The sequence below is a fragment of the Corynebacterium sp. LaCa78 genome (assembly GCF_046717505.1).
Lineage (GTDB): Bacteria > Actinomycetota > Actinomycetes > Mycobacteriales > Mycobacteriaceae > Corynebacterium.
Genome location: NZ_CP177112.1, coordinates 2,059,174 through 2,116,711, shown reverse-complemented (window position 1 = coordinate 2,116,711; position 57,538 = coordinate 2,059,174). Strand labels below are relative to the sequence as shown.

50 protein-coding genes, 1 tRNA gene and 1 pseudogene (2 of these 52 running past the window's edge) are annotated in these 57,538 nt (G+C 61.8%); 30 read left to right on the top strand and 22 right to left on the bottom strand.

Translation table 11 applies throughout. The features are described 5' to 3' along the window. A protein-coding gene (locus ACLI1O_RS10190) for an ABC transporter ATP-binding protein (RefSeq protein ID WP_239268428.1) crosses the window boundary here: on the top strand, positions 1-394 show its final stretch. It extends 428 nt beyond the left edge of the window; only the last 394 of its 822 coding nucleotides appear in the window; its start codon lies beyond the left edge, outside the window; it ends in the stop codon at positions 392-394. 74 nt (positions 395-468) lie between these two features. Here the strand turns inward: ACLI1O_RS10190 and ACLI1O_RS10185 are convergent. Together ACLI1O_RS10185 and ACLI1O_RS10180 are read right to left on the bottom strand one after the other, a co-directional pair. Continuing rightward, positions 469-762: pseudogene (locus tag ACLI1O_RS10185) on the bottom strand (transposase); the annotation flags it as partial. 430 nt (positions 763-1,192) lie between these two features. Next, positions 1,193-1,330: an IS3 family transposase gene (locus tag ACLI1O_RS10180; protein WP_349819793.1), complete on the bottom strand. Its 138-nt coding sequence runs from the start codon at positions 1,328-1,330 to the stop codon at positions 1,193-1,195. Positions 1,331-1,454: 124 nt separating this feature from the next. On the opposite strand from ACLI1O_RS10180, the gene ACLI1O_RS10175 reads away from it, so the two are divergent. Then, positions 1,455-1,652 carry a hypothetical protein gene (locus tag ACLI1O_RS10175; RefSeq protein WP_156907259.1) on the top strand — a complete coding sequence of 66 codons (198 nt, stop codon included), beginning with the start codon at positions 1,455-1,457 and terminating at the stop codon, positions 1,650-1,652. A 513-nt stretch (positions 1,653-2,165) separates the two neighbouring features. Further along, positions 2,166-3,743 carry a lysine--tRNA ligase gene (gene lysS / locus ACLI1O_RS10170; RefSeq protein ID WP_034657788.1) on the top strand — a complete coding sequence of 526 codons (1,578 nt, stop codon included), beginning with the start codon at positions 2,166-2,168 and terminating at the stop codon, positions 3,741-3,743. A 385-nt stretch (positions 3,744-4,128) separates the two neighbouring features. Here the strand turns inward: lysS and crtI are convergent, their stop codons facing one another. From crtI to ACLI1O_RS10155, 3 genes are read right to left on the bottom strand one after another with little or no spacing between them, the layout of a single operon-like run. Then, a complete protein-coding gene (crtI, locus tag ACLI1O_RS10165; RefSeq protein ID WP_239268425.1) occupies positions 4,129-5,712 on the bottom strand; it encodes a phytoene desaturase family protein in 1,584 nt (527 codons plus the stop codon). 55 nt (positions 5,713-5,767) lie between these two features. Next, positions 5,768-6,628 carry a phytoene/squalene synthase family protein gene (locus ACLI1O_RS10160; RefSeq protein WP_023023924.1) on the bottom strand — a complete coding sequence of 287 codons (861 nt, stop codon included), beginning with the start codon at positions 6,626-6,628 and terminating at the stop codon, positions 5,768-5,770. 31 nt (positions 6,629-6,659) lie between these two features. Then, positions 6,660-8,096 carry a GuaB1 family IMP dehydrogenase-related protein gene (locus ACLI1O_RS10155; RefSeq protein ID WP_239268424.1) on the bottom strand — a complete coding sequence of 479 codons (1,437 nt, stop codon included), beginning with the start codon at positions 8,094-8,096 and terminating at the stop codon, positions 6,660-6,662. Positions 8,097-8,193: 97 nt separating this feature from the next. Between ACLI1O_RS10155 and ACLI1O_RS10150 the strand changes: the two genes are divergently transcribed. Next, positions 8,194-9,615 carry an MDR family MFS transporter gene (locus ACLI1O_RS10150; RefSeq protein ID WP_023023920.1) on the top strand — a complete coding sequence of 474 codons (1,422 nt, stop codon included), beginning with the start codon at positions 8,194-8,196 and terminating at the stop codon, positions 9,613-9,615. Positions 9,616-9,712: 97 nt separating this feature from the next. On the opposite strand, the gene ACLI1O_RS10145 is transcribed toward ACLI1O_RS10150, so the two are convergent. After that, entirely contained in the window at positions 9,713-11,026 is a 1,314-nt protein-coding gene (locus ACLI1O_RS10145) for a serine/threonine protein kinase (RefSeq protein ID WP_239275357.1), read from the bottom strand. A 216-nt stretch (positions 11,027-11,242) separates the two neighbouring features. Here ACLI1O_RS10145 and ACLI1O_RS10140 point away from each other — a divergent pair, with 216 nt between their 5' ends. Beyond that, positions 11,243-14,122 carry an ATP-dependent Clp protease ATP-binding subunit gene (locus tag ACLI1O_RS10140; protein ID WP_411706837.1) on the top strand — a complete coding sequence of 960 codons (2,880 nt, stop codon included), beginning with the start codon at positions 11,243-11,245 and terminating at the stop codon, positions 14,120-14,122. Between the two features lie 213 nt (positions 14,123-14,335). After that, the gene (locus tag ACLI1O_RS10135) at positions 14,336-14,506 is read left to right on the top strand and encodes a DUF4236 domain-containing protein (protein ID WP_081443674.1); all 171 of its coding nucleotides are present in this window, start codon (positions 14,336-14,338) and stop codon (positions 14,504-14,506) included. A gap of 40 nt (positions 14,507-14,546) precedes the next feature. Here ACLI1O_RS10135 and ACLI1O_RS10130 read toward each other — a convergent pair whose 3' ends face one another. Continuing rightward, the gene (locus ACLI1O_RS10130; RefSeq protein ID WP_239268414.1) at positions 14,547-15,401 is read right to left on the bottom strand and encodes an A/G-specific adenine glycosylase; all 855 of its coding nucleotides are present in this window, start codon (positions 15,399-15,401) and stop codon (positions 14,547-14,549) included. A gap of 35 nt (positions 15,402-15,436) precedes the next feature. On the opposite strand from ACLI1O_RS10130, the gene ACLI1O_RS10125 reads away from it, so the two are divergent. Together ACLI1O_RS10125 and ACLI1O_RS10120 are read left to right on the top strand one after the other, a co-directional pair. Next, positions 15,437-16,096 (top strand): carbonic anhydrase, encoded by a 660-nt coding sequence (locus ACLI1O_RS10125; RefSeq protein ID WP_239268412.1) that lies wholly within the window; start codon positions 15,437-15,439, stop codon positions 16,094-16,096. Between the two features lie 10 nt (positions 16,097-16,106). After that, positions 16,107-16,826 carry a hypothetical protein gene (locus ACLI1O_RS10120; protein ID WP_239275359.1) on the top strand — a complete coding sequence of 240 codons (720 nt, stop codon included), beginning with the start codon at positions 16,107-16,109 and terminating at the stop codon, positions 16,824-16,826. Positions 16,827-17,049: 223 nt separating this feature from the next. Here ACLI1O_RS10120 and radA read toward each other — a convergent pair whose 3' ends face one another. Together radA and ACLI1O_RS10110 are read right to left on the bottom strand one after the other, a co-directional pair. Next, complete coding sequence (gene radA / locus ACLI1O_RS10115; RefSeq protein WP_239268407.1) at positions 17,050-18,414, bottom strand: DNA repair protein RadA; 1,365 nt, start codon at positions 18,412-18,414, stop codon at positions 17,050-17,052. Between the two features lie 79 nt (positions 18,415-18,493). Next, on the bottom strand, positions 18,494-19,093 hold the full coding sequence (locus ACLI1O_RS10110) for a hypothetical protein (RefSeq protein WP_239268405.1): 600 nt from the start codon (positions 19,091-19,093) through the stop codon (positions 18,494-18,496). A 192-nt stretch (positions 19,094-19,285) separates the two neighbouring features. Here ACLI1O_RS10110 and ACLI1O_RS10105 point away from each other — a divergent pair, with 192 nt between their 5' ends. The 5 genes from ACLI1O_RS10105 to rlmB are packed head-to-tail and all read left to right on the top strand — an operon-like array spanning position 19,286 to position 23,520. Continuing rightward, the gene (locus ACLI1O_RS10105) at positions 19,286-19,870 is read left to right on the top strand and encodes a CarD family transcriptional regulator (RefSeq protein ID WP_005279544.1); all 585 of its coding nucleotides are present in this window, start codon (positions 19,286-19,288) and stop codon (positions 19,868-19,870) included. After that, positions 19,842-20,567 (top strand): 2-C-methyl-D-erythritol 4-phosphate cytidylyltransferase, encoded by a 726-nt coding sequence (gene ispD, locus ACLI1O_RS10100; RefSeq protein WP_239268403.1) that lies wholly within the window; start codon positions 19,842-19,844, stop codon positions 20,565-20,567. The genes ACLI1O_RS10105 and ispD overlap by 29 nt, the downstream gene beginning before the upstream one ends. Beyond that, a complete protein-coding gene (ispF, locus tag ACLI1O_RS10095) occupies positions 20,560-21,048 on the top strand; it encodes a 2-C-methyl-D-erythritol 2,4-cyclodiphosphate synthase (protein ID WP_023023902.1) in 489 nt (162 codons plus the stop codon). Before ispD ends, ispF begins: the two co-directional genes overlap by 8 nt. A gap of 30 nt (positions 21,049-21,078) precedes the next feature. Then, complete coding sequence (cysS, locus tag ACLI1O_RS10090) at positions 21,079-22,509, top strand: cysteine--tRNA ligase (RefSeq protein WP_023023900.1); 1,431 nt, start codon at positions 21,079-21,081, stop codon at positions 22,507-22,509. 60 nt (positions 22,510-22,569) lie between these two features. Beyond that, positions 22,570-23,520 (top strand): 23S rRNA (guanosine(2251)-2'-O)-methyltransferase RlmB, encoded by a 951-nt coding sequence (gene rlmB / locus ACLI1O_RS10085; RefSeq protein WP_237792359.1) that lies wholly within the window; start codon positions 22,570-22,572, stop codon positions 23,518-23,520. Between the two features lie 187 nt (positions 23,521-23,707). Here rlmB and ACLI1O_RS10080 read toward each other — a convergent pair whose 3' ends face one another. The 5 genes from ACLI1O_RS10080 to ACLI1O_RS10060 form a co-directional block, all read right to left on the bottom strand. After that, positions 23,708-24,790: an HNH endonuclease signature motif containing protein gene (locus ACLI1O_RS10080; protein WP_239268401.1), complete on the bottom strand. Its 1,083-nt coding sequence runs from the start codon at positions 24,788-24,790 to the stop codon at positions 23,708-23,710. A 69-nt stretch (positions 24,791-24,859) separates the two neighbouring features. Beyond that, on the bottom strand, positions 24,860-25,690 hold the full coding sequence (locus tag ACLI1O_RS10075; protein WP_239268399.1) for an alpha/beta hydrolase family esterase: 831 nt from the start codon (positions 25,688-25,690) through the stop codon (positions 24,860-24,862). An 11-nt stretch (positions 25,691-25,701) separates the two neighbouring features. Next, a complete protein-coding gene (locus tag ACLI1O_RS10070) occupies positions 25,702-26,601 on the bottom strand; it encodes a metal ABC transporter permease (RefSeq protein ID WP_239268397.1) in 900 nt (299 codons plus the stop codon). Then, the gene (locus ACLI1O_RS10065) at positions 26,594-27,295 is read right to left on the bottom strand and encodes a metal ABC transporter ATP-binding protein (protein WP_239268395.1); all 702 of its coding nucleotides are present in this window, start codon (positions 27,293-27,295) and stop codon (positions 26,594-26,596) included. Before ACLI1O_RS10065 ends, ACLI1O_RS10070 begins: the two co-directional genes overlap by 8 nt. Then, a complete protein-coding gene (locus ACLI1O_RS10060; RefSeq protein WP_370657779.1) occupies positions 27,295-28,320 on the bottom strand; it encodes a metal ABC transporter solute-binding protein, Zn/Mn family in 1,026 nt (341 codons plus the stop codon). Before ACLI1O_RS10060 ends, ACLI1O_RS10065 begins: the two co-directional genes overlap by 1 nt. A 39-nt stretch (positions 28,321-28,359) precedes the next feature. Between ACLI1O_RS10060 and ACLI1O_RS10055 the strand changes: the two genes are divergently transcribed. Further along, positions 28,360-29,499, top strand: coding sequence for a LacI family DNA-binding transcriptional regulator (locus ACLI1O_RS10055; protein WP_239268390.1), 1,140 nt, complete (start codon positions 28,360-28,362; stop codon positions 29,497-29,499). Here the strand turns inward: ACLI1O_RS10055 and otsB are convergent. The 5 genes from otsB to thrE form a co-directional block, all read right to left on the bottom strand. Continuing rightward, positions 29,471-30,229, bottom strand: coding sequence for a trehalose-phosphatase (gene otsB, locus ACLI1O_RS10050; RefSeq protein ID WP_239268387.1), 759 nt, complete (start codon positions 30,227-30,229; stop codon positions 29,471-29,473). The genes ACLI1O_RS10055 and otsB overlap by 29 nt on opposite strands. An 11-nt stretch (positions 30,230-30,240) precedes the next feature. Further along, positions 30,241-30,816: a hypothetical protein gene (locus tag ACLI1O_RS10045; RefSeq protein ID WP_239268385.1), complete on the bottom strand. Its 576-nt coding sequence runs from the start codon at positions 30,814-30,816 to the stop codon at positions 30,241-30,243. Continuing rightward, entirely contained in the window at positions 30,816-32,285 is a 1,470-nt protein-coding gene (locus ACLI1O_RS10040; protein WP_284849515.1) for a trehalose-6-phosphate synthase, read from the bottom strand. Before ACLI1O_RS10040 ends, ACLI1O_RS10045 begins: the two co-directional genes overlap by 1 nt. A 14-nt stretch (positions 32,286-32,299) precedes the next feature. Continuing rightward, on the bottom strand, positions 32,300-32,656 hold the full coding sequence (locus ACLI1O_RS10035; RefSeq protein WP_023017948.1) for a hypothetical protein: 357 nt from the start codon (positions 32,654-32,656) through the stop codon (positions 32,300-32,302). A gap of 62 nt (positions 32,657-32,718) precedes the next feature. Then, positions 32,719-34,449, bottom strand: coding sequence for a threonine/serine exporter ThrE (thrE, locus tag ACLI1O_RS10030; protein ID WP_284849514.1), 1,731 nt, complete (start codon positions 34,447-34,449; stop codon positions 32,719-32,721). A 151-nt stretch (positions 34,450-34,600) separates the two neighbouring features. Between thrE and ACLI1O_RS10025 the strand changes: the two genes are divergently transcribed. Next, a tRNA-Thr gene (locus tag ACLI1O_RS10025) sits at positions 34,601-34,673 on the top strand. A 68-nt stretch (positions 34,674-34,741) separates the two neighbouring features. Here the strand turns inward: ACLI1O_RS10025 and ACLI1O_RS10020 are convergent. Continuing rightward, complete coding sequence (locus tag ACLI1O_RS10020) at positions 34,742-36,265, bottom strand: MFS transporter (RefSeq protein ID WP_349883470.1); 1,524 nt, start codon at positions 36,263-36,265, stop codon at positions 34,742-34,744. Positions 36,266-36,424: 159 nt separating this feature from the next. On the opposite strand from ACLI1O_RS10020, the gene ACLI1O_RS10015 reads away from it, so the two are divergent. The 3 genes from ACLI1O_RS10015 to ACLI1O_RS10005 all read left to right on the top strand — a co-directional run bounded on the left by ACLI1O_RS10015 (position 36,425) and on the right by ACLI1O_RS10005 (position 40,634). Further along, a complete protein-coding gene (locus ACLI1O_RS10015; RefSeq protein WP_023029543.1) occupies positions 36,425-38,170 on the top strand; it encodes a pyruvate dehydrogenase in 1,746 nt (581 codons plus the stop codon). A gap of 215 nt (positions 38,171-38,385) precedes the next feature. Next, positions 38,386-39,090 (top strand): response regulator transcription factor, encoded by a 705-nt coding sequence (locus ACLI1O_RS10010; RefSeq protein ID WP_005279568.1) that lies wholly within the window; start codon positions 38,386-38,388, stop codon positions 39,088-39,090. Positions 39,091-39,104: 14 nt separating this feature from the next. Further along, positions 39,105-40,634, top strand: coding sequence for a sensor histidine kinase (locus tag ACLI1O_RS10005; RefSeq protein WP_023023874.1), 1,530 nt, complete (start codon positions 39,105-39,107; stop codon positions 40,632-40,634). On the opposite strand, the gene ACLI1O_RS10000 is transcribed toward ACLI1O_RS10005, so the two are convergent. Next, on the bottom strand, positions 40,631-41,059 hold the full coding sequence (locus ACLI1O_RS10000; protein ID WP_023023872.1) for an HIT family protein: 429 nt from the start codon (positions 41,057-41,059) through the stop codon (positions 40,631-40,633). The genes ACLI1O_RS10005 and ACLI1O_RS10000 overlap by 4 nt on opposite strands. A gap of 34 nt (positions 41,060-41,093) precedes the next feature. Between ACLI1O_RS10000 and purD the strand changes: the two genes are divergently transcribed. From purD to ACLI1O_RS09970, 6 genes are all read left to right on the top strand, one after another. After that, positions 41,094-42,368 carry a phosphoribosylamine--glycine ligase gene (purD, locus tag ACLI1O_RS09995; protein WP_239268373.1) on the top strand — a complete coding sequence of 425 codons (1,275 nt, stop codon included), beginning with the start codon at positions 41,094-41,096 and terminating at the stop codon, positions 42,366-42,368. A gap of 33 nt (positions 42,369-42,401) precedes the next feature. Continuing rightward, a complete protein-coding gene (gene purB, locus ACLI1O_RS09990) occupies positions 42,402-43,841 on the top strand; it encodes an adenylosuccinate lyase (RefSeq protein WP_198010518.1) in 1,440 nt (479 codons plus the stop codon). A 53-nt stretch (positions 43,842-43,894) separates the two neighbouring features. Beyond that, positions 43,895-44,788, top strand: a complete 894-nt coding sequence (locus ACLI1O_RS09985) for a phosphoribosylaminoimidazolesuccinocarboxamide synthase (RefSeq protein WP_198010514.1) — start codon at positions 43,895-43,897, stop codon at positions 44,786-44,788. Positions 44,789-44,894: 106 nt separating this feature from the next. Continuing rightward, positions 44,895-47,018 (top strand): S9 family peptidase, encoded by a 2,124-nt coding sequence (locus tag ACLI1O_RS09980; RefSeq protein ID WP_239268371.1) that lies wholly within the window; start codon positions 44,895-44,897, stop codon positions 47,016-47,018. A gap of 89 nt (positions 47,019-47,107) precedes the next feature. Beyond that, positions 47,108-47,791, top strand: a complete 684-nt coding sequence (locus ACLI1O_RS09975) for a DUF2334 domain-containing protein (RefSeq protein ID WP_023023862.1) — start codon at positions 47,108-47,110, stop codon at positions 47,789-47,791. A 27-nt stretch (positions 47,792-47,818) separates the two neighbouring features. Next, positions 47,819-48,052, top strand: coding sequence for a helix-turn-helix domain-containing protein (locus tag ACLI1O_RS09970; RefSeq protein ID WP_023023861.1), 234 nt, complete (start codon positions 47,819-47,821; stop codon positions 48,050-48,052). A 6-nt stretch (positions 48,053-48,058) separates the two neighbouring features. Here ACLI1O_RS09970 and ACLI1O_RS09965 read toward each other — a convergent pair whose 3' ends face one another. Further along, a complete protein-coding gene (locus ACLI1O_RS09965) occupies positions 48,059-50,791 on the bottom strand; it encodes an ExeM/NucH family extracellular endonuclease (protein ID WP_239275377.1) in 2,733 nt (910 codons plus the stop codon). Positions 50,792-51,070: 279 nt separating this feature from the next. Here ACLI1O_RS09965 and purS point away from each other — a divergent pair, with 279 nt between their 5' ends. The 6 genes from purS to ACLI1O_RS09935 all read left to right on the top strand — a co-directional run. Then, a complete protein-coding gene (purS, locus tag ACLI1O_RS09960; RefSeq protein ID WP_005279580.1) occupies positions 51,071-51,313 on the top strand; it encodes a phosphoribosylformylglycinamidine synthase subunit PurS in 243 nt (80 codons plus the stop codon). Beyond that, on the top strand, positions 51,314-51,997 hold the full coding sequence (gene purQ, locus ACLI1O_RS09955; RefSeq protein ID WP_239268368.1) for a phosphoribosylformylglycinamidine synthase subunit PurQ: 684 nt from the start codon (positions 51,314-51,316) through the stop codon (positions 51,995-51,997). 13 nt (positions 51,998-52,010) lie between these two features. Beyond that, a complete protein-coding gene (gene purL / locus ACLI1O_RS09950; protein ID WP_284849512.1) occupies positions 52,011-54,320 on the top strand; it encodes a phosphoribosylformylglycinamidine synthase subunit PurL in 2,310 nt (769 codons plus the stop codon). 223 nt (positions 54,321-54,543) lie between these two features. After that, on the top strand, positions 54,544-55,749 hold the full coding sequence (locus ACLI1O_RS09945; protein ID WP_411706836.1) for a glycosyltransferase family 87 protein: 1,206 nt from the start codon (positions 54,544-54,546) through the stop codon (positions 55,747-55,749). A gap of 233 nt (positions 55,750-55,982) precedes the next feature. Beyond that, on the top strand, positions 55,983-57,137 hold the full coding sequence (locus tag ACLI1O_RS09940) for an ImmA/IrrE family metallo-endopeptidase (RefSeq protein ID WP_284849510.1): 1,155 nt from the start codon (positions 55,983-55,985) through the stop codon (positions 57,135-57,137). A gap of 3 nt (positions 57,138-57,140) precedes the next feature. Then, positions 57,141-57,538, top strand: partial view of a DUF4411 family protein gene (locus ACLI1O_RS09935; protein ID WP_284849509.1) — the 5' portion only. Its footprint extends 88 nt past the window's final position; the window shows 398 of its 486 coding nt (coding positions 1-398); its start codon is at positions 57,141-57,143; its stop codon lies beyond the right edge, outside the window.

Below are 57,538 nucleotides of genomic sequence, written 5' to 3'. Positions count from 1 at the left end.
GCGCCAGCGCGTTTTCCTCGCTATGACGTTGGCGCAAGAAACACCAATTACCTTGCTTGATGAGCCAACTACTTACCTCGACCCCGCGCACCAATTGTCCATCTTGGACCTCATCCGAGATCTTAACCGTGCCGAGACTACGGTGGTCATGGTGGTCCACGATATGGTCCATGCCGCGCGTTACGCCGATCGAATCGTAGCTATGCGTGAGGGGCGCATTGTGGCCGAAGGGCCCACCGAGGAAGTTATGACCGCTGAACTCGTACGCGAAACCTTCCATGTTGAGTGCCTAGAGATGACTGATCCATCTACCGGTCGACGCTTCCCCATACCCATTTCCGTTCACGCTCCTGAACTTTTTGGACCCCAGAAGGAAGAAGATAAAACTCTTTAAAGGAACACGTAGTAATGGAAAACGATCTAGGCCACGAGGTCGACTCGAACCGCGCACTTAACTTTTGACAACTCCTTAGGGACCATAGTCAGCAAGAATGTTCCAGCCCGATCTCTCGGCACACCAACGGTCACTGGCCTGTAGTTAGAATCCACGGTTTTCGGGTAGGTGCCGTTGCGGTAATTGTCTGTTCCAGCAGCAGCTTTGCCTTCCCCATCGCCGGGCTCATAGCCAAGGTGGGCATCCATCTCAGCATTTAAACCTCTAGTGATCGAGACTTGCAACATGCCCCGAACCAGGTCGTTGGCATCCGTTGTAGACGTGCCTAGGTCATCAATCAGTTTCGCGATTTCAGGGTTAGCAAGAAGCTTCTTTTCAATCGCATCAATCTTGGCCTTATCAACTTAGATCTCGTCGTGCCACACTAGTCATTCTGGCTTATCTCCTTATGCAGGTTGGGAACCTACACACAAACCATTAGACACTCTCTCAATAGCGGCCACCGAATCTGCATAGGAGACTTTGACATGCGCAAAGCCACCTCCCCAATAGAACCGGACGAATAAAGGAAACAGCCGAGCCGACTCCGTCGGCCCGCCGCAGTACCAACTACCCAGAACACAGCAGTACCGAGTCCCCAGTACACCGGTACCAAAACCTCGCATCTGACAGCGCTATCACCGCACGGTAATCCGTCGTAACCGGAGTCCTTCCGGTACGTGCCGCACCCGAGCGGTGTATCTCCCGGAATGAAGTGTCCCGAGCATTGTGAACTGCTACCGGTTTCACACTCAAGCGCTACCGGATGGTCACGACACTGCTACCAAATAGCCGGTCACAACAGATTCCATCACGGTGAAGTGCATGCCACATTGTCCGCACGCCTAAGACACCGTCATTATCCCGATGAATAGCACTAATGCGTTCAATTAGCACAACCGTCACGAAGGCGACGAGCACTTAAGCCCTCGGGCTTTGGACTGGCGATAACCACGCGAGGTGATAAACCCGCCAGCCCGGTTATTCTCTTAACGCCAGTGCAGATGAACTCGACAGAGAAATGATTCCGGTATTTATCGATGAACCGGATCATAATCGAGGCTTGGGGCCTGGTCGTGAGGCGAAAAAGCTGACGCGGCCTTCAGCAACTCGTTGGTATCTCGAAGCTGGTGATTTTCGCGGCGTAGCCTGGCATTTTCGGCAGCCACGTCTTCAGGAACAGGTTCTGGGGTTCTTCCTGCACGGCGAGCAGGCTTAAGTCCATTGACGAGCTGTGTGCCATGAAACCCCCAACTTTGAAGCTACTGCCTAGCATGCGGGGCGCATTGACATGTTTTCCGCCACGATGCGGTCCTCTACAAGACGAACCACACGGTCCTTTAAATCCTGATCAAAATTTTTCTTGGCATGTTCCAGATTTTCCCATCTACTCAAACGGAACAAAACCTGGGACACTTCAATATGTCAGTTTAGGCATCACACACTTGTTTTCCTTTTAGAATAGGTATAAAAACTTAGCTATAGAGCGGGACAGTACCCGCAGCTACAGAATACCGGCGTTGAGTCAGTATCTCAGGGCCGGATTCTTTTTATAGGTGGGGAAGCGCAGGCTTAAACGAGGGTTAAACGATATTTTGTAGGAATCGTTAATGTTCTCGGTCGATACAGCGTCATGGTGTGTACTTGCTGTCTGTGCGCTCTTTCGTTGCTTTGGCAGACATGGCTGGGCCAAATCGCGGGTAGCGGGCGGGATCGACTACCCTTGGCTAACGTGAGCGAGCAGAAGAATACTGAAGTAAACGATGTCCCTGAGCAGCTGCGCATCCGCCGCGAAAAGCGCGACCGCCTGCTCGAATCCGGCGTGGAGGCCTACCCGGTATCCGTCGAGCGCACCATCGCGCTTAAGGAACTGCGCCATGATTTCCGCGTAGTGGCCGAGGGCGAAGAGCCGGGCAATGAAGAGGGCGTGACCTACCTGGAGCCCGGCGAGGAAACCGAGGTCACCCACGCCATCGCTGGCCGCCTTATCTTCATGCGCAATACCGGTAAGCTGTGCTTTGCCACCTTGCAGGACGGCGATGGCACCCAGATGCAGGCTATGCTTTCGCAGGCCAAGGTGGGCAAGGAGCGCCTCGATGCCTGGAAGTCCGACGTGGACTTGGGCGACTTCATCTCCGTTAGCGGCCACGTGGTTGCTTCCCGCCGCGGCGAGCTGTCCATCATGGCTGAGGAATGGACCATGGCGGCCAAGTCCCTGCGCCCGCTGCCGGTGTCCTTCGCGGATATGGCTGAAGATACCCGCGTGCGCCAGCGCTATAACGACCTCATTATCCGCGAAGAGGCCCGCAAGAACGCCATGGTGCGCGTGAAGGTCATGCGCGCGCTGCGCAATTACCTGGAAAGCCAGGACTTTGTAGAGATCGAAACCCCGATGCTGCAGACCCTGCACGGTGGTGCGGCCGCTCGCCCGTTTATCACCCACTCCAATGCGCTCGATATTGACCTCTACCTGCGCATTGCCCCGGAGCTGTACTTGAAGCGCGCCGTCGTCGGTGGCATCGACCGCGTCTTTGAAATCAACCGCAACTTCCGCAATGAGGGCGTGGACCGCTCCCACTCGCCGGAGTTCGCCATGCTGGAGACCTACGCCGCCTGGGGCGATTACAATGATTGCGCCCGCATGACCCGCGAGTCCATCCAGTCCGTGGCTCGCGAGGTCTTTGGTTCCACCACCGTCACGCTTGCCGACGGCACCGATTTCGACTTCGGCGGCGAGCAATGGCCCGAAATCGAGATGTATCCTTCCCTGAACGAGGCCTTGCAGCGCAAGTTCCCCGGTCAGCCGGAGGTCACCATCGATACCGACGTGGAGACCCTGAAGGGAATTGCCAAGGTCATCGGCCTCGACGTGCCGAAGGGGGAAGGCTGGGGCCACGGCAAGCTGGTGGAGGAAATCTGGGAGGTCCTGTGCGAGGACCAACTGGAAGGCCCCATCTTTGTGAAGAACTTCCCGGTGGAGACCTCCCCGCTAACCCGCCAGCACCGTTCCGAGCCCGGCGTGACCGAAAAGTGGGACCTGTACGTGCGCGGCTTCGAGCTGGCCACCGGCTATTCGGAGCTTGTCGATCCCGTCGTCCAGCGCGAGCGCTTTGAGGATCAGGCCCGCCTAGCCGCCGGCGGCGATGAGGAAGCCATGGTCTTGGACGAGGACTTCCTCGCCGCAATGGAACAGGGCATGCCGCCCACGGCCGGTACCGGTATGGGCATGGACCGCCTGCTCATGGCCCTGACCGGCCTCGGCATCCGCGAGACCGTGCTCTTCCCGCTGGTAAAGCCAGAACAGAAGTAGCCATACCCGGCGCCCACTCGGTGCCCGCCCACGCGGGCACACGTTAGCGCCCCGACACCGGCTGCAGCCTTCCTTTGGCTGCAGCCTTTTTGTTTGCCCATTGCACCCGTCGCATGTGCCTCGCAGCCCGAGTCGCACGCCTACTTCTGCCTACCTCTGCCTACCTCTATCGACTTCACAAAAGTGCAACCTCCTCGGTGATATCTGAGCGAAAAATGCTACATTTCAGGGCCGAGTTTGCTCAGTTATCACCGAGGACCTATTGCATAGGAGGGTGCACAAAGGAGGTTGCGCATCAGACGCTGCACAATCCAGGCCGAACGGGAGTCGTTGTGTCTTGCAAACCGGGCCGCGAAAGGTGGGAGTCAAGGAGTACCTGGTGTTCTCAGGAGCCATCCGTGGCAAGCGGTCCAGCGGAGGTATCGCCGCGCAGGCGCTTGATGATGTTTTCTGCAGAAATCAGGCACATAGGCACGCCGACGCCCGGCACGGTGGTCGCACCAGCGTAGTAGAGGCCGGCCACCTTGCGCGAGGCATTGCGCCCGCGGAAGAATGCAGATTGAAATAGCGTATGCGCTGGCCCCAAAGCTCCACCTGACCAGGAGTGATAGCGCTCGGCAAAATCGGCTGGTCCGAGACTGCGTGTGATGGTGAGTCGCTCGCGGAGGTCAGGAATATCGGCGGTGCGGGAAAGCTGGTCGAGGGCGGCATCGGCAATAGCAGCAACGCGCGGGGAAGCCTCGGAGTGGTAGGCATCGCCGTGCCCGTAGGCTTCTGCAGCGGGTACGGGGATGAGGAAGAACAGGTTTTCGTGGTCTTCCGGTGCGACATTCGCGTCGGTGGCAGAAACCTTCGAAACGTAGATGGACTCAGAGGCGCCGAGGGGACGTTCTGGGTCCGGTGCGGAAAAGACCGCGCGGAAATCGGGGTCCCAGTCCTGGCTGAACAAAAAGGTATGGTGAGCTAGCTGCGGGAGCTTGCCCTGCACACCGGCAAGTACCACCACGGTGCCCAGCCCCGGATTGCGGCGGGCCCAGTAGCGCTCCGGATAGGTGCGCAGTTTCCGGGGAAGCAGCTGATTTTCGGTATGGTGCAAATCCGCGGCGGAGACCACAATATCGGCATCGATATGCCCGGTTGTCGTGCAGACGCCGGTGGCACGTGTGGAAGACCCGCTGGCGGTGGTGATGGCGGTGACCTCTTCGCCCAAGCGGAATGTGGCGCCGAATTTTTCTGCTTGGCGGTAAATGGCCTGCACCACTGCGTGGAATCCGCCGAGGGGGTAGCGCACGCCTTCCACCAGGTCGGTATGGCTTAAAAGGGAATACAGTGCTGGGGCCGCGGCGGGCTCGGAAGAGAGAAAAACCGCTGGGTAGCTCAGAATCTGGCGCAGGCGCGTATCCGAAAATTGCCCGTTGACGTGCTTTTGCAAGCTGGTAGTCAGCAGCGCTGCAATCCGCGCTAGCCGATGCCGAATATCTGCATGCACCAGGTTCAACGGCGCCGAAAATGTGGTGTACAAAAAGTGATCGAGCGCTACGTGGTAGGCGTCGCTGGCATCTGCTAAATAAGTGCGCACCTGGCTGCCGGCACCTGGTTCAATCGATTCGAAGAGGTGGGCAACGTTATCGGTCCCGGAATGTACATCCACGGGGGTGGGGCGCGCGGCGGTGCCAGGAGCGGACTCGCCGGGGCCGCCGGTATAGACGCGGTAATCCGGCGAGAGTCCCACCAGATCCAGTTCCTTTTCTGTCGAGGTACCGCAGAGGGAAAAGAAGTGGTCGAAGGCATCCGGCATGAGGTACCAGGACGGTCCGGTATCCCAGCGGAACCCCGCCTCCGTATAGCTGCCTGCGCGTCCGCCTACCTCGTCTAAGGAATCTACGACGGTAACCTCGTAGCCCTCTTTTCCCAGGAGGGCAGCGGTGGCAAGGCCGGCGATGCCGGCCCCGATGACGACAGCGTGCATGATGTTCTCCTTAGTATTCAGTCTTCGGCGGGGTTCTTCATCTACGTGCGATGCGCTATCGCACCGCACGCACCGCACGCACCGCACGCACCGCGCGGGCGGCCAGCCACGCCTTGGTGCGATTCGGCACGGATATGCGGGTGGTTTTTAACTCCGCGGCGGGGGTAGCGGCGAGCTGGTTGGTGAGCTCGGCAAAGATATCGGCGGCCGCGCGCACGCCAACGCGGGCGGATAGCGGCAAGAGGTGTATAGCTTTTTCGGCGGCGGCGAGCTCGCGGCGGATTTCGGCGATGAGGGCGGACTTGGCGGCCTCGGAAAGCTCGCCACCAGCGGCCTGCGGGAAATAGGCCCGGCCCAGGACCGAGGAGTCCTCGCCCAGATCCCGCAGGAAGTTAATCTTTTGAAACGCGGAACCCAAGTAGCGCGCACCGCGGTCCATCGTGGCGCGATCGGCGGCGGAGACGGTCTCTTCCGCCAAGAAGACCTGCACGCACAATAAGCCGATGACCTCGGCGGAGCCGTAGATATACTCGGCGAGCTCGGAAGCGGAATACTCCCGATGGGTGAGATCTGCGCGCATGGAATCGAAAAAAGCCACGAGATGATCGCGCTGGAAGCCGCAGCGCCTGGCGGTAATGGCATAAGAGTGCACGACGGGATCGGTGTGCAGCCTTTTCTCCGGCGCCGCCAAGATAGCGGCCTCGTAGGCATCGAGCGCGGCGGCGGCATCGATGCGGGCTTGATGTGCGGTGCCATCGACAAGCTCGTCCGCGATGCGCACCACGGCATAAAGGTGGCGGATGTCTTCGCGCACCCGCCCGCGCAACAGGCGCGTGGCCAGGGAAAAACTGGTGGAATACTGCCCCATAACCCGCGCGGCCGCGCGCGAGGCCGCCTGGTCATAGCGAGTCAACATACTTGCAAAAGTAGCACGCGCCCAAAGCGCCCTAGCGGTTGGTGGCCCGCGGCTGGCCCTCGGCAAAACCGGCCGCCGATTGCACGCCCACGGTGGCGCGCTCGTGGAAGCTAGCCAGCGAATCGGCCCCGGCGTAGGTGCAGGATGAGCGCACGCCGGAGATGATGCGGTCTACCAAATACTCCACGCCGCCGTGCTCCGGATCGAGGTAGATGCGCGAGGTGGAAATGCCTTCCTCAAACATCTCCCGGCGGGCGCGCTCGAAGGCCTCGGTGGCGGAATTGCGCCCGCGCACCGCCCGGCGCGAGGCCATGCCGAACGATTCCTTGTAGAACGATCCATCGGCGTCCTTGTGCAGGTCACCGGGGGATTCAAAGGTGCCGGCGAACCAGGAGCCAATCATCACATTGGACGCACCCGCGGCCAGTGCCAGGGCCACGTCGCGGGGATCGCGCACGCCGCCATCGGCCCACACGTGCGCACCAACCTCGCGGGCCGCGGCGGCGCACTCCAGCACGGCGGAAAATTGCGGGCGGCCCACGCCGGTTTGCATGCGGGTGGTGCACATCGCGCCGGGGCCCACGCCGACCTTGATAATATCCGCGCCCGCCTCGGCCAGCTCGCGCACGCCGGCGGCCGTGACCACGTTGCCGGCGGCAATCGGTAGGCCCAGATCCAGGGCCTTGACCTTGCGCAGCGCCGCCAGCATGCTGTCTTGATGGCCGTGGGCGGTATCGATGACGAGGACGTCAGCGCCGGCATCGGCAAGCGCCCGCGCCCTGCCCTCAACGTCGCCATTAATGCCCACCGCGGCACCGATGTGCAAGCGCCCCTGCTTGTCGATGCCCGGCTTATACATCGTCGCCCGCAGCGCACCCTTGCGCGTCAAAATGCCCGCCAGCGTGCCATCCGGATTGACCACTGGGGCGAGCTTGCGCGAGGTTGCGCGCAGGCGGGTAAAGGCCTCCTGCGGGTCGATGCCCACAGGCAAAGTGACCAAATCAGTGGTCATGAGCTCGCCCACGGCGGTGAAATTATCCTGCCCGCGCAGGTCCTTCGGAGTAATGATGCCCACAGGCAGCGCGCCGTCGACCACGATGGCCGCGCCGTGGGCGCGTTTGTGCAAAAGGTTGCTGGCATAGCCCACCGTGTGGTGCGGCTTGATGGTGATAGGGGTGTCATAGACCAGGTCGGCGGCCTTTACCGAGGCGATCGTTTCCGCCGCGGCCTCCAGGCTGAGGTCCTGCGGCAGGATGGCCATGCCGCCGCGCCGGGCGATGGTTTCTGCCATGCGGCGGCCGGCCACAGCGGTCATATTCGCCACGATGAGCGGGATGGTATTGCCCGTGCCATCGGCCGCGGTGAGGTCGACCGCCTGCCGCGAGCCAACATCTGAGTGGTTCGGCACCATAAATACATCCGAGTAGGTCAGCTCGTAGGGCGGGCGGGAATCATTGAGGAAATGCACTGTGAGATTGCCTAACGTGAATCGAGGGTGCAGGAAAAGACATCTAAATCATACGCCCCAAGTTTTGCAGGTTTAGCCAAGTCAGTATCCTGATTTGGTGTCTCAGAATCCCGCTCCGAAAATCTCCGCAGAGGTCATAGTCAACCTCACCATCTTGGTGCTCTCCGCGATGGTGATGATTTTGAATGAAACCGCCCTTTCGGTGGCGCTGCCCACCATCATGGCGGATTTCTCCATCCCGGCGACCTCCGCGCAGTGGCTGCTGACCGGCTTCTTGCTCACCATGGGTGTGGTCATTCCCACCACCGGGTTCCTGATGGATAAATTCACCACCCGGCAGATTTTTGGCGCCTCCACCGGCGTTTTCCTCACGGGCACGGTGCTGGCGGCCCTCGCCCCGGCCTTTGGGTTGCTGCTTGCCGGCCGCGTGCTGCAGGCCGCCGGTACCGCCCTGATGATTCCTACCCTTATGACCGTGGCCATGACGCTCGTTCCACCGCAACGCCGCGGCACCGTCATGGGCATTATCACCGTGGTCATCTCCGTGGCGCCGGCCCTGGGCCCCACCGTCGGCGGGTTCATTTTGAGCATGGCGACCTGGCACGTCATCTTCTGGACCATGGTCCCGCTCATCGCCGCCATTTGCATCGCCGGCTACTTCCGCCTGGTCAATGTGGGCGAGCGCAGGGATACCCCGCTCGATATTCCGTCGGTATTCTTATCCGCCCTGGCCTTCGGCGGGCTCATTTATGGCCTATCGTCCATCGAGAAGATGGTGGAGGGTGGCTCGCTTGCCGATGCCCTCGTGCTCCTCCTCGGCGTCCTCACCCTCATTACCTTTACCGTGCGCCAACTCCGGCTGGCTAAGGTAAACCGCGCGCTTTTGGACCTGCGCCCGTTTAAGGTCCGCAATTTCACCCTCGCGGTCATCGCCATGCTGCTCATGTTCGCCCTGCTGCTGGGCACGGTGAATATCCTGCCCATTTATCTACAGACCTCGCTGGCGGTATCCTCGCTGGTCACCGGCCTCGTGGTGATGCCCGGCGGCCTTTTGCAGGGCGGGATTTCCCCGATTGTGGGACGGATTTATGACGCCCTTGGGCCTCGGCCGCTGTTGATTCCCGGCGCAGTCATGTTTTCTACCGGCATCTGGCTGATGACCCTGCTGACAGAAAACAGCGAGGTGTGGATGGTCATCGGCATGCATATCCTGTTCGCCGTGGGCATCGCGCTCATGATGACCCCGCTGATGACGGTCTCGCTGTCCTCGCTTCCCGATGACCTCTACTCCCACGGCTCTGCCATTCTAAATACGCTGCAGCAACTCGCCGGCGCGGCGGGTACCGCCTTCCTCGTCGCCTTTTTGACCAGCGGCACCAAATCCGGCCAAGCCGAGGGGATGAGCGAGGCCGCCGCCACCGCCCAAGGCGCGCACTGGGCCTTCCTTTTCGCCGGCGTGCTCTCGCTTTTCGTGCTCGTGCTAGCGCCCCTGCTCAAGCGCGTGCCCGCCGAAGACTAGTCCCCGCGCCGGGAAGCTGCACGTCGCCCGACGCGCCGACGGAGTGGCCTCCGCGCGGGCGTTCCGGGCCATCCCGCCGCCGGTTATCTTGCGGCGCCTACTGCGCACACAGCGGCAGCTTTAGCCGAGCGGCTTCGGCATCGTCGCCCCACACCATGAAGATGGACTGAGTACCCTCCACGGCCATGACGTAGGTCTGCGGATCCGTTGAGGCCTCGTAGCTTTGGATGGTGCACCTATCGTTAGACAGCTCTACTGGGGCAGCGTCTGGGAGGACGGCATCGCGTTCTTCCACGCTGGGGTAGTAGGCGGCGGTGTAGTCGAAACCGTTTCCCGAGCAGGTGATCTTCGCTTCTTGACCATCCTCTGGGGCGCGGGAGGAACACTCCGCGCCGAGCTCGCCGTCTTGGCCGCTGCGCGAGCCAATCAGGCTCGGATAAGCATTCGCTAGGTTCTTTTCCTTGTCATCCCAGCTGGGGTAGGACAGGAAATACCACAACGCTCCCGCCGCAGCCACTGCGATGACGGCCAAAACAGAAATGAGCGCGATGAGCCCGCCCTTGCCCTTCTTCTTTGGCGGGGCCGCATTCATCGGTGGTACCGGCTGTTGCTGGTATTGCTGTTGATACTGCGGCTGATACTGGGGGCCCGCCTGGTTCTGCGGCGGGAACTGCTGCTGCGGTTGCGGTGGGAACTGTTGTTGCGGCTGGGACTCGGGCTCTTCGGCCTGCACCGGCGGGAACTGCGAAGTATCGAGATCGCGCTCGGGGCGCAGCGCTGCCACCACCTCTTTGGCGCTCGAGTAATCTTTGTCCGGCGTAAAGGAAGGGCACGTGGCGGCAACGAGTTTTTGGAAGGCGCGGACGGCATCGGCGCCGGTCACGCTCTCGGCCTTTTCTGGAGTTTTCTCGGCGGTTTCCTCCGCCGATTCCTCCGCCGTGCTGGCACCACCTGGGCCCGCGGCGGCGAGGACGGCGACCTCTTTATCCTCATCCACGAACACGCGCTCAGCCTTGAGCCCATGGACGGCGAAATCCGCGTGGTTGCGGCTAATCAGGAAATCCACCGCGCCGGCCACGGGGGTGAGGATTTCTTGGGCGCGGGGTTTGGTGGGGGCATCAGCAAGCGCGGGCAAGGCTGTGCCCTTACAGCCCTTGCGGACCAAGAATTCCTGGCCATCTGCGGTGGTGCCAGAGCCCTCCAGGGCGGCGAGCGCGGGGTGGTGCAGGCCGTGCAGGGCGGTAGAGGCCTTGACGATGCCCTCTACCCCCGCCGCGAAGATCTCCACCGTGAGTTCCTCATGGGTGGAGCCGTCCTCCACGGCAAAAAGGGTGGAATTGGGCCCCTCATCCAGCACTGCCTTTTCGTGCAGGTTGTGCTGGGAAGCAAAGAATTCGGGAAGGTGCGGCACGGCTGTTTTATTCCTTCGTATCTACGAGACGGCAGGGAGAATGTAGAAGATTCTAGGCTAAATAGAGCCTGTTCGCTACCGGCGTACACCCATGTGAGCTGCGAGTATGGGCGGTTTGGGGCGTTTATAGGGCAATGGGGGCCAAAAAGAGGAAATCCTTTGGGTCGTGCGGCGTTACAGTGGGTACCACATTAGAAGCGAAAGTTTAGGGGAGTCATGTTCGAGAGGTTTACAGACCGTGCTCGTCGCGTCATCGTTTTGGCGCAAGAAGAAGCACGCATGCTTAACCACAACTACATCGGAACCGAGCACATCCTGCTCGGCCTTATCCACGAGGGAGAAGGTGTAGCTGCCAAGGCTCTAGAGTCCATGGGCATTTCTTTGGAGGACGTGCGCCGTGAGGTAGAGGAGATCATCGGCCAGGGCAGCCAGCCGCACACCGGCCACATTCCTTTTACCCCGCGCGCTAAGAAGGTCCTCGAGCTGTCCTTGCGCGAGGGCCTGCAGATGGGGCACAAGTACATTGGCACGGAGTTCCTCCTGCTCGGACTTATCCGTGAGGGCGACGGCGTTGCCGCACAGGTGCTGACGAAGCTCGGCGCTGATCTGCCGCGCGTGCGCCAGCAGGTTATCCAGCTGCTGTCCGGCTACGAGGGCGGCCAGCAAGAAGGCGGCGGCGACTCGAACCAGGCCCCAGGCCCCATCGGCGCGGGCGCAGGTCCCGGTGCCGGTGCCGGTGGGCGCGGTGGTTCCGGCGGCTCGGGCGAGCGCTCCAACTCGCTCGTGCTAGACCAGTTTGGCCGCAACCTCACCCAGGCAGCCAAGGACGGCAAGCTAGACCCCGTCGTGGGCCGCGAGTCCGAGGTTGAGCGCATCATGCAGGTGCTCTCGCGCCGCACCAAGAACAACCCAGTGCTCATCGGTGAGCCTGGCGTTGGTAAGACCGCAGTGGTTGAGGGCTTGGCGCTGGACATTGTTAACGGCAAGGTCCCAGAAACTCTCAAGGACAAGCAGCTGTACTCGCTTGACCTGGGTTCTTTGGTTGCCGGTTCCCGCTACCGCGGTGACTTTGAGGAACGCCTGAAGAAGGTTCTTAAGGAAATTAACCAGCGCGGCGACATCATCTTGTTCATCGATGAGATCCACACCCTCGTCGGTGCCGGTGCTGCCGAAGGTGCCATCGACGCCGCTTCGCTGCTAAAACCCAAGCTGGCCCGCGGCGAGCTGCAGACAATCGGTGCTACCACCCTGGATGAGTACCGCAAGCACATCGAAAAGGATGCCGCGCTGGAGCGTCGTTTCCAGCCGGTGCAGGTCGATGAACCTTCGCTGGATGACACCTTCCTCATCCTGAAGGGCCTGCGCGATAAGTACGAGGCGCACCACCGCGTGTCCTACACCGATGAGGCGCTGCACGCCGCCGCGCAGCTGGCGGACCGCTACATCAATGACCGCTTCTTGCCGGACAAGGCCGTCGACCTCCTCGATGAGGCCGGTGCCCGCATGCGCATCAAGCGCATGACCGCCCCGAAGGGCCTGCGCGAGGTCGATGACCGCATTGCCGAGGTTCGCCGGGAAAAGGAAGCGGCTATCGATGCCCAGGACTTCGAAAAGGCCGCCGGCTTGCGCGATGACGAGCGCAAGCTGGGCGAGGAGCGCTCCGAGAAGGAAAAGCAGTGGCGCTCCGGTGACCTGGAGGAAATCGCCGAGGTGGGCGAGGACCAAATCGCTGAGGTCCTGGCGCACTGGACCGGCATCCCCGTGCTGAAGCTGACGGAGAAGGAATCTTCCCGCCTGCTCAACATGGAAGAGGAGCTGCACAAGCGCATCATTGGCCAGGACGAGGCGGTCAAGTCCGTCTCCCGCGCCATCCGCCGCACCCGTGCAGGCCTGAAGGATCCACGCCGTCCTTCCGGTTCCTTCATCTTCGCCGGCCCGTCCGGTGTGGGTAAGACTGAGCTGTCGAAGTCGCTGGCTAACTTCCTCTTCGGTTCGGATGATGACCTCATCCAGATCGATATGGGTGAGTTCCACGACCGCTTCACCGCTTCCCGCCTCTTCGGTGCTCCTCCGGGATACGTTGGCTACGAAGAGGGCGGCCAGCTGACCGAGAAGGTTCGCCGCAAGCCGTTCTCCGTGGTGCTTTTTGATGAGATCGAAAAGGCCCACAAAGAGATCTACAACACCTTGCTGCAGGTGCTGGAAGACGGCCGGCTTACCGATGGCCAGGGTCGCGTCGTCGACTTCAAGAACACCGTCCTCATCTTCACCTCGAACCTGGGTACCCAGGACATCTCGAAGCCGGTGGGCTTGGGCTTTACCGGCGCTAGCGAGAACGATTCGGACGCCCAGTACGAGCGCATGAAGGCGAAGGTTAACGACGAGCTGAAGAAGCACTTCCGCCCCGAGTTCCTGAACCGTATCGATGACGTCGTGGTCTTCCACCAGCTCACCCGCGAGCAGATCGTGCAGATGGTTAACCTGCTCATTGACCGCGTGGGTACCCAGCTGGAAGAGCGCGATATGGGCATCGAGCTCACCGATAAGGCCCAGAACCTCCTGGCCCAGCGCGGCTTCGACCCGGTTCTTGGTGCCCGCCCGTTGCGTCGCACCATTCAGCGCGATATCGAGGACCAGCTCTCAGAGAAGATTCTCTTCGGCGAGATTGGCGCCGGCGAGATCATCTCGGTCGACGTTGAAGGCTGGGACGGCGAGTCCAAGGACGACTCCGGCGCTACCTTCACCTTCACCCCGCGCCCGAAGCCGCTGCCGGATGACATCGATGAGCCCTCGCTTGCCGATGCCTCCGTGCGCGACAACAACCCCTCCGACGAGGCCGCCGACGGTTCCGCTTCGGATAATTCCGACTCCGATTCCGATGGCGACAACGGCGACGGTAACGGCGGCCCAGAGGGCGACGATCCGAAGGATGGTGGCCCGAAGGACGGCGGTTCCGGTTCCAGCAATGATGGCATCGACACCAACGGCGAGCCAGATGTCATTTCCCCGGACGTGCCTTCGGAAAAGCCGGGGCTCGGCAACTCCGACGACGATGGCAAGAACCCGCCACCGGCAGGCGCTGGCCATCCGATGTAACTAATCGGCTAAGCCCCGCCCCCGTGCGGGCCTGCATAAACCACCCACGGTTCCACCGCGAACCCTGGGTGGTTTTCGTATGCGCCCACCCATGGTCAGCTTGCTCACCAGCCGGGGCGGGCGAATGCCTCTGTCCAGCGGTATGGCGGTACAGCGGCCCGCTGGTTCTGTGGCGCAGCGTCGTGCACGGGGGTATTGCTAGAATGACCGGTTATGGGACTTCAGTATCGTTCGCGCAAAAAGACCGGCAAGAATAGCTGGATAAACATTTCCGGATCCGGTGCCTCTATGTCCACGAAGATTGGGCCGGTGACCTTTAATTCCCGCGGCGGCATGTGGGTCAACCTCCCGGGCGGACTCAACTTCCGCGGCCGCTGGCGTTAGCGAGTCGCTGCGCCTAAACGCTGGCAGGCCCGGCGGCCAGTTAGTCCGGCAGATGGAAGAGGCCGGCGGGGTTTTGCTCGGCGAGGCCATCGTCAAGCAGCGAAGCCAGCGCGCGGGAACGCTGCGCGGCATCGGGCCAGACTACGTCGATCGCGGACTGCGGCACTGGGTGATCGGCGGCGCGCAGCACGTCTAGGATTTTGCCGCGCACCTGCCTATCGGTCCCGGCAAATTTCTGCACGCGCTTTTTGGCGCGCGTTTGTTCCGCGGCGGAAGGTTCGGGGCATCCGGCGAGCTGCCAGGCGCAGGTCGCGCGCAGGGGGCAGCGCTTACAATCGGGATTTTTCGCAGTACACACCAGCGCGCCGAGCTCCATGAGCGCGGCGGAAAAACGCGGCCCATTGCGCTCGGGCAACAGCGCGGCCACAGCGGCGAGCTCGCGCTTGGAGGGCGACGGAGCGAGGAAATTCCCGTCTTCGGCGCGGGCATAGACACGGCGCACGTTGGTATCGACCACCGGCACGTTCTGGCCAAAGTGAAAGCACGCCACGGCGCGGGCGGTATAGTCGCCAATTCCAGGCAGCGCCAGCAGCTCATCCACGTCCGCCGGAACCTCGTCCATTACCCCCGCGCACTCCCAGAGCCGCAGCGCGCGCCGCGGGTAGCCGAGCTTGCCCCACGCGCGCAACACCTCGGCGCGGGAGGCTTGGGCGAAGTCCGCGGGGGTGGGCCAGCGCCGCATCCATTCCTCCCACACGGGGGCGACGCGCGCGACGGGGGTCTGCTGGCTCATGACCTCGGAAAGCAGCACTCCCCAGGCGGAGGTGCCGGGGCGCCGCCAGGGTAAATCGCGTTCATTGGCGTCAAACCAGGAAAGAAGTGCGTGCGTATCCATCTCGCAGGACAGTCTAGGGCATTAAAATATAGTTCATGCCATTAAGTAACGTTGCCCATAATCCGCAGGCGGTCTGGGAGGCCCTCCAGGCTGGAAACCAGCGCGTCATCGACGGCACCATCATGGATCTCAACAAGATTTATGAGCGTGACGGGCTCACCAAAGGCCAGGATCCCCGCGTGGTGGTCCTGGCCTGCTCCGATTCCCGCGCGCCCATCGAGCACATATTCAATATCGGCTTTGGCGATGCCTTCGTCATCCGCACCGCCGGCCACATCCTGGACGCCTCCGTGCTGGCTTCCTTGGATTATGCGCTCGACCACCTGCACCCCAACCTGCTGGTGGTGTTGGGCCACCAGTCCTGCGGTGCGGTGGCGGCCGCGGTGGATTTTGTGCGCGGCGGCGAGCTGCCCATCGGCCTGCAGCGGCCCATCATCGAGAAGGTCGCGACGTCCGCGTGGACTGCGGGGCCAGACGCCACGCTTGCCGATGTCGAGCGCCAACACACCCTCCAAACCGTCACCCAGGTCGTGGCCAGCATCCCCAACGTGCGCAAGCAGCTTGACGATGGCTCCTTCGGCATTGTCGGCGCCCGCTACCTCCTCGAGGACTCGCGCGTGGAGCCGTTGCACTCTTACGGCGTTGAGTTGACACGCGGAGCCCGCTTAGCGGATCCAGGCGCGTCTACCACTTAAAATTGAGCGTGTGAACCAGAATAAGCCCCTTCCAGAAGAGATCTATAAGCGCCGCCGGGTTGCCGCGCTTATCATCGTGATCGTCCTGGCCGTGGTGCTGATCTGGGCGGCGGTGGCCGCCTTTGGCGGCGATAGCGATGATTCCGTTGCCGCGTCCTCAGAGTCTTCGGCGGCGACCACGTCTTCGGAATCCACTAGCGAATCTGAAACCACGTCCGCGGATTCGACGAGCGAATCCGAATCCGAGTCTGCCTCTGAATCTGAGTCCGAGGCGGAGGAAGCAGGGGATGGGGCATCGGTAAGCAAGGAGCCCGAGGAATCCGTGCACGCCGCGAAGGATACCTGCTCGCTTGAGGACTTGGAGGTGCGCACCTCCATGCTCAACTACTCCGTGCCGGACGGCGAGCTGCCGAAGTTCTTTATGACCGTGACCAACCCCACCGCCGCGGATTGCACGATCGATCTAGATGAGAACTCGCTGCGCTTCGAGGTCTACAAGATGGCCGATAACCAGCGCGTGTGGTCCGATACCGATTGCTACGCCTCCGTACAGACCGGAGAGCAGACCTTCCCTGCGGGCAAGGAGCTGAAATTCGAGGCCGAATGGTCCCGCCAGGCGTCCGAACCGGGCAAGTGCACCGACCGCCCGACCGCCGAGCCGGGTGCTTACTTCGCCCACACGGTCATTGGCGATAATTCCTCCCCGCCGCAGGACTTCACCCTCCGCTAAGCGCGCGGCCTCCTTGCAGTCGGCCGCTCGGAAGCAGCTCGGGCAGAACCAGCTCGGGCGGAAATAGTCCGTGCGGGAGCGGGTCGCGTGGAAGCAGTCCGCGCAGAGCCAGCCCGGGCGGAAGCAGGTCGCGCGGGAGCAGACCGCACGGAAGTTCGCGCCGCTGGAGCACCCGGCTCCTCGTCACCAGCCGGGCTAGAACCGGCCAGCGGTTACGGTTGGTCTACGGCTGGACCGCGGCGAGGGCCTCGCCAAGCGTTGCAACTTGGCGCACCTGCATGCCGTCCACGGGGTTGATTTCCCCGCGCGGGACAATCGCCCGCTTGTATCCCAGCCGCGCCGCCTCCTGCAGGCGCCGCTCAACATTGGGCACCGGCCGCAGCTCGCCTGCCAGGCCCACCTCGCCGATGACCACGGTCTTCGCAGGCAGCGGCTGCTCGTGCAGCGAGGACCACGTGGCCAGCGCCACCGCGAGGTCGGTTGCGGTTTCGGTAATCCGCATGCCGCCCACCGTGGCTACATACGCATCCTTATCGTTTGTGCGCTGTCCGGCGCGCGCCTGCAATACGGCCAGCACCATGGGCACGCGGTTGGCATCGAGTCCGGTGACCACGCGCCGCGGATTCTTCGCCACGGGGTCCACGGTCAGCGCTTGGACCTCGGCGAGGATGGGCCGCACACCGTCCATGGCGACGGTCACCGCGGAGCCATCCGGCGTCGTGCCCCGGTGGGAAAGGAAGAGCCCCGACGGGTCCGCGACCTCCCTAATACCCCCGGCGGTTTGCTCGAAACAGCCCACCTCGTCGGTCGCGCCGAAGCGATTTTTCATCCCGCGCAGCATGCGCAAGCTGGACTGGCGGTCGCCCTCGAAGTTTAAGACGACATCGACAAGATGCTCCAAAACCCGCGGTCCCGCCACGTTTCCGTCCTTGGTCACGTGCCCCACCAGCAGCACGGGGATGCCGGTGGATTTCGCCAGCGACGTCAGCGCCGCGGTCACGGCGCGCGATTGCGCGACGCCGCCGGGCACGCCTTCCACCCCCACTGCATGCATGGTCTGCACGGAGTCCACGATGATGAGGCCGGGTTTTACGGCATCGACGTGCCCAAAGACGGCGTCCAGGTTGGATTCGGCCGCGAGGTACAGCGATTCCTGCAGCGCCCCGGTGCGCTCGGCGCGGGCGCGGACCTGGCCGGCGGATTCCTCGGCGGTGGCGTAGAGGACGGTGCGGCCGAGCTGCGCCCACCGGGAGGCGACCTCGAGAAGCAGCGTGGATTTGCCCACGCCGGGCTCGCCGGCCATGAGTACCACCGAGCCCGGCACGATGCCGGAGCCCAGCACGCGGTCGAGCTCGCCGATGCCCGTGCGCACCGTCTTCGTCGCCTGCGCGCCCACCTGCGTGATGGGCTGCACCGGGCTCGCAGGTGCCACGCTCGCATGCCCCCCGCTTGCCGATGCCCCCGCCACCACCGGCGCCTTTTCCTCCATCGTGCCCCACGAACCGCAATCCGGGCAGCGCCCGAGCCACTTGGGGGAGACATATCCGCATTCGGAGCAGGTGTGGATGGGGCGAGATTTTTTGGCCATGGTGTAGAGCCTAGAACGTGGCGGCAAAAACGACGAACGCGCCCGTACTCCGCAAAGTAGGGCGCGCGTGCGGTGGCTATTAGTGGTGCGAGTTACCGGTGTTCGCGTCGGTGGTGTAGCCCTCTGGGGATTCCACGTCGCGGTCGTACTTACCGGACTCCATCTGGGAGGCGGCGACGGTGGCATCGACCTCGATAGAGCCGTTGGAGAACTCGAAGGTAACCGGGCGGTGGCCGGCGTATCCAAAGTCATCGTTATCCAGGTGGGTGGCTACGTACTGCACGGTCTCGGAATCGTGATCCGGGGTTGCGTCCAGGTTCTTCTGGGAGTCCGCCACGATGGAGTGATCGCGCTTAAGCGGCTGGGTCTGCTTCATCTCGACGGTCTGGCCATCGACCTTCACGGACTTCAAAGTGATGACATCGGTTTCATAGCCCTGGTTGACGGCGTTGAACTTCAGCGCGGCGCCACCGTCAGGCTCTGTCAGGATGGTGACATCGCGGACGGCAATCTTATCGTCATCGGTGCTGGCAGAAGCACCATCAACCGCAGCTACCTTCTCTGCGGTCTGGGCGATGTGGCCTGCCGAGCAAGAAGCCAGCGCCAAAGCGGAGACGGCGGTAACGGAAATAATGGCACCGCGGCGGGCGGCGGACTTCAGGGACTGCACGTTGAGCATCCTCCATCAATTGCGATCTCAGGACTTATCAAATCTTTAGCCTAGTCCCTTTCGATATAAAGTACACAGTTTCTCGCTAACCTAGCGGGTAGTCCGTGGGGGTAATCGGGGGCATCCGGTGGTAGGCATGTCGCGCGTGATAAAATAGCGGCCTTAGTTATCGGCATATTCACGGGATTATAAGGAGTGGCAATGGAATATAAGGTCGGCGAGGTCGTCGTCTACCCGCACCACGGCGCGGCGGTCATCGAGGATATCGAAACCCGCGAAATGGGCGGCGAAGAGCTGGAATACCTCGTGCTGCACATTAACCAATCCGATCTCGTCGTCCGCGTGCCCAAGAAGAATGCGGATAACGTCGGCGTGCGCGATGTCGTGGGCAAGGAGGGCCTAGAAAAGGTTTTCTCCGTGCTGCGCGATGAGGACGTGGAAGAGGCCGGCAACTGGTCCCGCCGCTACAAGGCCAACCAGGAGCGCCTGGCTTCCGGCGATATCAACAAGGTCGCAGAGGTGGTGCGCGATCTGTGGCGCCGCGATCAGGACCGCGGCCTGTCCGCCGGCGAGAAGCGCATGCTGGGCAAGGCCCGCACCATCTTGGTGGGCGAGCTGGCGCTGGCGCAGCCGGTCGATGATAAAAAAGCCGATACCATGATGGAAGAAATCGACGCCACCATCGAGCGCCACCGCGCCGCAGGTCTAGTCGATGACCAGTCCATTACCACCGATATCGACAACGACATCGATCTCGATGACCTCTCCTTCGACGACGAAGACTAAACCCCGCGTTATCGCCTTAATCGCCGCGGCCGGGCAAGGCACCCGCCTCGGTGCGGAGGTGCCCAAGGCCTACGTCGAACTTCGTGGCCGCACCCTCTTGGAGCGATCCGTGCGCACCATGGCCCGCTCCGGCCTCGTGGACGAGGTCATCGCGGTGGTGAGCCCGGCCATGGAGGGGGAAGCTGGGGGCATCGTCAAGCGCGTGGGCGCAGATATCCCGGTGCGCCTGGTGCATGGGCGAGGCGAGCGCGCCGATTCGATCTGGGCCGGGCTGCAGGCCATTCCGGACGAGGATGCTGTGGTGCTCATCCACGATGCAGCCCGCGCGCTCACGCCCACCGCGATGGTCGAGCGCGTGGCGCGGCGCGTTCTTGTCGGCGCGCCCGCCGTTGTGCCGGTGGTTCCCGTGACCGACACCATCAAGGAAGTCGCCGGTAACGCCGTGGTTGGCACCCCTGATCGCGCCCGCCTGCGCGCCGTGCAGACCCCGCAGGGTTTCCGCCTCGCCGCGCTGCGCCAGGCCAACCTGGATTATTGGCGCGAGCAGCCGGATTTCACCGCCACGGACGACGCCAGCCTCATGGAATGGCACGGCCAGCGCGTGGAGACCGTGCCGGGCGATTTCCTCGCCTTCAAAATCACCACCCCCACGGACCTGACCCTGGCCCACGCCCTTGCAGAGGAGCAGCATGACTGAGCCCATCATTCCCCGCGTCGGCATCGCGACCGACGCCCACCAGATCGAAGCCGGCAAGCCCTGTTGGATTGCCGGGCTGCTTTTCGATGACACCCCCGGCTGCGAAGGCCACTCCGACGGCGACGTCGTAGCCCACGCGCTTGTCGATGCCCTCCTCTCCGCCTCCCACCTCGGCGATCTCGGCTCTTTCGTGGGGGTGGGCCGGCCCGAATACGACGGTGTGTCCGGCGCCCAGCTCCTGCGCGAGTGCCGTGAGCTGCTGGAAGCGGAAGGTTTTATCATCGGCAATGCCGCCGCCCAGCTCATTGGCCAGACGCCGAAGATGGGCCCGCGCCGCGAGGAAGCCGAGGCCGTGCTTTCGGAAATCCTCGGCGCTGATGTGTCCATTTCCGCCACCACGACCGACCATTTGGGCTTTACTGGCCGCAAAGAGGGCCGCGCGGCGGTGGCAACGGCCGTTGTCTGGCGGCGCCAACACTAACCCCGCGCACGGGTGATTTAGACTGGGGGCGTGAGTACTTTGCGCATTTTTGACACAGCCACCCGCAGCCAACGCGACTTCGAGCCGATCCGCCCCGGCCACGCCTCCATCTACTTATGTGGCGCCACTCCGCAGGCGCAGCCGCATATCGGGCACCTGCGCTCCGGCGTGGCTTTCGATATCCTGCGCCGCTGGCTGCTCGCGCAAGGCTATGACGTCGCGCTCGTTCGCAATGTCACCGATATCGATGACAAGATCCTCACCAAGGCCGCCGAGAATAATCGCCCCTGGTGGGAGTGGGTGTCCACCTACGAGCGCGAGTTCACCAAGGCCTATAACCTGCTCGGCGTGCTCCCGCCGTCCGTGGAGCCGCGCGCGACGGGGTTTGTCACCCAGATGGTCGAGTACATGCAGCGGCTTATCGACGCCGGCTTTGCCTACCCCGTTCCCGCCCAAGACGCCGAGGCCACCCCGCAGACCGATGGCGCGGCCGGATCCGTGTACTTTGACGTCGAGGCCTGGACCAAGGCGGAGGGATCCGACTACGGTGCGCTGTCTGGCAACCGCGTCGAGGAGATGGAACAGGGCGAGTCAGACAACGCGGGCAAGCGCAGCCCGCTCGACTTCGCCCTGTGGAAGGCCGCCAAGCCGGGCGAGCCGAGCTGGCCCACCCCGTGGGGTCGCGGCCGCCCGGGCTGGCACCTCGAGTGCTCCGCCATGTCGACGTACTACCTGGGCTCCAATTTCGATATCCACTGCGGCGGTTTGGACCTGCAATTCCCGCACCACGAAAACGAGATCGCGCAATCGCACGCGGCAGGCGATAAGTTCGCCAATTACTGGATGCACAACCACTGGGTGACCATGGCCGGCGAGAAGATGTCGAAATCGCTCGGCAACGTGCTTTCCATCTCGAACATGCTGGAGCTCGTGCGCCCGGTGGAGCTGCGCTACTACCTGGGTTCTGCGCATTACCGCTCCGTGCTGGAATACTCCGAATCCGCCCTGACGGAGGCGGCGGCGGGCTACCGGCGTATTGAGGGCTTCGTCAAGCGCTTTGCAGGCGTCGAACGTGGCGACTGGACGCCGGACTTTGAGGACGCCATGAACGATGATATCGCCGTGCCGAAGGCTTTGGCCGCTATCCACACCACCGTGCGCGCGGGCAATAAGGACCTGGCCGCCGGGGACGAGGACGCCGCCCGCGCGAAGGCCGCTCAGGTGCGCGGGATGGCGCACGTACTTGGATTTGACCCGCTGGAGTGGGAAGATGGAGGCGAAGCTAGCGGAGCAGACGCGGCGCTCGATGCGCTGGTCCAGGCAGAACTGGAACGGCGCACGCAGGCCCGCGCGGAAAAAGACTTCGCTACTGCCGATGCCGTGCGTGACCGCCTCACCGCCGCCGGCATCACCATTACCGATACCCCAGACGGCCCCACGTGGTCGTTGACCCAGCGCTAGACAGCTTTCCGCTGTTATTTTCGCTGGTTATTGAACGGTTTCCTCGAAAGGACTGAAACGATGGCACGAACCCATGGCCGCGGTGGCGCGGGCATCCGCAAGACGAATAAGAAGGGCGCTACCAAAGGCTCCGGCGGGCAGCGTCGCAAGGGCCTAGAAGGCAAGGGACCCACCCCGAAGGCCGAGGACCGCGTCTACCACGCCAAGCACAAGGCGAAGCTGGAGCGCGAGCGCCGCAACTCTGGGCGCCACCAGAAAGAAACCGCAGAGATGGTGGTGGGCCGCAACCCGGTCATCGAGTGTTTGCACGCCAAGGTGCCGGCCACCACGCTCTACATCGCTGCCGGAACGCGCAACGATAAGCGGCTTTCTGAGGCCGTGTCCATGTGCAATACCCGCAATATCCCCATCATCGAGGTCCAGCGCCACGAGATGGACCGCATGACGGGAAATGGCATGCACCAGGGCATCGGCTTGCAGATACCGCCATATAAGTACGCAGCGGTGGAGGATTTGATTGCCAACGCCGCCGAGAACCCGCGCCCCGGCATGTTCGTCATCCTGGATAACATCACCGACCCGCGCAACCTGGGCGCCGTCATCCGTTCCGTGGCCGCTTTCGGCGGCGATGGCGTGATCATTCCAGAGCGCCGTTCGGCTTCTGTCACCGCGGTGGCGTGGCGCACCTCGGCTGGCACCGCTGCCCGTTTGCCGGTCGCCCGCGCAACGAATATCACCCGCACCGTGAAGGAATTCCAGAAAAACGGCTACCAGGTCGTCGGCCTCGATGCCGGTGGCGATCACACGCTGGATACCTATGAAGGCGGCACGGATCCCGTCGTCATCGTCATCGGCTCCGAGGGCAAGGGCATTTCGCGTTTGGTCAGCGAGACCTGCGACGTCCTCATGTCCATCCCCATGACCGGGTGGGTTGAGTCCCTCAACGCCTCCGTCGCTGCGGGTTCGGTGCTATCCGAGTTCGCACGCCAACGCCGCGCCGCCGAAAAATAACCCATTTCCGCTGCGCCAGCTCGCCGCGACGGATAAGCGCCATCCACGTTCGGTGCTGGCAAAGTCGAGCGCACAGAATCGCCTCCTCAGCCGCCGGTGCGGTTGTCGGCGCAGCTAGTGTCAAAGGCGCGCTGGGTCTTTGCGAGGCACAACCTTCTCAGTGCGAATCGTTGTGGCACACAACAATTTAACCATTATCTGCCCAGGGTGGCAGCCACCGGATGGTTCCGTCGACCCGGGCTAAGTGCCCGCGCAGGGGCGGGGCATTGGGATCATCGTCGTTCACGCCATTGTGGTACGGACAGGCGATGGTCAAGTTTCCCGGGTTAGTTTCGCCGCCATTTTTCCAGGCATTGAGGTGGTGAACCTGGCATTCATCGGCGGGGTAGCGGCACTCCGGCCACGGGCAGACCGGGTTTTCGGCCGCTGCCATCAGGCGTTGCTTTGCAGAAGCAAAGCGCGAGGTGCGGTAGAGGTTGACCGGACCTTCCACTGGGTGGATGAGCGTGACGTAGCCGTGCTCAGTAAATACCCGTCGCACCAGCTCGGCGCCGGTCATCGTGGCGCCATTGGTCAGCTGGACCACGATATCGCCCTGGGAGTCGGCGCTATGGGCAGAGCCAGGACCAGAGTCAGCGCTGACGTTGGAGTTTGAACCAGCAGTGGAGCCGGAGCCGAAATCGACGATGCGATCGAGCTCGTCGAGGCGAAGCACGACATTGGTCGTCACGCTGGGGCGGGCGGCGGCCTCGCCGTGGAAGATATTCTGCACAGAAGCAAGCGGGGCATCTTTATTAATCGCGGCGTGCATATCGGCGATATCGGCGGACGGGCCGGTAATGGACATGGTCCAGGGGCCGTCGGCGCGGCGATAAATCTTCACGCCGGGCTGGCGCTTGACGGGCCCCTTGAGCTCCTTGACGCGGGCGCGGCCCCGCTTATCAATATCCGAGACCTTCCCCTTCATCCCACACAATTCGCGCCGCAGCGCCCAGGCATCGCGCTTCTTCTTCAGCTTGGCGGCGTGGCGCTCGATGGTGAGCAGGGCCGTCAGGCTGTGCCCGTTGGCGCGGCTGGCGGCGATGGATTCGCGCTGCTGGCGGCGGAAGGCGGTGGTGCCGAAGTAGGTCTCGGCAAGCGTGAGCAGTCGGGTGGCGGTGGTATCGGGGCACCCGGCCGCAATCAGCGCGTGCAGCGAGAGGCCGTGGCAGTCGGCGATGATATCCATGCCGGGTGCCAGGCCCTTGAGAAATGTCTGCAGCGCGTTCATGCCCCAGAGACTAAGAAGCCCCGCAAGCCCGCGCTAGCCGATGCCCCACCTCCCTGTGGACAACTACCCTTAAGCGTCACCTAAGCCGAAAAATTCGCGGACTTTATCCACAGCATTGAAGGAATCCGTATTTGGTCCTATGCTCGCCGGCGTTTCTTTGCTAGAGGGAATCACGTGCCCGAGGCCCTCCATGGTCCAGAGCTCCACGGGGTAGTCGCCGTCGTAGTAGGTGGAGGTTATCCCGGGTATGGGCTGGGTTTCGCGGGGCGGGCGGCAGCCATTGGCCAGCGCGAAGTGCTCCGCGGTGGCGGGGGCAGAAAGCACGCACCCGTGGGTTTGCTGCCCATCGATGCCGGCAAGCCCGCCATCATAGGGCGCAATCAGATCTTCGGTGCCGTGGATAAACAGCAGCGGGGTAGGCCGGTAGTCATCGGGGTGGGTGGGCGCGTGGTTGGAACCTTCGCCCAGCGTGGAGGCGAAGACGCAGGCGCCGGTGAGGGTAAAGGGGGCATCGTAAAGCAGGCGCAGCACCATTTGCCCGCCATTGGAATAGCCGGCGGCGAAGGTGCGCGCGGTGGAGTACTCGCGCTGCATGGTCTCGATGAGGAAGGTGCTAAAGGCAACGTCATCCACCCCGAGCTCGCGGGCGCGGACCGGCAGGTTGGCGCGGGTGTCGTTGAAATGGTGGTCGATGCCATCGGGGTAGACGATGAGGGTATTGGTGGCATCGGCAAGCGCGTCCACCGTGCCGTTGGTAAAGCGGCGAATAACGTTGGCGGACTGGTGGGAGCCGTGGAAAAACAGCAGCAGATCCGGCTGGGGTCCGAGGTTCTCGGGCTCGATGACGATGAAGCGGCGGGTGTGGCCAGCCACATCCGCGGTCCGGCGATGAATATGCATGCCCGCCGAGTTTAGTCGGCGTGGTGGGCCTCTGCGGCGGTGCGGTTATCGGCGTGGAAATGCTTGGCCGCTACCTCATCGCGGATGGCGCGCTTGCCCTGCCGCCAGCCGATGAACCGGCACACCAGGTAGATCACAAAGGAAATGGTGGTCACGAAGACGGAAACCGGCAGGCCTGGGGCGAGGGAGAGGATGAAACCGCCCACGGCGGAGACCTCGGCGAAGATGGTGGACCACAGCACCGCGCGCAGGGGCGAGGAGGTGATCTGTACCGCCGCCGCGCCGGGGGTGATAAGCAGCGCCATGACGAGCAGCGAGCCGACGATTTGCACCGACTGCGCTGCGGCGAGGCCGACGAGGACGGCGAAGGCGACGGAGATGGCGCGGGTGGGCACGCCGGCGGCGCGGGCCATATCAGGATCGGCGGAGGCAAAGAGCATGGGCCGCCAGAGGAAGCCGACGGCGGCGACGATGATGACCGTGGTGGCGGCTAGCAGCCATACCGAGGCGGAGGATACGCCGACGATTTGGCCGGTCAGAAGCGTCATCGCCGTATTGGAATTGCCGGGGTAGAGGTGTAAAAACAGCACCGAGAGGCCCAGGCCAAAGCTCATGACCACGCCGATGGCGCTGTCTTGTTGGCCCTTAAAGCCCAGCATGGCCAGGATGATGGCGGCGACGATGGCGCCGGCGACCGCACCGAAGCCCAGGTTGAGGCCGAAGAGCAGCGCCGCGGAGGCGCCCATGAGCGCCAGCTCAGAGGTGGCGTGGACGGAAAAGGACATCTGGCGCAGCACGATGAGCGAGGTCATCACGCCAGACAAGATGCCCAGCAGCGCGGAGGCGATGAGCGAGGACTGCACGAAGTCCACGCTGAGCAGGTATTGGGTATCTTCCCAGTAATTAGACAACGATGAGCCTCCCGTCGACGTTTAAGACATTGACCTTGGAACCGTACAGCTCTGAAAGCACCTCGGAGCGCATGACCTCATCGACTGGGCCGAAGGTGTGGCCATTGGGCGCGATGTAGAGGACCTTATCCGTCACCCCGAGCACGGGGTTGATGCCGTGGGTGACAAAGACGATGGACGTCCCGCGCTCGCGGCGCAGCGAGTCCAGCTTGTTGACCGTGGCGTTTTGCCGGGCGGGGTCGAGAGAGAGCAGGGGCTCATCGGCAAGAATGAGGTCCGGGTCATTGGCCAGGGCTTGGGCCTGGCGGATGAGCTGCTGCTGGCCGCCGGATAGCTGGCCGACGCGCCGGTCCCGCAGCCCCGTGGCCCCCACCTCTTCCAAAAGCTCGTCCACCCGTCCACGGGGTGGGTGCCGGTGGCGGAATACCCCGTGCGCCACGGAGAGCGACACGAGGTCGCGGGCGCGCAGGGGAAGGTCAGCGGGGAACATGCGCTGCTGGGGGATGAACCCGACCCGGCAGTTGACGTCGACGCGGCCGCTGGTCAGCGTGCGGGTGCCGAGGATGGTGCCCAGCAGGGTGGACTTGCCCACGCCATTGGGGCCTAAAACGGCGATAAACTCGCCGCGGTCCACGGCGAGATTAAGCTGCGACCACAGTGGGTCTACTGCGGCCTCATGGAATTCAACGAGCACTAGTGCTTCCCCAGCTTGCTCGTGACTTCGTCGTAGTATTCCCAGAACTTCTTGCCATCCGGCGGGGTTTCGCCGATTTCTACGATATCGACGTCGTCGTCCTCTGCGGCGGACTTGATGCGGCCGGCGGTATCGGTTTCGGTCTGGGGGTTGAAGATGAGGAGATCGACCTCGCCATCGTCGATGGCCTTGATGAAGGCGGCGACATCGGCAGTAGCGGGCTCGCCCTCGGAGATGGTGGCCTTGCGGTAGCCCTCGGGGGTGACGTCCTTGCCGTCGGTGTACTTCATGAGGTAATCGGCGATGGGCTCGGTTTGGGCGTAATTCAGGCCATCGGGAAGCTCCTTGAGCTTATCGCGCAGCTGGTCCACGTGGGAGTCGATCTTCTCGGTAGTGGCACCGGCGTCGGAGTACTTCTCGTTGATCTGGTCCGCGATGGATCCGGCGACCTCCTCCAGGGCGGCGGGGTCGTACCAGATGTGCTCGTTGCCCTCGATATTAGTGACCTTGTCCGGGTCATCCTTGGCGGTGGCCTTCGCGGCATCGATGGTCATGACATCGGGGTCCTCGTCCAGCTTGCCGTGGTCCGTCAGCGGCAGGGCGGAAATGATGTTGTCCTGATCGGAGACGGCCTGGTAGATCCAGGCGTCGTAGCCGCCGCCGTTGACCACGAGCATGTCGGCGTCGTTGGCCTTGGCTACATCGGCCGCGGTGGGCTCGAAGTGGTGGGGGTCGGTGTCATTGCCCTCCACGATGGGCTCGACCTCGATGTCGATGCCGGAGGCGGTATCGGCCACGGCCTGGGCAACATCGGCCCAGATGGAGGTAGAGGCGACGATGGAAATCTTCTTATCACCGGAGTCGCCGGAACCAGAGTCGGTTCCGGATCCAGAATCGGAATCTGTAGAGCATGCGGCGGTAAATAGGAGGCCACTTGCTGCGAGTAGGGCTGTTGTTGCGCGTAATGACGTGTGCATACCCTCCAGTGTGCGTTTGCTGGCAATCGTTGTCAATTGAACATGCACTGAAAATCGGGCGGTGGGGTGCAGGGTAAGGTAACAGGCATGGTTAAACGCAGCCCCACCCGGAAGACATTGGCCTCCCTCGCCGCGGAGTTGGGCGTTTCGCGCACAACCGTATCCAATGCCTATAGCCGCCCTGACCAGCTCTCCTCGGCGACGAGGCAGCGCATTTTGGCGGCGGCCAAGGCGCGCGGTTACCCGGGGCCCGATCCCACGGCGCGCAGCCTGCGTACCCGCCGCGCCGGGTCGGTGGGAGTGCTGCTGACCGAGCACCTGTCCTATGCCTTCGAAGACATGGCGTCGGTGGATTTCTTGGCGGGCATGGCGGAGGCATCGGCAGGCGCTCAGACTACGCTGACGCTGATTCCCGCCGGCCCAGAAGGCGAGGCGGAGGCGACCAGCCTGGTGGGTTCGGCCGCGGTCGATGGCTTCGTGGTCTATTCGGTCGCCGCGGGTGATGCCTACCTCGCGGCCGCGCGGGGCCGGGGCCTGCCGCTGGTGGTCTGCGATCAGCCCACCGATGCGGGGCTGCCGTTCGTGGGCATTGATGATCGCGCGGCGATTGCCCCGGCGGCGCGTGCGCTTATCGATGCCGGGCATCGCCACATCGGCATCCTCGCCATCCGCCTGCGCCTGCAGCGCCACGACGGCCCGATTTCCTGGCAGGAAGTCCAGGATGCGGAGATGCACGTGCAGCGCTCGCGGGTGATGGGCGCGCTCGACGTCTTCGCCGAGGCGGGCATCGCGCCCGAGTCCGTGCCCGTGGTCACGCAGCACATTAACGATGCCCACACCACCCGCGCCGCCGCCGAGCTCCTGCTCGAGGCGCACCCGGAGCTTACGGCCGTGCTGTGCACGACCGACTCCATGGCGCTCGGCGTGCTGGCCTATGCCCGCGAGCGCGGGCTGAGCGTGCCAGAAGATTTATCCGTGACCGGCTTTGACGGCATCGATGCGGCGCAGCGCCTCGACCTGGCTACCGTTATCCAGCCCAATAAGGCGAAGGGCGCCGCGGCCGGCCACATGCTGGAAAAGCTCATCGCTAGCGCGACAAGTGATTCTGCCGGTGCAGGCAGCGCGAAGGTCGGCGCCGAAGAAGCGGAGGAGGTGCCGCGGCGGGTGTTGCAGACGCGGTTCGCGCCGGGTAAGTCGGTTATTGCACCGCGGCCGCGCGGGCGGTAGCCAGCTCGGTGAGGAAGTGGGCGACGGCGTCGACATCGGCAAGCTGCACGGCGGCGATGGAGTCGCCCTCGCCCACCTTGACGCCCACGTCTGGCGGCTGGTGGAGGGCGCGGAAGCCGTGCTCATCGGTGACGTCATCGCCCAAGAAGACCATGGCGGTGGCGCCGGTGCGCTCGCGAAGGGCCTCCAGCCACGTGCCCTTGGTGGCGGTGGTGGCAGAAAACTCGATCACGGACTTGCCGGCGGTGCGCGGGAAACCGGCGGTATCTAGCGCCAGACCCGCCTCATAGGCGGCCGCGGCCTGCTCCGGGTTGCCCAGCTCGAGCGAGCGCAGGTGCAGCACGCGCTGGAAGGGCTTGACCTCCAGCTCTGCGCCGGGGAAGCGGTCTACGATGCCGCGGATTTCTTCCTCCTTGCGCGCAAGGTGCTCGCGCATGGCGGGGGTGAGCTCGGTCTGCTGCCAGGAGGACTCGGCGCCGTGGGAGCCACCGAAGAGGACGGGCTCGCGCAGGGGACACACGCGCTGCAGACCCTCGAGGTGGCGCCCAGACAGCACCGCGGCCGTGGTGCGCGGCAGGTGGGCCAAGTGGTTGAGGGCGCGGGCGGCATCGGCGTTGATTTCCACGTCATAAATGTCGGCGGCAATCGGGGCCAGCGTACCGTCAAAATCAGAAACCACGGCGAGCTCTTCTGCCGCGGCCAAGGCCTTAATGGTGGTAGAAAGCGTCATGGCATCCCATGCTACGCGCCGGAGACCAGCTTGATGGAGGGCGAATCTACCTCATCGGTATCGAGCTCCAGGATGAGCTGGTTATTGCTATTTACGGTGTAGATAAAATCATTATCCGAGGTAATGAGGTTGCGCAGCAGGTTATCGGCCCACACGGAACTGCCTTCGCAGTCCTCATCGGTGTCGTCGTATTTGACCTCATCGAAGTGCAGCTTGTTGCCATCGCGAATATTCTCGCGCTCGTCATCGGTGGTGTAGGTCAGCCGGGCCGCAAGGCGGGTGCAGCCGGTGGTGCCCACCAAGGTGGATTCGCCGAAGCTAAATTCCGGCGCGTGAGGAATCGACTCTGGGATGGTGGATGCTGCATCCGGCGCGGTGTTGATGGAGACGACCTGCCACTGCTTGTCCACGATCCGGTCATCACCCGCGGGCCGTGGGGCATCGTCCTCGGAACCGCAGGCGGCAAGCAGGGTGACGGCACCCAGCGCGGCCACGGTGACAGCATGCTTGCCGACGCCTCTGTGCACAGCGGGTGTACCCGCACCGGCCGCTCCGGCCGTGCGTACGCGGGGGAGGGAAAGAGGCATTAGGAGTCCTTTCCGTGTGAGTCGGGAGCTTGCGAGGCGGATTCGGTCCGAACGGCGCGCAGGCAGCCCAAAAAGGACTGCGACCACAGCTGCACATCGTGGCTTATGACCTGATCGTGCATGGTGAGCATGCGCTGGGTCATGGTGGAGGGGGCATCGGAAAGCGCCCGCACTGCGTTAAGCAAGGCGCGCTTGACGGACTCGATATCGAAGGGGTTGCACAGGTAGGCCTCATCCAGCTCCGCGGCGGCGCCGGCGAATTCCGAGAGCACTAGGGCGCCAGAACCGTCGTCGTGGCAGGCCACGAACTCCTTGGCTACGAGGTTCATGCCGTCCTTAAAGGGGGTGACCAGCATGATGTCGGCCATGCGGTAATAGCAGCGCAGCACATCCTTGGGCACGCCGCGGTGCTGGTAGTGCACCACGGGGTGGCCCATGCGGGAAAAGCGGCCGTTGATGCGGCCGACGGCCTCTTCCACCTGGGAGCGGGTGGCCTTGTAATGATCAAGGCGCTCGCGCGAGGGTGTGGCCAGCTGCACCAAGGTGACCTCTTCCGGATCCAAGGCGCCGGTTTCCAAGAGCTCCTCGAAGGCGGTCAGGCGCTGCAGGATGCCCTTGGTGTAATCGAGGCGATCCACGCCCAAAATGATGCGCTTGGGGCTGCCCAAGTCCTCGCGCAATTGGGCCACGCGGCGTTCATCCTCGGCGCTAAACTGGCCGAAATCCTGCGCGGCAATGGAAATGGGGAACGCGCCCACGCCCACGGTGCGGCCCCCGGGGAGGCGGATATGGGCGGTGACATCGCGGGTGGTGGCCTCCCCGCGCACCTCGAGGCCTTGGCGGCGGACCAATTCCAAGAAATTGCGGGCATTGGCCTCCAAATGGAAGCCAATGAGATCAGCGCCTAAGATGCCGCGCACCGTTTCCTCCCGCCAGGGCAGCTGCCGGAAGAGATCGGGGGAGGGGAAGGGGATGTGCAGGAAGAACCCAATGGTGAGATCGGGGCGCATTTGCCGCAGGATGCCCGGCAATAACTGCAGCTGATAGTCCTGCACCCAGACCGTCGCGCCTTCTGCGGCCACGAGGGCTACCTCGTCCGCGAAGCGGAGGTTGACCTCGCGGTAGGCATCCCACCAGTCGCGGTGATAGGCAGGGGTGACGATGAGATCGTGGTAGAGCGGCCACAGCGTGGCATTGGAAAAGCCCTCGTAGAAGGCCTCAAAATCGGCCTCGGTAAGTTTGACCGGGTGCAATAACACCCCGGCCTCGGTGCGGAAGGGTTCGGGCGCGGCATCGGCAACGCCGGGCCACCCCACCCAGCAGCCCTGGTGCGCTTCGAGCACCGGTGAGAGCGCGGTGACCAGACCGCCCGGCGAGGCCGTCCACTCCTGACTGCCATCGGCCGCGGTAGTTAAATCTACCGGCAGGCGGTTTGCCACTACTACGAAGTCATTGCCGCGCTCACTCATAGTCCAAGACTAGCTTAAGACTTCTTGGTCGACTTCTTTGTTGCTTTCTTTGTCGACTTTTTGGTGGACTTTTTGGCCGCCTTGGTGGTCTTCTTGGTCGACTTTTTAGTGGACTTCTTCGAGGCCTTGGACGTCGACTTCTTGGTGGCCTTCTTCGTGGACTTCTTCGGCGCGGCATCGGCTTGTTCCGCCAATACTTTCTTGTGCACCAGGCCCTTCGGCTCGACACCCAGCATGGACATCAAGGTCACGCCGTCCAAGAAGTCTTGGGAGTAGGTGGCCACCACGCGGCGGGCGGCACGGGCGGTTTCCTCTGCCAGGGCAATGTCTTGTTCTGCCTGTGGGTGCGTGTCTTGGACCTTGGGTGGCACGGCGAGTCCTCCTGAATGTTGGGAAAGCTATCAGGCTAAATATTGTACGCTACCGGCGGCGTTTAGGGCTCCTTGGGTTCCTCCCCGCCGGGCTTGGTGTGATCGGATTCCTCAGGCGCAGGCGATTTCTGCCCGGGCACCGTATAGGTGGTGCGCTCAGTTTCTTGCGGCTGGGCCGGCCACTGGGAGTCTGCCGGCCACAAATCTTCCGCCGGAGTGGTCCCCGGCGCGTGCTGCTGAGCCTGCGCGTGTTGTGGCGGCTTTGGCCCCAGCGTGGGCGGCAATTCGGGGCGGTTGACGCGGGGAGCAAAGGGGGACATCGGCACGCGCGGGATGCGCGGGGCCCTGCGCGCCAGGTGAGTTGCCTTGTGGAAGGAGAACCGGCCGATGCGCTTGAAGGCGGAGTACGGGCGGAAGTACTTCGGGCGGCGCAGGCGGCGGGCGACGCGCTCGCCAAAAACGACGCCGGCTGCCAGCGCGCCGGAGATGGCCAGCGCGGTGGCTAGGTTGGTAAAGCCGGTAATCATCTGCTCGTTGATGGAGGCGTACATGCCGCGGTACAGCATGAGGCCCGGCAGCATGGGCGTATAGCCCACGATCATCGTAATGAGCGGCGGGATGCCCCACCGGCGCGACATCAAACCGCCGGCCAGGCCCACCACGATGGCGGATATGCCGGAGGCAATGACCGGGCCGACGCCGAAGGGCACGACCACGAAGTAGTAGAAAACCATACCGGCGGCCGCAGTGAGCCCCGAGAGGATAATTTCTATCCAATTAGCCCCGCAGGCCAGCGCGAATGCGGCCGAACCCGTACCGCCGAGCAGCACCAAAAGGGGAATCTTGTGATAAACCGGCGGCGCCAAGGTACCCATCGGGGGCAGATCAAAGCCCATGGCGGAGGCCAGCTGGATGCCCACACCCACGCCGGCGATGATCGCGCCCGTTGATAACAGCGCAGTGAAAAAGCGCGCGGAAGAGGTCACGGGGGAGCGCGTGATGCCATCGACAAGCGCCTGCACCAGCGTCAGTCCCGCCACCAGCACGATGATTCCGGACGCAATAATCTGCGCCGGCGACATGCTAATACCGAAGGCTGCGGCCACGTTATACAAAATCGCCGCTGGGAAGACGGCCAAGAAGCCGCCGACGACGTTTTGATAAAAGGGCGGCAGGCGGTAATTAGCCAACCAGTCATTAAGCCCCATAATCAGCGCAGAGACCACGAAGGCAACGACGCCCACGAGGAGATCGCCGCCGAGCATCATGGAAATCAGGCCACCCATGCCGCCCCAACCGAGCATCACCGTAGACGGCTTATACGGCGCCGGCATGCGATCGATGTCATCCAGGCGCTTTTCCGCCATCGCGGGCGGGACCTTACCGGAGTGGATATCGCGGATGAGCCGGTCTACTTCCGAAAGCTTGGAAAAGTTCACGCCTACATCCGGCACCACGCGAAAGACGTGGAGGTTCTGGCGCTTATCGCCCGTGCCGATCGCGGTGTGGATGGTGATGGTATTCATCAAGATATCCACATGGCAGTAGTGCAAACCGTACGACGACGCCGCCAGGTGCACCTGCGCGCGGGCATCCGAGTTGGCGGATCCGGCGCTAATAAGCAGCTCGCCGATGCGCGCGGCAATCTCCATCACGCCCGTGACCTGGGCGGCATCGGTCAGATCGACCGGGGCGAGTGGCGATGGTGGGGGTGCGGCTTTGGCCGCGTCAATGATGGCGACTTGGCCTGCGGATGCGTGCAGGCGCTCCCGCATAGCGGACAGTAGTGACACGAAAATAACCCTCGAAAAAGCGGTGGGACACTAGTAATAATTTCGGCCTGAACTCTAACCCTTGTGGGGCGCAAATGCATACAAGGGGGACCGGCTTTCCCCTTGGGCGAGGTCCTCGGGTACCATGCAACGAGCGGAAGAAATCCGCGGTGCTGGAGTGGCGCAATTGGTAGCGCAACGCACTTGTAATGCGTAGGTTGCGAGTTCAAGTCTCGTCTCCAGCTCAAAAAATTACCCCCTAGCTGCACAAACAGTTAGGGGGTAAAAGTTTACAAGTCAGCCAGGTGGCTATTTACCCGCCACTTTGCGCAGACAGCGTCCCAGACTTCGGGTTATCGCGGAAGCACCAGGCGGTCAGTGCGGCGAAGACTAGGGTCAGGCAGGCAAGCCCGCCGACGGTGAGGAAATACGCGGAATCGTAGGCGGCTGCGGCGGCGTCATGTGTGGCCGGCGATGAGAGTGCGTCGGTGCCTTGCGGGGCGAGGGCATCGGGAAGCTTGTGCGTCATCAGTAGCGGCACGAGGGAGCCGGTAATGGCGATGGAGAGCAGCGTACCGAACTCGTAGGACACGGCCTCCACACCGGAGGCCATGCCTGCCCGGTGGGAGGGGGCGGCGTTAATGATGGCGGTGGAAGAAACGGACATCGAGGAGCCAGCGCCTAAGCCGGTGAGGATGAGGCCGGTAATAAATACCGCGAGGTTATCGGCGCGGTCGGCCCAGATGATGCCCAGCATGCCGATGGACATGCTCAGGAAACCGCCGCTGATGATGGGCAAAAAGCCCACGCGGTGTAAGACGGTGCCGCCCACAATGGCGGTGGGAATGGCCGCAACCGCCATGGCGGAGATGAAAAGGCCGGCGTCGAGGGGCGAGAGGGCATCGACAAGCTGCAGCTTTTGGGTGGTCAAAAGCTCAAGGCCCGTAAGGCCAAACATGGCGCCACCGGCGGTGAGTACGCCGCCGGTAAAGGTGGGCGAGTAGAAGATGTCAAAGGTTAAAAGCGGATCATTAAGCCGGCTTTGCCGGTGGGCAAAGGCTGCGGCGCCGAGCAAGAAGGTGGCGATGGAGCAGGCCAGCAGCATGACATTGATTTCGGTGGCCGCCGCCGTCTTAATGGCCAGGACCAGGCTGGAAAGGGTAATGAGCGCGTAGAACGAGGACGGAAAATCCCAGTGCTTGTGCGGGTTCGGCAGGTTGGGCGGGCCAAGGAGGAAGGTAAGGATAATGGCGAGGGCCACGATGGGCACGTTGATCAAAAAGACCGAGCCCCACCAGAAATGCTCTAAGAGGAATCCACCCACGGTGGGCCCGGCGGCAGCGCCCACGACGGCGACGGAACTCCAAATACCAATGGCTTTATTGCGCTCAACCTCATTGGGGAAGGTCAGGCGGATAAGCGCCAGGGTGGAAGGCAGCATGATGGCAGCGCCCAGACCTAATAGGGCGCGGCCGGCGATGAGCAGCCAGGCATTGGGCGAATAAGCCGCCACGAGGGAGGCGGTGCCGAAGGTGGCCAGGCCAATAAGGAACATCAGGCGGTGGCCAATGCGATCGCCTAATGTGCCGGTACCGAGGAGCAAGCCCGATAGAACCAGCGTATAGGCATTGATGATCCACAATTGCTGCATGTCAGTGGCGTGCAGCTGCTGCGTTAGCTGAGGCAGTGCCGTATAAAGGATGGAATTATCCAGGCCCACCATGAGCAGCCCCAAGGACACCACGGCAAAGAAGGACCACCGCTGTGCTGGGGTGGAGGGCGCCGCGGCCGCGCGGTGCGGGGGCTTAGTGGCAGTATCAGGTGACTCGATGCTCATCGCTAGAAACCGTAGCGAATCAGTGTGTGATAATTCAGATTAGTATTGCCTTCCTCACAGATAGGCCGGTGGTGTGAGTATGCAGGAATTGCTGGACTTTCCTGCACGTTTAGTAGCACAGTGGTACTAGAACAGTTAAAGAGTTAAGGATGATGTTTAATGGCACGCAATTACGCAGAACAACTTGTTGAGACGCTAGAAAAGCAGGGCGTCGAGCACATTTATGGCCTCGTGGGAGACTCCCTCAACCCGATCGTGGACGCAGTGCGCCGCTCCTCCATCGAGTGGATCCACGTGCGCAATGAGGAAGCAGCGGCCTTTGCCGCCGAGGCGGACTCGCTGACCACCGGCAAGCTGGCCGTTTGCGCGGCCTCCTGTGGCCCGGGCAATACCCACCTCATCCAGGGCCTTTATGACGCCAACCGCAATGGCGCCAAGGTGCTGGCCCTGGCATCGCACATTCCTTCCCGCCAGATTGGCTCCCACTTCTTCCAGGAAACCCACCCGGAGCAGATCTTCCAGGAGTGCTCCGGCTACTGCGAAATGGTCATGTCCGGCGACCAGGGCGGGGTAGTACTCCACCACGCCATCCAGTCCACCATGGCCGGCAATGGCGTCTCCGTGCTGGTTATCCCTGGCGACGTTTCTACCGAAGAGGTGGACGATGACACCTTCGTAGAATCCAAGATCTCCACCGGCCGCCCCGTGGTCTACCCGGACCCGGCCGAGGCCGCAGCGCTGACCCAGGCCATCAATGAGGCCGAGTCCGTCGCGTTCTTCGTGGGTGCCGGCGCGAAAAATGCCCGCGAGCAGGTGCTGCAGCTGGCAGAAAAGGTCAAGGCCCCCATTGGCCACGCGCTCGGCGGCAAGATGTACATCCAGTACGATAACCCGTTTGACGTGGGCATGTCTGGATTGCTCGGCTACGGCGCCGCGCACGAGGCCACCCACGAGGCGGACCTGCTGATCCTCTTGGGCACGGACTTCCCGTATAACGACTTCCTGCCTAAGGGCAACGTGGCGCAGGTCGATATCAACGGCTCCCACATCGGCCGCCGCACGAAGATCTCCTACCCCGTGACCGGCGACGTTGCCGCCACCATCGAGAACATCCTGCCGCACGTGGAGGAGAAGAAGGACCGCTCCTTCTTGGATAAGATGCTGAAGAAGCACTACGACAAGCTGGAGCACGTCGTGGAAGCCTATACCTCCAACGTGGAAAAGCACACCCCGATCCACCCTGAGTACATCGCGGATCTCATTGACCAAGAGGCCGACGATGACGCCATCTTCACCGTCGATACGGGCATGTGCAACGTCTGGGGCGCGCGCTACATCACCCCGAATGGCAAGCGCGAGCAGATCGGTTCCTTCCGCCACGGCACCATGGCAAACGCCCTACCGCAGGCCATCGGCGCGCAGCAGGCTAATCCTGGCCGCCAGGTCATTACTTTCTCTGGCGACGGCGGGCTTTCAATGCTCATGGGCGAGCTGCTGACGGTCAAGCTGCACCAGCTGCCGGTCAAGATGTTCGTATTCAATAACTCCTCGCTGGGCATGGTCAAGCTGGAGATGCTGGTGGGCGGCATCCCGGAGCACGAGACCGACCACGAGTCCGTGGACTTTTCCAAGATCGCAGAAGCCGCCGGCATCAAGACCTTCCGCATCGAGGATCCGAAGCAGGCTCCGAAGCAGATCAAGAAGGCCTTGGCTTATAACGGCCCTGCGCTTATCGATGTCGTCACCGACCCCAACGCCCTGTCCCTGCCACCGACGCTGACCTTCGACCAGCTCCTGGGCTTCTCCAAGGCCGCTACCCGCACCGTCTTCGGCGGCGGCGTGGGCTCCATGCTGTCCATGGCCAAGTCCAACCTGCGCAATATCCCACGCCCGCAGGACTTCTAAGCTATAACTGCCAAATAGCGCGCTAGCCACGCTTCCTTTTTCTTACCGCGGATTCCGTTCCACGGTTGGGAAGGGGAAGCGTGACTTTTTGCTTTCACAGGTTTCAGTCAGAAACTTATCAGTAGGCTAGAAACTGGGTTTGCCATGATGGTTTAGTGAAGCTTGCACGCACGCAGGTGTGCAGATGACAGGAAGTAATAGGAGCTACAGGACGCATGGAAGACAATAAACTTGCCAAAGTCCTCGTCGTTGATGACGAGCCGAATATCGTGGAGCTTTTGACGGTATCGTTGAAGTTCCAAAATTTTGAGGTCTACAGCGCCAACTCGGGCAATGAGGCCCTGCGCGTGGCCCGCGAGGTTAACCCGGATGCCTACATTTTGGACGTCATGATGCCAGGTATGGACGGCTTTGAGCTCTTGGGCAAGCTGCGCCAGGAAGGCCTGGATGGCCCAGTGCTGTACCTGACCGCCAAGGACGGCGTGGATCAGCGCATTCACGGCCTGACCATCGGCGCAGATGATTACGTCACCAAACCCTTTAGCCTCGAAGAGGTCATCACCCGCCTGCGCGTGATCATGCGCCGCGGCGGTGCCGCCGAGGAGTCTTCTAATGACGCCACCATGAGCTATGCCGATCTGACCTTGAATGACGATACCCACGAGGTCACCAAGGGCGGCGAGCTCATCGAGCTTTCTCCCACGGAATTCAACCTCCTGCGCTACCTCATGCAAAACAAGGAAGTGGTGCTCTCCAAGTCCAAGATCCTGGACAACGTCTGGCACTATGACTTCGGCGGCGATGGCAACGTCGTGGAATCCTATATTTCTTACCTGCGCCGCAAGATCGATACCGGCGATACGCAGCTTATCCACACCGTGCGCGGCGTTGGCTATGTGCTGCGCACCCCGCGGTCCTAAACTGACGTTTTATAATGGCAGATTCACAGGAGAACCCCGCTGCGGGCAGGACCGCGCAGTCCCAGCCCCAGCAGCCGCAGCAGCCGCCAAAGAAGTGGCATGAGCAGCTGGATCAGCTGCCACAGCAGGGGCAGGGAAAGAAAAAGAAGCGCTCCAAGCGCGACTACATCAAGCAGATTCCGCAGGCGATGCCCCTGCGCACCTGGCTTGTGGTTCTCCTCGTGGTCATCTCCGGCCTCGGGTTGACGGGTTCGTCCTTTGCCGTGAACTCGATCATGCGCAACGTGCTGTATAACAACGTCGATAGCGAACTGCGCTCAGCGTCGTCTTCCTGGGCACGCGATGTGGGCAATGACTTCTTTTTAGGTGATCACACCAAGCGCCCGCCCACGGAATACGTGGTGCTCAATTACCTTCCGGATGGCACGATTCGCTATTCCGGTCCCACGTCCACCACCCCGGACGTGGAGGGCGTTCCCTTGGGCGGGTACCCCACGACGGTGGGCTCGATTGAAAATAACACCAAGTGGCGCGCGCTGGCCTTTGCGGATTCCAATGGCGTTATCACCGTCATTGCCAAGGACATGACCCATGAAAAGGAGATCCTGCATGGCCTTGCCATGGTGCAGGTATCCATTGCAGCGATTGCCTTGGCAGCCATGGCCGGCGTGGGCTTCTGGTTCATCCGCAGGGCGTTGCGGCCGCTGCGGGTGGTGGAATCGACGGCATCGGAAATCGCGGCCGGTGATTTGGACAAGCGCGTGCCTGAATGGCCGCTGCATACGGAGGTTGGCCAATTGGCCGCCGCGCTCAATATCATGCTGGGCCACCTGCAGCGCTCGGTCGTTACGGCGCAGGAAAAAGAGGAACAGATGCGCCGCTTTGTCGGCGATGCCTCCCACGAACTGCGCACCCCGCTGACCAGCCTGCGCGGTTACACGGAGCTCTACCGCTCTGGGGCGACAAACGATGTCGATCTGGTCTTTTCCAAGATCGATAAGGAATCCAAGCGCATGTCGTTGCTGGTAGAGGATCTGCTTGCGCTTACCCGCGCGGAAGGAACGCGTCTAGACCTGCGGCCGGTGGACCTTCTGGAGCTTTCCCTTTCGGTGGGATCGTCCGCGCGCGCTGCCTTCCCCGAGCGCGAGGTCAAGGTGGTCAATAATGCGCAGTCCATCCCCGTGGTCAATGGCGATGCAGACCGCCTCCACCAAGTTCTGCTCAACTTGATTACCAATGGGCTGCGCCACGGCGGCGAGGATGCCACGGTCACCCTGCAGTTGCGCCGCGACAACAAGGACATCCTCGTGGATGTCATCGATGACGGCAAGGGAATGTCGTCCGAGGACGCCGCCCACATCTTCGAGCGCTTCTACCGCGCGGATTCCTCGCGCACGCGCGATACCGGCGGATCCGGTTTGGGCCTTGCCATCGTGCATTCCTTGGTGGAACAGCACGGCGGCAGCATCAGCGTGGACTCCAAGCTGGGCCAGGGCACCACCTTTACGGTGCGCCTGCCCGCGCTGGAGGAACCAGAGGATTAGTCCTCGCGGTAGCCATCCTCGTTGGTGCCTAGGTGCTGGCGGATGCGCGCGGCCGCCTCATCCATGGCGGCATCGTCGGTGTCCTCGGCGGCATAGGCCTTGGAAAAGTCGTACTCTTCCATCTTCTCGGTGGGGAAGAGGTGGATGTGGGTGTGCGGCACATCGAAGCCGGCGATGACGTAACCGGTGCGCGGGGTGTCGTACGCGTTCTTGATGGCCTCACCGATTTCCAGGGCCACCTCGTTCAGGTGCGCCCAGGTCTGCGGATCCAGGTCGGTCCACTTATCCACTTCCTCTACGGGCACGACCAGGGTGTGGCCGTAGCGCAGCGGCTCGATGGAGAGAAATGCCACGCAGGTCTTATCGCGGTAGACAAAGCGGGCGGGTAGGTCACCAGTGATGATTTTGCTAAATACAGAAGCCATAGCTGCCAGGCTACCCCCAGCTATGATGGTGGGCATGCGCATTCTCGTAATTGGTTCGGGCGGCCGTGAACACGCCCTCGTGAAAGGACTGCACGCTGATCCACAGGCTACGGAGATCCACGTCGCGCCCGGCAGCGCGGCCATGGAACCGCTGGCTACCCTGCACCCGGAATACTCCCAGGTAGATGATCCAGAACGCATGGTGGAACTGGCTCGTGAGATCAATGCTGAGCTCGTGGTCATCGGCCCTGAGGTGCCGTTGGTCGCAGGCGTGGCGGATGCGCTGCGCGCAGCAGGCATCGCCGTCTTTGGGCCGAATAAGGACGCGGCCCAAATTGAAGGCTCCAAGGCCTTTGCCAAGGAAGTCATGGAAGCCGCTGGGGTCAAGACGGCCCGCGCGGAGCAGCTGCGCCCAGGCGCTAGCGATACCGATATTGAGGCCGCGCTGGATAATTTTGGCCCGCAGTTCGTGGTCAAAGATGATGGGCTGGCAGGCGGCAAGGGCGTGGTAGTCACCGGCGAGCGCGCCGCCGCCCGCGCGCATGTAGATGCGGTCTTAGGCGCCGGCAATCCGGTGCTCTTGGAATCTTTCCTGGACGGGCCTGAGGTATCGCTATTTTGCCTTGTCGATGGCGAGACCGTCGTGCCGCTCTTGCCCGCTCAGGACCACAAGCGCGCCTACGATAATGACGAGGGCCCCAATACCGGCGGCATGGGCGCGTACACACCGCTGCCGTGGCTGGGCAAGGACGACGTGCAGCGCATCGTCGACGAGGTATGTACCCCGGTTGCCAAGGAAATGGTGCGCCGCGGCACCCCCTATTCCGGCCTGCTCTATGCCGGGCTAGCTTGGGGCGACGAGGGCCCAGCGGTGGTGGAATTTAACTGTCGCTTTGGTGACCCAGAAACCCAAGCGGTGCTCTCGCTCCTACAGTCCCCGCTGGCGCAAGCGCTCAACGCCACCGCCACCGGCACCCTGGCAGAACTTGCGCCGCTGCAGTGGGAAGACGGCTTTGCCATCACCGTGGTCATGGCGGCAGAGGGCTACCCAGCCTCGCCCCGCAACGGCGATGCCATCACGGGCGAGGGCCTCGAGGATCCAGAGCGCGTGCTGCACGCCGGCACGAAACGCTCCAATGGGGTATTCCAAAGCAATGGTGGCCGCGTGCTCAACGTGCTGGGCAAGGGCGACACGCTAGATGCCGCGCGCGAGAATGCCTACGCCACCGTCCAGGGCATTGAATTTGCGGGAGGGTTTGTCCGTGGGGACATCGGCAAGCGTGCGGCAGCCGGTGAAATTTCTATCTAGCAAGTAGCCACGGGGGAGGGCAGGCATGGAATAATAAGCCACGTGGCTGAGAAGAAGAATATCCCCAACGTCCTGTCCTCCCGTTATGCTTCTGCGGAGCTTGCCAATATTTGGAGCGCGGAGCATAAAATCATCCTCGAGCGCAAGCTATGGATCGCCGTGATGCACGCCCAGAAGAACCTGGGCGTGGACATCCCCGCCAAGGCCATTAGCGCGTATGAAGCCGTTATCGAGGACGTAAACCTCGAATCCATTGCTGAGCGCGAGCGCGTCACCCGCCACGATGTGAAGGCCCGCATCGAAGAATTCAATGCGTTGGCCGGCTACGAGCACATCCACAAGGGCATGACCAGCCGCGATCTCACCGAGAACGTGGAGCAGCTGCAGATCCACACCTCGCTGGAAATCATCCGGGATAAGGCCATCGCCGTGGTCTCGCGCATCGGCCGCCACGCCGCCGAGTACCAATCCCTGGTCATGGCCGGGCGCTCGCACAACGTGGCCGCGCAGGCCACCACGCTGGGCAAGCGCTTTGCCACCGCCGGCGATGAAATGCTGCTGGCCATCGAGCGCGTGGAAGACCTGCTGTCGCACTACCCGCTGCGCGGCATCAAGGGCCCCATGGGTACCTCGCAGGACATGCTGGATCTCATGGGCGGTTCCGAGGATAAGCTCGCCTCCCTAGAGACCAATATTGCGGATTACCTAGGCTTCCGCCGCATCTTCAACTCCGTGGGCCAGGTGTACCCGCGTTCGCTGGATTTCGATGCCATCTCCTGCCTCGTCTCCCTGGGCACCGCCCCGGCATCGCTTGCCACCACCATCCGCCTGATGGCTGGCAACGAGACCGTCACCGAGGGCTTCAAGGAAGGCCAGGTGGGCTCGTCCGCCATGCCGCATAAGATGAACGCCCGCTCCTGCGAGCGCGTGACCGGCCTGCAGGTCATCCTGCGTGGCTACCTCACCATGGCCGCAGACCTCGCCGGCAGCCAGTGGAACGAGGGCGATGTCTCCTGCTCGGTGGTGCGACGCGTGGCGCTTCCCGATGCCTTCTTTGCCATCGACGGCCAATTCGAAACCTTCCTTACCGTGCTCGATGAATTCGGAGCCTTCCCCGCCATGATCGACCGCGAGCTGGAGCGCTACCTGCCCTTCCTCGCCACCACCCGCATCCTCATGGCGGCGGTGCGCGCCGGGGTGGGCCGCGAGACCGCCCACGAGGTTATCAAGGAAAACGCCGTGGCCGTGGCCCTGAACATGCGCGAAAACGGCGGCAACCAGGACTTGGTCCAGCGCCTTGCAGCGGACGACCGCCTGCCCATGGACGAGGCTGAGCTCGAAAGGGTCCTCGAGGATAAGCACGCCTTCATCGGCGCCGCCGAATCCCAAGTCTCCCAGGTCTTGAACCGCATCAAGGCCCTCGTGGGCGAGCACCCGAAGGCCGCCGCTTATACTCCGGGCGAAATCCTTTAGCGCTGTGCGCGGGCTTACGTTCCCGCGCACGCCCGCGCGTTATGATGAAGACCATGCGTCCTGAGCTTTCTTCTTATACCCATGTAGCCTCCGGTAAAGTCCGCGATATTTACGATGTGGATGACACTACCCTGCTGATGGTGGTCTCTGACCGCATCTCCGCCTACGACTTTGCCTTGGAACCGGCCATCCCGGACAAGGGCCGGGTTCTCACGGCCACCTCGAAGTTCTTCTTTGATGCCATTGACTTTCCCAACCACCTCGCGGGACCGCTTGATGATGAGCGCATTCCGGAAGAATGCTTGGGTCGCGCCATGGTGGTCAAGAAGCTAGACATGTTGCCCTTTGAGTGCGTGGCGCGCGGTTTCCTTACCGGTTCCGGCTTGAAGGAATACCAGGCTGACGGCACCGTGTGCGGCATCGAGCTGCCCGCCGGCTTGGTGGAGGCCTCCCGCTTGCCCGAGCCCATTTTCACTCCGGCCACCAAGGCTGAGCAGGGCGATCACGATGAGAACGTCTCTTTCGAACACGTGGCAGATAAGCTCGGCCGCGAGCGCTCCGAGGAACTGCGCGCGGCCACCTTGCGTATTTATGCCAAGGCCGCCCAATTGGCGGAGGAGAAGGGAATTATCTTGGCCGATACCAAATTCGAGTTCGGCCTCGATGCGGATGGCACGCTCGTGCTTGCCGATGAAGTCCTCACCCCCGATTCCTCCCGCTACTGGCCCGCAGATTCCTACGTGGAAGGCGAGGTCCAGCCCTCCTTTGATAAGCAGTACGTGCGCGATTGGCTGACTTCTGATGCCTCCGGCTGGGATAAGTCCTCTGAGACCACCCCGCCCGCGCTTCCCGATGACGTCGTTTCCGCCACCCGCCTGCGCTATATCGAGGCCTACGAAAAGCTATCGGGTGAGCGCTTCGCGGACTTCCTTGCGCCGCGTTCCTAGCCGCCCAGGCCGGTCTAGGCCGGATAGGGCAACCGCGTGTTAGCTGGTTGCCCGCGGCTGTTGCACGCCGCTGGGGAACCGCCGGTGACGCGTACAGTGGTAGGGCATGAGTGATGAAAAGACGACCGCACCGGTAGCCCCAGTCCACCCCGTAAAGCGCGAATTTCACGGCCGCGAATTCGTGGATAATTACGAGTGGCTACGCGATAAGCAATCGCAGGAAACCCTGGATTACCTCAATGCCGAAAACGATTACACGGCGGCGCATACCGGGCACTTGGATGCGATGACGGAGAATATCTTCCAAGAGATTAAATCCCGCATTAAACAAACCGATATGTCCGTGCCAGCCCGCCGCGGTAAGTACTGGTACTACGGCCGCTCCGAGGAGGGCAAGAACTACGGCTATTCCTGCCGCATCCCGGTAGAAGAAGGCAGCGATCCCTGGACCGCACCGGTGATTCCGGAAGAAGGAAGCCCAGAAGACGAAGAAATTATCTTGGACGCCAATGCCCTGGCAGAGGGAAAGGACTTCTTCGCCCTTGGTGCGGCCTCCATCTCAGATTCCGGCCGCTACTTGGCCTATTCCGTGGACTTCGCTGGCGATGAGCGCTTTGAACTGTCCATTAAGGACCTCGATACCGGAGAGCTGCTGGACGATCACCTCACCGGCATTTTCTACGGCGCTACCTGGGCAGGCGACGGCTATATCTTTTACTCCACGGTGGATGATGCCTGGCGCCCGGATGCGGTGTGGCGCCATAAGGTAGGCACCGAGCAATCCGCGGATGTGCGCGTCTTCCATGAGGAGGATGAGCACTTTAACGTGGGCATCGGCAGTGCCCGCTCCGATAAATACCTCTTCATTGGGGTGGGTTCGAAGATTACCTCGGAAGCCTGGGTGCTAGATACGGACAACCCAGAAGGCGAATTCCGCCCGCTGTGGACGCGCGAGACCGGCGTTGACTACGACGTAGACCATGCCGTGGTGGGCGGCGAAGACTACTGGATTGTCACCCACAATGCCACCGGCCCGAACTTCGCGGTGGGCTATGCCAAGGTCGATGAGGATCTTCCCGCCCTGCGCGAACTGCCGGAGCTTTTGGCACACGATGACACCACCCGAATCGAGGGCGTGGACACCTACCGCGACCACATGGTGGTGGGCTACCGCCGCGGTGGCATCGGCCGCGCCGCCATCATGCGCGTTGGCGATGACTTCGGGGAATTCGAAGAACTCAACTTCAACGAGGAACTCTTTACCGTCGCCGTGGACGGTAACCCGGAATGGGACGCGCCGGTAGTCCGCGTGAACTACGTGTCCTATATCCAGCCCGCGCAGCTTTTTGATTACCGCGTGGATACCGGCGAGTACACGCTGCTAAAGGAACAGGAAGTCCCCGGCGGCTATGTTCCGGATGATTACGTGGCCTACCGCATCTGGTCGACCGCCAGCGATGGCACCAAGATCCCAGTCTCCGTGGTGCACCGTTCTGACTTGGACCGCACCAAACCCAATCCGACGCTGCTGTATGGCTACGGCTCCTACGAGGCCAGCATGGACCCGTACTTCTCCGCGACCCGGCTATCGCTCATGGACCGCGGCATGATTTATGCGGTTGCCCACGTGCGCGGCGGCGGCGAGATGGGCCGTCAGTGGTACGACGACGGCAAGATGCTGCAGAAGAAAAACACCTTCACCGATTTCATCGCTGTGGCTGATGACCTCATCGAGCGCCGCGTGACCACCCCGGACCAAATGGTGGCCGAAGGTGGATCCGCCGGGGGCATGCTCATGGGCGCCGTGGCGAATATGGCACCTGACCGCTTTACCGCTATCCAAGCCGTGGTCCCCTTCGTGGACCCGCTGACCTCGATGCTCATGCCAGAGCTTCCCCTTACCGTTCCCGAGTGGGAAGAGTGGGGCGATCCGTACCACGATCCGGAATACTACGACTACATGAAGTCCTACTCTCCCTACGAGAATGTTGAGGCCAAGGACTATCCGGACATCTTGGCTATCACCTCGCTGAATGATACCCGCGTGTTGTATGTGGAACCGGCGAAGTGGATTGCGCAGCTGCGCGCTACCGCCACCGGCGGCGAGTTCCTGCTCAAGACGGAAATGGCCGCCGGGCATGGTGGCGTATCCGGCCGCTACGATAAGTGGCGCCAAAACGCCTTCGAATACGCCTGGACCATCAATAAGGCCACCGGACTTACGGAGTAACCGCGCAGCACAGTCACGCGCTGGCCGGCACCCTGGCCTGCGTTCTGGCCAGCGCGCGGATCTGGCGGTACTGTGCGATAATTTGAGCTATGACTAGCCACCTTCTGGTTTCTATCTCCAGTATTTTTGAGGACACTCGGAAGCAGGCTACAAGCTTCCTGTCGGTTCTGGACCGGGAGGAAATTCCCGTCTCCCTGCTCATCGCCCCGCATATTGATGGCAATTGGCACCTGGCCAAGGACAAGGACACTCAACAGTGGCTGAAGGATCAGGCGGCCGCGGGCCGTCCGCTTATCCTCAATGGTTTTGACCAGGCAGTCCAAGGCCGCCGCGCGGAGTTTGCCAACCTTAATTCGCACGAGGCGAAGTTGCGCCTAGCCGGTGCCACCCGGCAGATGGCGCAGATTGGTTTCGAACCCACCATCTTCGCGCCCCCGCGCTGGCGCATGTCTCCCGGAACGTTGCAGGTCCTGCCCAAATTCCCCTTTGAGGCGGCGGCTTCTACCCGCGGCATCCTGGAGGTGCCCACCGGCAAATTCCACCAAGCCCGCAACCTTTCTTTTGGTGAGGGCTTCGGTTCCGCCAAGTGGTGGCGTAAAAACATCATCCGCGCGGCCGAGCGCTCCGCCGAGCGTGGCAATACCGTGCGTCTTTCCGTCTCCGCCCGCAACCTAGATGACCGCAAGGTCATCAAGGACTTTGTAAAGGCAGCCCGCCGCGCCCTCGACGCGGGCGCTACTCCCGCTGATTACAGCATTTACCTGCCGCGTTAGTCCGGTGGAGGCCTCATAGTAGATCACATGAAACGAACAGATGAACTAACAACGCAACAGGCGGCAGACCTTCTGAATGTCTCTCGGCCGCGAGTCATCGAGCTCATGGACGAAGGAGCCCTGGAGGGACATACAGAATACGCCCACCGGCATCTGTATGCCTCCAGCGTGCAGGGCTATAAACGCCAGAGAGACCTTGAGCAGCGTGCTGCTGCAGACGAGCTCGCGGTGCTTTCTGACGAGATGGGCTTATACGAGTAGGCGCTCCTACTTGCTCAGGCCGTTGATGAAGTCCTTCGCCTGCTGGGGGAGCATGCCCCAGATACCAGCGGGGATGATCTTCTGCAGGTTGCCGGTGGCCGCCATGAAGCCGGGGATAGCGAGCAGGCCGGCCAGGATGGCAAAGCCGATAATGGCGCCGGTGCCCCAGGAGCTAGAGCCGAACCCGAAGCCTGGGCCATCGGTGTTGTCGTCCTGGTTGGCATCGTTGCCCTGATCGCCGTCGTCGGTGGATTCATCCTCGCCGAGCGTGAAGCCGACCTTGACGGGGTCGTGGTCAGAGGCACGGAAGGGGGAATCGTCGTAGAAATCTACGGCGTTGTAGTTGCGGCGGGAGTACTCAAAGGCGACGGGCTCGTCGGCGTTGATGTTCCACACTTGGGCATCGTCAAGCGCGCCCGAAGCAACCTCATTGGCTAGGACGTGGTCCAAGGTGCCGAGCAGGCCGCCGAACTGGTAGGAGGTATCGGCGCCGTACTTTTCGGCAGGCACGGTAAAGCCATCATTGCGGAAGACATCGAGCGCGGTTTCATGGGTGTAGGTATTGAAATCACCCAGGGCGAAAAGCGGCTTATCTTTCCAATCGTCCTGCTTGTGCAGGGCATCGAGCACGGCCTGGGCTTGGGCATTGCGGACGTTGGGGTTATTGCCCTGGCCATCGCCGGAATCCTCATCGCCCTTGGCCACCGAGCCCTTGGACTTGAAGTGGTTGGCCACGGCGACGAAGGACTCGTCATCGCTATTGAGCGGCTGGAATTCCTGGGCCAGCGGCTCGCGGGCGGTGCCGGAAAAGCGCGGATCCTGGAAGATGCGGGATTCGCCCACGGGCTTGACCACGTCCTTGTGATAAATGAACGCAGTGCGGATGACATCGGGGTGCTCAGGGACCTGTTCCTTGGACGGGGAGGGCACGAAGGCCCACTTCTCGGAGCCCGCGGCCTCGTTGAGTTTTTCGGTCAGGCGTTTCAGTGCCTTATCGCGCTGGTTAAAGTCCCCGGTGACGGCGTAGCCATCTTCGATTTCGGAAAGGCCGATGACATCGGCATCGAGGCCATTGATGGCGGCGACGATCTTGCGCTCTTGGTCCTTTAAGGCGGATTCGGTATAGGCGCCGCGGGTCTTGCCGCGGTTGACGGTGACCTTATTTCCTTCGCGGTCGGTATAGGCGCTGCCGCCGAATTCCTCGCCCAGGGAGGTGAAGTAATTCAGCACGTTGAAGGCGCCGATGGTGTATTCGCCCTTGACGTCATCAACGGCGTGCAGCTCCGCATCGCGGGATTCTTCCCAGGAGATGGGGAGATCGGCGCTAGCGGACTCACCTGTGACCGGCTCGGTGGGCTGGAAGCGCCACTGATCGTGGGAGTAGCCCACGATGACTGGGTGCTGGAATTCCACGGTATCGGTGGTGCGCAGGGACTTGATGGTCTTGCCGCCATCTTGGGCGATATAGGGCAGTGGGGTGTCCTTATCGGTCCTTAAATAATCGCGGGTGCGGCCATCATCTAAGGTAACGAGCTTTTCCGCGTTGTCCTTGGCCAGTTTTTGCAGATCGGAATTGGGGTCGGTGGAAGGGGAGTGGACATCGGAAGGCTGGCGGAAGGCCTCATCGCCCGGGGCGAGGCCGACCTCGCCGTATTGGTTGAGCGAGTAGTTATTGGTCACGGTGTGCGTGCCGGGCTGGATGAGCATGTGCTCAAAGGACTCGCGGGCGCTGTCGCCCTGGGGCAGCTCATCCACGGCGAGCGGGGTGACCTCCTCCAGCGCGGTATCGAGCTGCTTGAGGGAAGAAGCGCTGACCTGGGTGGCGCCGTAATACTCGGAAACCTGGCCGGTGACCTCTACGGAATCACCGATGCTGGGGTATTTATCGGCGCCCTTTTTACCCATGTGGACAAATAGCGCCTGGGAGGCATCGGTGGCTTCTTTGCCGGTGCCGCCGGTCTGGATGGTAAAGCCGTTGAGCCCGCCCTCGCTCCACACGCCGGTGACAACGCCCTGGGTAGCAACGTTTTGGCCCTCGAGCGGGGAGGTATCGCCGGGGCCTTGGATTTCCGCAATCGGGGTTATGCCTTCGGGCGCGGGAAGATTCTCAGAACCTGCGGAATTATCGGAGCCACCCGGCTGCGGGGCCGGGGACTCGTTGCCAGAGTTGGTAGGAGACGGTGCACCGATGGTGAAGTCTGCGGAGTTGTCATCGGTATCGGCGCCCGCCGCGTTGCGGAAAGCAGAGGTGTCATTAGACAGCGAGCCCGTGGGAGCTCCTTCAGACTTGGAGGCGGCGCCGTAACCTACGAGGTCAATGGTGTTGCCGGTGGCATCGGCAAGCTGCACCGAGCCTTTCGTGCCGGACATATTGACCTTGCCTTGCGCATCCGGGGTGGGAAGAGCCTGGGCCTGACCATTGCCGGCCGCACCCTGCACCAGGTAGTAACCGTGGGGAGCAATGGTGCCAGACAGGGTTATCTTGCCGCCGCTACTGCCGTTGGAGGCGAAGTACTCCACGGACCAGCCGGTGAGATCGATTGCAGCATCGGTGGGGTTATAAAGCTCGATGAAATCATTGGAAAAGCTCGCACCCTTATTTCCGCCACCGCCGTAGACCTCAGAGATGACCGCGGTGGAATTATCCGGGGCGGCCAAGGCGGTAGGCACCGCGACGGATAGGGAGAGGGTGGAGAAACTGGCAGCGAGGGCTACCCTGCCAAGGCGGCGAAGAGCCATAGAAGTCACCTTAATCATAGAGAAAGTTGTCATGGACGCCTTTTATTTTTACTCGCTGAACAATCGGTGTACCCAGGGTCGCAATCGGTGGGGTGTGTGCGAGCAGGCGGTGAAACCTGGGTGCCGCGCAAAATTCGTTTTCCTGTTGGTCGTAATTTACGCGGAGTTTGCATTACCGGGGTGAAAACCCTGCAGTGGGGGTATATCTAGGGATTGGGCGGGGGTATGACTACACTGAATCGGGCAGACCTAAGCCCCATACAGTAAGGCAAAAATTTCATGGCTCGTGTAGTTGTCAATGTCATGCCCAAGGCGGAAATTCTGGATCCGCAGGGCCAAGCTGTCGTCCGCGCATTGGGTCGCATCGGAGTATCCGGTGTCAGCGATGTGCGCCAAGGAAAGCGCTTCGAACTCGAGGTAGATGATTCCGTTACCGCAGAGGAACTGGATAAGGTGGCAGAAACGCTGCTGGCTAATACCGTCATCGAGGACTACGAGGTTACGCAGCTGGAGGTCAAGTAAGTGACCGCAAAAATCGGAGTAATCACCTTCCCCGGCACCCTGGATGATGTGGATGCCGCCCGCGCGGCCCGCACCGCCGGCGCCGAGGTCATTAACCTCTGGCACGCAGATGCTGATCTGCGCGGCGTGGACGCGGTAGTCGTGCCGGGCGGTTTTTCCTATGGTGACTACCTGCGCTCGGGCGCTATTTCGGCGCTCGCCCCCGTCATGCGCAGCGTCATCGACCGCGCCAAGGCGGGAATGCCGGTGCTCGGCATTTGCAATGGTTTCCAAATCTTGACTGAAGCAGGCCTCTTACCGGGCGCATTGACTCGGAATAAGGGCCTGCATTTTCATTGCACCGATACTTACCTGGAGGTGGAGCACTCCACCACGGCCTGGACCAGCGAGTTTGAAAAGGGCCAAAAGATTTTGGTGCCCGCCAAGCACGGTGAGGGCCGCTTCCAAGCAGGCGATGACGATATCGCCCGCATCGAGGGCGAAGGCCGCGTGGTCTTCCGCTATACCGATAATTACAACGGCTCCATCAATGGCATTGCTGGGGTAAGCGATGAGACCGGCCGGATTGTGGGCCTCATGCCGCACCCCGAGCACGCCATTGACCCGCTGACCGGCCCATCCACCGACGGATTGGGACTATTCGTATCCGCCATCAAGGCCGTCGCGGAAGCGCCGGCGGTTTAAGGAGGCCACCTACATGACCGTTTCTAATGACACCGTAGACAAGGCGCAGTCCACCCCGGATGAGCAGCAGCCGTACGTTGAGCTCGGCCTGAAGGATGACGAATACCAGCGCATCCACGATATTCTGGGCCGGCGCCCCACCGACGCGGAGCTTACCATGTACTCCGTGATGTGGTCCGAGCACTGCTCCTATAAGTCTTCCAAGACGCACCTGCGCTACTTTGGTGAGACCATGACGGAGGAGATGGGGGAGAAGATCCTCGCCGGCATTGGTGAAAACGCCGGCGTGGTGGACATCGGCGATGGCAATGCGGTGACCTTCCGCGTGGAATCGCACAACCACCCCTCCTACGTGGAGCCCTACCAAGGCGCGGCCACCGGCGTGGGCGGCATCGTCCGCGACATCATGGCCATGGGTGCGCGCCCGATTGCCGTGATGGATCAGCTGCGCTTTGGGCCTGCCGATGCCCCCGATACCAAGCGCGTGTTGCCCGGCGTCGTCTCCGGCGTGGGCGGCTACGGCAACTCCTTGGGTCTGCCCAATATTGGTGGCGAAACCGTCTTTGATGAAACTTATGCGGGAAACCCGCTGGTCAATGCCCTGTGTGTGGGCACGCTCAAGGTCGATGACCTCAAGCTCGCCTTCGCCTCCGGCACTGGCAATAAGGTCATGCTCTTCGGTTCCCGCACCGGCCTGGATGGCATCGGCGGCGTATCCGTACTGGCCTCCGATACCTTTGAAGACGGCGCGGAGCGCAAGCTTCCTGCCGTGCAGGTGGGCGACCCCTTCGCGGAAAAGGTGCTTATCGAATGCTGCCTGGACCTCTACCACGCCGGTGTTGTGGTGGGCATCCAGGACTTGGGCGGCGCCGGCCTGGCGTGCGCCACCTCTGAGCTGGCCGCGTCCGGCGATGGCGGCATGGAGGTCAACCTCGATGCCGTGCCGCTGCGCGCGGAAAACATGACCGCCGCGGAAATCCTCGCCTCCGAGTCCCAGGAGCGCATGTGCGCCGTCGTGGCACCGGAGAACGCGGAGAAGTTCCGCGAAATCTGTGAGCATTGGGAGGTCACCTGCGCCGAAATCGGTGAGGTTACTGAGGGTGACCACCTGGTCATCCGCCACCAGGGCGAGGTCGTGGTCGATGCGCCGGCTGGCACCATCGCGGATGAAGCGCCCGTCTACGAGCGCCCTTACGCCCGCCCCGAGTGGCAGGATGAGCTGCAGAAATACCAGGGCACGGACAAGCGCGGCCTGGTGGAATCCCTGCAGAAGCTCGTCTCTTCGCCTTCGCTGTGCTCGCGCGATTTCATCATGAATCAGTACGACCGCTACGTGCGCGGCAATACCGTCCAGTCCCATCACGCGGACGCGGGCGTGCTGCGCATCGATGAGGAGACCGGCCGCGGCGTCGCCGTTTCCGCCGATGCTTCTGGCCGCTACACCAAGCTGGACCCGAACATGGGCGCGCGCCTGGCCCTGGCGGAGGCCTACCGCAACGTCGCGGTCACCGGCGCCAAGCCCGTCGCGATTACCAACTGTCTAAACTACGGTTCGCCGGAGAACCCGGACGTGATGTGGCAATTCCGCGAATCCGTGCATGGGCTTGCCGATGCCGCCGTGGAACTGTCCATCCCCGTCTCCGGCGGCAACGTCTCCTTCTACAACCAGACCGGCTCTGAGCCCATCCTGCCCACCCCGGTCGTGGGCGTGCTCGGCGTTATCGACGATGTGCACGAGGCCATTGGCAATAACCTGGGCACCGTCAATGAGAAGGAAGTCCTCATCGCCTTGGGCGAGACCAAGGATGAGTTCGGCGGTTCCATCTGGCAGCTGGTGAGCGCCGAGGGCGCCGACAAGGACAACCTCAATGGCCTGCCGCCGCAGGTGGACATGGCCAATGAGAAGCGCCTCGCGGGCTTCTTCCACGGCAACGATCTGCTTACCGCCGCACACGATGTCTCTGAAGGCGGCCTAGCCGTCGCCGCCTTTGAGATGGCCAAGCGCGCCGGTGCGCTTGCCGATGCCGCCGGCCTCGGCCTCGACCTCGATCTCACCGCCGTGCACGAGGACGCCTTCACCGCGGCCTTCTCCGAGTCCGCTTCCCGCGCGCTCGTGGCCACCACCGCTGACCGCGCCGATAAGGTGCTCGCCCGTGCGGCAGAGCTCGGCATCCCCGCGGCCATCGTGGGCGAGACCACCGAAACCGGTGCCCTTACCCTGGGCGGCGAATCCGTGGCCATCTCCCAGCTGGTTGAGGCATGGTCTGCCACCTTGCCTGACCTCTTCGGTCACGCCGTGGGTGCCAACTCCGTTGTGGAGTAAGCCAGCCCCTGTCACCGCTTAGCTCAAGCCCGGCTTTGGCCGGGCTTGAGGAGCATTTAGACTATCTTCGGTGATCGGGGCCGTTGCCCAATGAGCATCGCCCTTTCTCTCTGTCTCGAATCGAAATTTTTATATTAGGAGTCCCATGAGCGCGCATTCCCGCCATCAAGCCTCCGCGCCCGCATCAACAGTGCTGCGGTGGTACCACCATTGTATTGGGCTGGTGTTTGGCCTCGTGGTTGCCGCAATTTCTGCCGGAAAACTGAATTACGGTGACTGGGGTGCGCTATGGATTGCTGGATTGCTCGTTCGCGATGGAAATCGGGAGCATCTATATAGAATCGATGAACGCGATTTCGCACTGCCACGTGGTGATGTGTGGTTAGACACCATCGCCCACTCTGATGTCACTGAGTTCCCGCACCCTTATGTTCACGTCCCATTTCTCGCGGATGTGATGAGCCTGGTCGTGCGGGTCATGAGTTTTGATGTCTCCGTGATTTTACTCGCGATTGCTTCCGGTTGGGCGTTGGTGGTGCTGATAGTCTCCGCCTGGTTCTTGTGGTTTGAAGAAGAGATACCAACCATGGCCTTGCTTTTTGGAATCCTCTTGGGCTGGGCATCGGTAGCTTTTCAATCATCGTTGCTACTTGGCCAGACGAGCCCGCTGATTTTTGCGGGAGTTGCCTACGGCCTTGCTGCTGCTCGCGTGCACCCAGTGCGCGCGGGAATTGCACTAGGGCTTGTATCTGCAGTGAAGCTAACCCCCATTATTCTCGTGCTCATCTGCGTGGTTTTCCCGCGGGCGCGGAAAGCGGGATTGGTAGCACTCGGGACAGGAGCCGTTGCTGTACTCTACTCAATCGTCGTTTCTGGCTGGGACGTGTTTACCTCTTGGTGGGATACCCTTCAGGACATCAAGGCGGCAATAATGGTCGCTCCTGTCAACGGATCGATTGCTTCCCAATTGAGCACCAACCGCGTTGAAGATGACAGCATTCTTGTCACCATCGTCCATGATCCTTCACTGGTTGCCAGCCTTATTCCGCCTTTTGTAGCCCTGGCATTGATTGCGCTGGTTATTGTTACCGCTTTGCGGTCACAGGAGCCGTGGCGCATTGCTGCCGTCGGCATCTTTACGGTTCTTACGGCTACCGCCAATATCTTGTGGGACCATTACGTCTTGTGTGCCGTATTGCCACTGCTAGGCGTTCTGGCCCGCGGGCAGAATCGCATCATTTATGTTGTGCCGGTCTTGGGGCTCTTCTTCTTCCCACCACTGGCCAAGGCAGATTCTGATATGTGGTTGTCGTGGTCCTCTTTCATCGCCTTGGTGGGCTTCGTCATCGCACTGTGTATCGCGGAGTTAAGCCGGAAGGACGCCCTGCCTCTGCGGGACCGCCGCCTTTCCTTCAAAAAGGCGAGTTAGTAGGCGGCTTTTCTCCACTAAATCCGCTACCACGCACCTCCGGAACCGAGGACTTGAAGATCGCTGCCCGGCTGCTATCCGCCCGATGATGGTGGCACCCACTCAGTGATGGTGTATATCCACGGCGGGCAGTTGGTGCTGAATGCGCTTGCCGATGCTGCCGACCTCGGCCGGGCCTTATTGTTTGGTTTACGCTACTATTTAAGATCTATGGACAGTGAAGGAGGATCGTCATGGCACCTGTACGAGTGATGATTCAAACTGCTGTGCTCGCTTGGGCGGTATCCCGCACAGGGCTCTCACAATCCGCGCTACTCAAGCAATTCCCCAAAATCCATGAATGGGAAACTGGTGAAGAGCGTCCCACTCTAAAACAAGCGAAAGACCTAGCGAAGAAAGCTCACATCCCTTTCGGCAGGCTGCTTCTCGATGCCCCCACAGGCGATGGAGTTGAGGTCGCGGATTTTAGAACCGTGCGCAATGAGCAGCTCGATACGGTCAGCCCAGAGCTGCAGGAAGTCATGTTCGCTTCCCAGACTCGCCTCGATTGGTACGCCGAATACGCACGGGACATAGGAATTGATCCGCCGGAGCTTTTCCGTAGCGCGACGATTTCTGAGTCTGCAGCGGTTGCTGCTAGTAGCGTTCGGGACGCGCTCCGCCTCAAGCAAGAAGCTCCTCTTCCTGGGCGTGACAAAGTTCGTGAATTGGTTTCATTGATGGAAGATGCCGGGATACTCGTCGCCCGAAACTCCATTGCCGAAAACTCCACCCGTAGGGCACTTAATGTAGAGGAATTTCGTGGATTCACCCTTGAAGAGGATGGCTACTGCCTAGTTTTCATCAATACCCGCGATACCAAGACAGCCCAGCTTTTTAGTATTGCGCACGAATTGGCGCACGTTGTGCTTGGTAAACCCGGAATTTCTGATCATTCGGAGCGCCTAGAAACTGAGCAATGGTGTAATCAATTTGCTGCGGCCTTCTTGTGCCCGGGAGCTTCCTTAAGGGAGGATTTCCAGCCCACTGACGAGCTAGAGGAACAGGTATCAACGCTATCCAAGATATACGGTATGAGCCGCGAAGCATTGTTGTGGCGGCTAGTAGGACTTGGAATTGTCCCACAAGAAGAAGCTATTCCACTTGCGGCACGGTTCCGGAAAGAACAGGCGCTAATAAAGACTTCACGAGATGCTAAAGGTGCGCCTCCCCGCCATGTTTTAATTAAATCAAGGGTGGGAGAGAGATTTTTTGAGACAGTATTAGACGCCGCAGAATCAGGAGTCCTACCTGAAAAACAAGCTGCAAGTCTTCTGGGAACAACTACGTATGATTCCTTTGAAAAGCTTGTGTCGTCTGCACGATCTTCGGGAAGAAAAGCGGTATAAGCGATGTACGTCATCGATACGAGTTTTCTTGGTGAGTTAACGACTACTTATCCAGAAGATATATTCCCTAGCTTATGGAAAGAGCTTGAGACGAAGCTTTTCGTTCCGGGGATTTGCTTCCATGATGAGGTCCACGAAGAAATGAAGAACTGGGGGCATCCTCGCTTTGCGTGGTATGAAAACCTTGTCCGGCCCAGTCAGCGGTTGTCTCCTGATAAGGCAGAAATCCTAGCTTATGAAGAAATGACACGTTGGGTCAGTACGGAGCGCGAGCCTAAATACAAACCAAACGCAGTAAATATATTTTTGGATGCTGCAGATTCTTGGTTAGTTGCCTCCGCGTATCGGCATAAAGCGAAGATTGTAACCAACGAGAAACCCGCGCCAAATGGAAAAGCACG

What these genes read in the sequence shown, in the direction of transcription:
- ACLI1O_RS10175 (WP_156907259.1), top strand. Translation starts at nt 1,455, where the DNA reads ATGATTCCGGTATTTATCGATGAACCGGATCATAATCGAGGCTTGGGG.
- crtI (WP_239268425.1), bottom strand. Translation starts at nt 5,712, where the DNA reads ATGCACGCTGTCGTCATCGGGGCCGGCATCGCCGGCCTTGCCACCGCT.
- ACLI1O_RS10160 (WP_023023924.1), bottom strand. Translation starts at nt 6,628, where the DNA reads ATGTTGACTCGCTATGACCAGGCGGCCTCGCGCGCGGCCGCGCGGGTT.
- ACLI1O_RS10140 (WP_411706837.1), top strand. Translation starts at nt 11,243, where the DNA reads ATGTTCGAGAGGTTTACAGACCGTGCTCGTCGCGTCATCGTTTTGGCG.
- ACLI1O_RS10135 (WP_081443674.1), top strand. Translation starts at nt 14,336, where the DNA reads ATGGGACTTCAGTATCGTTCGCGCAAAAAGACCGGCAAGAATAGCTGG.
- ACLI1O_RS10130 (WP_239268414.1), bottom strand. Translation starts at nt 15,401, where the DNA reads ATGGATACGCACGCACTTCTTTCCTGGTTTGACGCCAATGAACGCGAT.
- ACLI1O_RS10125 (WP_239268412.1), top strand. Translation starts at nt 15,437, where the DNA reads ATGCCATTAAGTAACGTTGCCCATAATCCGCAGGCGGTCTGGGAGGCC.
- radA (WP_239268407.1), bottom strand. Translation starts at nt 18,414, where the DNA reads ATGGCCAAAAAATCTCGCCCCATCCACACCTGCTCCGAATGCGGATAT.
- ACLI1O_RS10110 (WP_239268405.1), bottom strand. Translation starts at nt 19,093, where the DNA reads ATGCTCAACGTGCAGTCCCTGAAGTCCGCCGCCCGCCGCGGTGCCATT.
- ACLI1O_RS10105 (WP_005279544.1), top strand. Translation starts at nt 19,286, where the DNA reads ATGGAATATAAGGTCGGCGAGGTCGTCGTCTACCCGCACCACGGCGCG.
- ispD (WP_239268403.1), top strand. Translation starts at nt 19,842, where the DNA reads ATGACCTCTCCTTCGACGACGAAGACTAAACCCCGCGTTATCGCCTTA.
- ispF (WP_023023902.1), top strand. Translation starts at nt 20,560, where the DNA reads ATGACTGAGCCCATCATTCCCCGCGTCGGCATCGCGACCGACGCCCAC.
- rlmB (WP_237792359.1), top strand. Translation starts at nt 22,570, where the DNA reads ATGGCACGAACCCATGGCCGCGGTGGCGCGGGCATCCGCAAGACGAAT.
- ACLI1O_RS10080 (WP_239268401.1), bottom strand. Translation starts at nt 24,790, where the DNA reads ATGAACGCGCTGCAGACATTTCTCAAGGGCCTGGCACCCGGCATGGAT.
- ACLI1O_RS10075 (WP_239268399.1), bottom strand. Translation starts at nt 25,690, where the DNA reads ATGCATATTCATCGCCGGACCGCGGATGTGGCTGGCCACACCCGCCGC.
- ACLI1O_RS10055 (WP_239268390.1), top strand. Translation starts at nt 28,360, where the DNA reads ATGGTTAAACGCAGCCCCACCCGGAAGACATTGGCCTCCCTCGCCGCG.
- otsB (WP_239268387.1), bottom strand. Translation starts at nt 30,229, where the DNA reads ATGACGCTTTCTACCACCATTAAGGCCTTGGCCGCGGCAGAAGAGCTC.
- ACLI1O_RS10045 (WP_239268385.1), bottom strand. Translation starts at nt 30,816, where the DNA reads ATGCCTCTTTCCCTCCCCCGCGTACGCACGGCCGGAGCGGCCGGTGCG.
- ACLI1O_RS10040 (WP_284849515.1), bottom strand. Translation starts at nt 32,285, where the DNA reads ATGAGTGAGCGCGGCAATGACTTCGTAGTAGTGGCAAACCGCCTGCCG.
- ACLI1O_RS10020 (WP_349883470.1), bottom strand. Translation starts at nt 36,265, where the DNA reads ATGAGCATCGAGTCACCTGATACTGCCACTAAGCCCCCGCACCGCGCG.
- ACLI1O_RS10015 (WP_023029543.1), top strand. Translation starts at nt 36,425, where the DNA reads ATGGCACGCAATTACGCAGAACAACTTGTTGAGACGCTAGAAAAGCAG.
- ACLI1O_RS10010 (WP_005279568.1), top strand. Translation starts at nt 38,386, where the DNA reads ATGGAAGACAATAAACTTGCCAAAGTCCTCGTCGTTGATGACGAGCCG.
- ACLI1O_RS10005 (WP_023023874.1), top strand. Translation starts at nt 39,105, where the DNA reads ATGGCAGATTCACAGGAGAACCCCGCTGCGGGCAGGACCGCGCAGTCC.
- ACLI1O_RS10000 (WP_023023872.1), bottom strand. Translation starts at nt 41,059, where the DNA reads ATGGCTTCTGTATTTAGCAAAATCATCACTGGTGACCTACCCGCCCGC.
- purD (WP_239268373.1), top strand. Translation starts at nt 41,094, where the DNA reads ATGCGCATTCTCGTAATTGGTTCGGGCGGCCGTGAACACGCCCTCGTG.
- ACLI1O_RS09985 (WP_198010514.1), top strand. Translation starts at nt 43,895, where the DNA reads ATGCGTCCTGAGCTTTCTTCTTATACCCATGTAGCCTCCGGTAAAGTC.
- ACLI1O_RS09980 (WP_239268371.1), top strand. Translation starts at nt 44,895, where the DNA reads ATGAGTGATGAAAAGACGACCGCACCGGTAGCCCCAGTCCACCCCGTA.
- ACLI1O_RS09975 (WP_023023862.1), top strand. Translation starts at nt 47,108, where the DNA reads ATGACTAGCCACCTTCTGGTTTCTATCTCCAGTATTTTTGAGGACACT.
- ACLI1O_RS09970 (WP_023023861.1), top strand. Translation starts at nt 47,819, where the DNA reads ATGAAACGAACAGATGAACTAACAACGCAACAGGCGGCAGACCTTCTG.
- ACLI1O_RS09965 (WP_239275377.1), bottom strand. Translation starts at nt 50,791, where the DNA reads ATGGCTCTTCGCCGCCTTGGCAGGGTAGCCCTCGCTGCCAGTTTCTCC.
- purS (WP_005279580.1), top strand. Translation starts at nt 51,071, where the DNA reads ATGGCTCGTGTAGTTGTCAATGTCATGCCCAAGGCGGAAATTCTGGAT.
- purL (WP_284849512.1), top strand. Translation starts at nt 52,011, where the DNA reads ATGACCGTTTCTAATGACACCGTAGACAAGGCGCAGTCCACCCCGGAT.
- ACLI1O_RS09940 (WP_284849510.1), top strand. Translation starts at nt 55,983, where the DNA reads ATGGCACCTGTACGAGTGATGATTCAAACTGCTGTGCTCGCTTGGGCG.